This window comes from Pseudovibrio denitrificans JCM 12308 (assembly GCF_001310815.1).
GTDB lineage: Bacteria > Pseudomonadota > Alphaproteobacteria > Rhizobiales > Stappiaceae > Pseudovibrio > Pseudovibrio denitrificans.
In genome coordinates this window covers 226,702-282,081 of the sequence record NZ_BAZK01000007.1, presented here as the reverse complement: position 1 = coordinate 282,081, position 55,380 = coordinate 226,702, and the positions used below count along the sequence as shown (strand labels likewise).

Below are 55,380 nucleotides of genomic sequence, written 5' to 3'. Positions count from 1 at the left end.
GCCTCGCCCCCGCCAATCGCGCGTCTGTACTGCTTAAAATCAGCGAGGGAGCCACTCCGGGCGCCTTCTATTACGTGCAGAACAACTCGGTCGAGTACCAGTTCATTCCGCACTACAAATACCACAACAACCCACCTCTTTTCGCGATTGAGGTGGAGCGTGGTGAAGAGATTGGTGCGGCGATCTACATGCCAACCGAAACCGCCGAACGCACAACACCGCCTCCGTTCCCAGAGAGCCTGCGCGGTGGTTTGCTTGAGCCGATCCGTCCAGAAGAGGTGACCAACAAACGTACACTCACGTTCCAGGCCAACACGCTGGATAATCCCGAGAAGTACTATCGAGGGGTGAACGTCACCATCGACCATGGCCAGTTCGGTGGCTGTGAAGTGGTGAACCATTGGGTTGAACTGGACGCGGTGGAAGAATGGACGCTGGAGAACGAAAGCGAGTTTCCGCATCCGATCCATATCCATGTGAACCCGATGTATGTCTATGAGATTGAAGGCGATGATCCGCTCGATTACACGCTGGAACTCCCCTTCTGGCTGACACCATTCAGGTTCCACCTCATGGGCATGTAAAATTCCGAATGCGGTTCAAAGACTTCGTCGGCAAGTATCCGTTACACTGTCACCTGCTCTATCACGAAGATGGCGGCATGATGCAGCATGTGAAGGTTGTTCGTGATCTGAAAGAAAAAGACGACTGGAACAACAATCAGTAGCAGGCCAAAGAGCCGATAAGACCAGATGATTGATATTGACGGCATCAGCCCAAGCAACGAGCGGAAGCCCAAAGGAATGCGCAGCTTTTCATTAAGCCACTTTCTGCTTTCCAGCCCCGTCGGCTATGGATGATGCTTGTCTTCCAGTTGATCATTGTATCACTGATTACACGCCCTGACACACTCCATGTCTTTGAAGTTGCGTTTATTCTCAGCATATTCTTCTTTGGCATGGTCAGCCTGCAAAAAACAGTACTGCCCGACTATCTCTTTACCTATTTCTGGAGTGGGTTTGTCTATGGCGGGTTTGGCATGATGGTGGGCCACCAGATCGACCTGTCCATCGACCATGATCTTGCCATGCAGCAGATGAACAGCCTTGCACTTGCGGCGGTTTATCTGAACTGGATGACCCTCATCATGGTGTTCGCCTGCATTGTCACCTGTTTCTTTGCTGACCATTGTAAAGGCCATGCAGGATCAAGAAGCGCGAAAATACTCATCCACATCTTCGCGATCTCCATGATGATGTTCGGCGTTTACGTAGGCCATGCGCTTAACCTGATGCTGCATAAGAACACGTTTGACCGGTTCTATCTGCAAGTGCTCTCCATGAGCCTCTTCTTCACCATAGGCTACTACTGCGCCATCAAATGCCACGACCTTCTGCGCGACAGAAAGAAGGCCTGAGCGGCCTCCCTCCCTCTCCTAACCAACACGCTTCTGCGAGGTCGCAAACCGCTTCTCCAGCCGCGCCTGTATCATCTCAAAAACAAAACTCACGGCCCAATAAATCAAAGCCGCGCTGATCAACATCTCGAAGTGCTTGAACTCCGAACGGCCAAGTGTGCGCGCCAGATACATGAGCTCCATGATGCCCATGGCTGAGACAAGCGAGCTGTCCTTCAGCATGGAGATGAAGTTGTTGCCAGTCGGCGGAATGATGATGCGGATCGCTTGGGGCAGAACCACCTTCCACATGGTCTGCCATGGCTGCAAGCCAAGCGCAGCCGCCGCCTCAGATTGCTCCCGTGGCACGGCCTGAATGCCAGCCCGGAAGATCTCCGTCATATATGCCCCATAGCTCAGCGATAACGCGAGGATACCCGAAGGGATCGCATCCAGCGTAATCCCAAGCTGCGGCAGACCGAGATAAATCAGATAGACCTGCAACAACAACGGCGTGCCTCGAAAAAACGAGACGTAGAATGTTGAAATCGCATAGGCCGGACCTGAGTTGGAAAGCCGCATCAACGCACCAGCAAATGCCAGAATGCTTGCGAAAATGATCGACGCGAACGAAACGAAGAGTGTGTAGAACAGCCCTTTGTAAAGCAGGATCGGCAACCGCTCGATAATGAACGGAAACGACAGATCGAACGAGTAAAAGAAGCCCAGAAACAGTGCCAGCAACTGCGCCCAGTAGATTGGCACCTGTACCTTCATGGGCAGTTTGGAGACGAACACTACATCTGCCGTGATCACAGCTGAGATGGCAAAGGCAGCGAGCACAGAGGCGGTGTCGGGCGCAACATCCAGATTGAGCAATGTCGACAGGTACTGGCCTACGCTGCTCAGATCAAACGCCATAAGCAGAGCGGCCAGAACCACGAAGAAAGCCAGGCGCCGGGAAGGCGCATGACTAAACAGATTTACGAGCAATGTCATAGGACAGCCGATCAGTGCGACGTGGTCACAAGATCAGCACCAAACCACTTCTTGGACAGCTCCACCAGCGTGCCATCTGCCGCATTTCCTCAATGATTTCGCCAACTTTCTTGGAGAACTCAGGGTCATCGCGGGACGTCACAACAGCCAGCGGCTCAAAGAAGACAGCCTCACCCAAAATCCGGATCGGATAGTTCGCTTTGATAGCCTCCAGAATGGTCGGAACCGATGTAATCCCGGCATCCAGTCGTTTGCCATCCCCCAGGCGCAGATCATCCAGAACGTTGGAATCGGCTTCATATGTGCGGACTTCGCCCGGTTTCACGGCAAACTCGAAGGCTGGCGAGTAAGCCTGATCCAGCTCCAGTTCATGCTGCAGATAATACTCAAAGGTGGAGCCGGTACTGGCGCCGATGCGCTTGCCGTTCAGCTCAGACAACGTCTCGTAGGACGAGTCTTTGTGCACGTAAAACGCTGCTGGCGTATAGTAGTAAACAGCTGGAAAATCGAGCACTTTTGCACGTGCTGGTGTTGGCGTCATGGAGCCGATGGACATCTCCCAGCGCCCGCCCCACTTGCCGGAGGTGATCGCTTCCCACGCCGGGTTCAGAAATTCCGCCTTCGCGCCCATGCGCTTGGCAACTTCCTTAGACACATCAATGTCATAGCCTTCAAACACGCCATCTGCGTTGAGATAGGATGCAGGCGGGTAGCCGGAGTTGGTTGCGACACGGATCACCTTGGTTTCCATGACACGGTCCATCACCTCACCCGAGAAAACCGGCTGAGAGACTGCCAGCAATGAGAGGCCGACGATGGAACCAATACTCGCGATTGACTTAATAATATTCATTTCCCCCTCCAAATAATAATATTATCCGGATGATCCTAGGCAACCAAACTGAGGGAAACAAGAGATTCTCATTTATTCATATATGAACACAGATCAGTTTCACTGAGTAAAATCTTCAAATTGCTTTCAGGCATCCTCATGAACACATGATCACTAATATAAATGTGCGGCAACACAATATAGTCACCGCACATACATCTACGTCTACTTGTACAGAATATGACTACCTTCCGCGATCAGATCCAAATCCGACGCATGTCCATCCATGGCCTGCACCAGCTTCCAGATAGGTTCGAGAAACAGCCCGAACGTGGAATGATGGATTGGCAGAATGCTCTTCGGTTTGAGGCGGTCCACCATCTTCACCACATCCTCAGCATCCATGCTGATCTTGCCAAGCGCACCTGTGCTGCCTACGCCGCCCGCATGCGGGATGAGAACGTCAATCTCTCCAAAGGCTTGCACGGAAGCCATTACGTCATTCACCGGGAAAGTATCCCCCGTCCAGTATAGGGTCTTGCGGTAGTCTCCTGCTTCAAACTCCATGAAGTATCCATTGCCCGGACCAAGCACTTTCAGGATCTCAGGGTTCTCTGAATGTTTGGCTTCCACCGCTGTGATAGTGATCTGGCCCGATTTCGTTGGAAACACCATCTGCTCACCCCAAGGCAGGACGGATATGTTGGAAAATCCCTTGCTGGCAAGCTCTTGCTTATCACGGTTCGTCGCAATCATCGGCATGTCAGAGGCAATCTGTGCTTCTGCGGCTGCATCAAAATGGTCTGGATGCGAATGGCTGATCAGAGTGGCTGTAACGGTGCTAGATCAAATGCAGGCAACACCCCGAACCGGGGCTGTGGTTTGAGATTTGGCCCCTTGGCAAGATCAAACATCTCATTAGGGTTCGGCATCACAATCGCCTGTTCACCAACGCCAAATGCCGGATCAGTCAGGAACGTCACGCCATCAAAGCTGATGAGCATCGTCGCCCCACCAAGCCATTGTATTTGAAGCACTACCTCCGTTTCGTCAGAGGCTTTCGATTGCGCCTTTGCGTGTGCTAATACAGGCAAACCAACCGCAGAAACCAGCGCTGTTGTACCGCTTAAACCAAGAAACTTCCGTCTGTTCATCATCTCACCTATCTCAAGAATTAGCATAGGCCTAGCAAAGTCAGTGAGGTTGGAGTATTCAGATAATATTGCCTACATTATCCGATTTAGCTGCATAATGACGAACATCACTCAGCTGCAAACCTTCGTGGAAGTCGCTCGTCTGAACTCTTTCGCAGAGGCGGCAGAGCAGCTTCATGTCCCGCGCTCTACGGTTACCGCCCGTGTTCAGGCTTTGGAGGAACGGCTTGGCGTTCAGCTGCTGCATCGCACGACAAGGCGTGTATCATTAACGCTGGAGGGTGAGCGGTTTATGCAGCAGTGTGAACCGGCTCTGGAGGCTTTGCAGCAGGCAGAAAGTGATCTGCTGGAGAAGGATGAACTCTCTGGAAACATTCGCATTTCTGTTCCAACAGATTATCCCGCCCACACATTGGAACACCTGCTCAGCAGCTTTACTGAGAAGCATCCCAAAGTGTCGTTCTACGTTGATATGAGTGACAATCCGGTTGATCTGGTCGCCGAGCATTTCGATCTGGCCATCCGCGCCCGCAAACCGGGTGAAGATGCGCTGATAGCACAGCGCTATACCTATGATCACGTTGGCCTTTTTTGCCGCAAGCCGCAGAAGACCATCACCGCAAAGAACATCAATACCTTCGCGCTTTTGGACCCCGGCGGTTTTCTCGCAGAGTACTCAGCGGGCAAAACACCAGATCACCTCATAGAAACAACAAACTTCCGTTTGACAAAACAGCTCGCTTTATCAAGGGATTGCATTGTCGTGCTACCGCTTTCTCTTTGCGAACAGGAAGTCGAGCAAGGTCTGCTCCATGTCCTCAAAACCACGCTGGAAGTCCCTCAGGTACCACTGTACATCGTTACCCCAGCCCGCAAGCATCGGCCCAAACGGACGCGTGCATTTATCCAACACATCATTGAAACGGCAAAAGCTGGTCAGTAAGACCAAATGGCTTATGGGCGCGCCCTCGGCAATTCGCTAGTATCCCCGCAGATTTTGCAGTTGCACGACTACGGGTGAGAGAGAATGGCGCAGGAAACCCTTTTAAAAGAACAGTTTGACGGTGTTTTAAGGCTGACCCTGAATCGCCCTGATAAACTCAATGCTCTCACCCCGGAGATGCGTCAGGAACTTCTCACCGCACTGAAAGATGCCCATGATACGTCAGAGGTACGCACCGTTATCCTCACCGGCTCAGGCCGCGCATTCTGCACCGGACAGGACCTCAACGACATCCTGCCGGACGGTACTGGCGAGAAGCCGGATCTGGGAGATGTTCTGACCCAGCATTACAGCCCGATCATTCATGCGATCCGCCAAATGGAGAAGCCGGTTCTGTGTGCCGTCAACGGTGTAGCGACGGGTGCAGGTGCGGGTCTTGCCTTCGCTTGCGATATGGTTTTTGCCGCCAAAAGTGCCAAATTCATTCATGCATTCAGTCGGTTAGGGCTTGTACCCGGAGCTGGCGCCTCTTTTCACCTACCGCGTATGGTTGGTGAGGTGCGGGCCAAGGGCCTGATGCTCACCGGTATGCCGCTCACAGCAGAACGGGCTGCGGATTGGGGGCTGATCTGGGAAGCGATTGAAGATGACCAACTTCAGGGTGAGGTACTAGATATTGCAACCGGGCTTGCAAAAGGCCCAACATCGGCGTATGCAATGACCAAACACCTCATTCATGCATCTGCTGATAGCACGCTGGAAGACCAGTTGGTCCGCGAAGCGGAGATGCAGCGTCGGGCTGGAAACTCGGAAAATCACGCCGAAGGTCTGAACGCATTCCTAGAAAAACGTTCACCCGTTTTCAAATAGCGCCTGCCTCCTCCCGGGTGGTTGTGGCGCTTTCCATAACCATAATTGAGGAGATTGCTGATGGGTATTATTGCTCTCGATCACGTTCAGATGACCATGCCAGCAGGCCAGGAAGAAGCGGCACGCGCTTTCTTCATCAACCTGCTTGGCTTCACAGAAGTGGATAAACCGGCGTCTTTACAAGGACGTGGCGGTGCCTGGTTCACTGCGGGTGCCGTTAACCTGCATGTGGGCGCGGAAGAACCGTTCACGCCAAGCAAGAAGGGCCACCCAGCATTCCTGTTGGACAACCTGCAGGAAACCGTTGATCGTCTCGCCGCTGCTGGTGCTGTTTTGAAAGACGACAAACCGCTGCCAGGCTACATTCGCAAGTTCACCGAAGATCCGTTCGGCAACCGTATTGAACTGATGCAGAAGACGGCCTAACGCCTGAGACGACCCACTAAAAAGAGAATTCCATTTTCTTCTTTAGACATTGATAAATAAACGGAAAATCTTCCGCTTTTCGAAAACCTCACGATATCCTGTGTGTGTTAGAGGGTGAGTTTATCAAGCAAGCTCACCTTGGCACAGGAGCCTTCGCACATGACAATCCTCAGTTTGCAACACTTCAACCTTCCCATCGCGCCCGGGGGGGATAAACTTGCCCGCGAGTTTTACGTGGATCTGTTGGGCTTTGAAGAAGTTGAGCGACCTGAGAGCATCCGGAACCGGCCAGGTGGTTGGTTTTCGGTGGGTTCCATCAATCTGCACCTGAGCGTGCAAGACCCGTTCGTGGCCAACAAGGTCGGCCATCCAGCCTTTGTGGTGGATGATATCATCAAGCTGGCACAGCGCCTGCGTGACGCCGACTATGAGGTCTCCGACGACGCAACGTTCATCGGCTACATCAGAAAAACCACCCATGATCCCTTTGGCAACCGCATTGAATTGATGCAGCCAGAAGACATGGTGCAGCACAAACTATAGCTTTTTGAGCTCCTGAAGCAGCGCGTTGGTGAGCCCAAGCAGCGTGCCTTCCGGCAGGATATCCTCGTGGTTCCACGTCAGTGCCACCTGCCAGTGGGTACCATTCAACCCTTTGAGATCATATGTGAAATTGAGCACACCGATCTCACTTCCTGCCTTGAAAGCAATCCGCTGCCAATCCGTCTTTTCCGCAAGGCCCGGATTGAACTGCATGGCCTTGTCCTCTGCAATATCAGCAATCACATCGCACAGCTCTTCAGCACTTGCGTACCACTCCACGCCTGTCAGATAAGGATCTGCCACATCCTCAATCGCAGGCAGCGGGCGTTCCTCGATTTTCTCCAGAATATTCCGCCGCTGAGCGACATCCGCCTGCCCGTATTTCTCAGCCAGTTTGCTGTCTGCTTTGAGCTGATAGAATTGGCGCGAGGTTAGAAACGGCGTCCGTTCCTCACACGTTTCCAAAGACTTAGTGCCAATGAGATTGAGAATGACATCTGCAGCCGAGTTGTCTGACGCCGCCATCATGTGCTGGGCCACCGCCTGCAAAGTAACCAACCCGCCTTTCATTTTGGCGTAAAGATTGCTCTCCGGATGAGATTCCAGATCTCTTTCCAGCCGAACTTTCTGGTTCCACTTCAACTCACCGCTTTTCACACGGCGCACCAGTTCCTGCATCACAAACAGTTTGTAGGCAGGCCCAATCGCGAGCGGCTTGTCAGCGTCTTTGCTGAAAAATTCTACGCCATCTTTTCGGATCAGCAAGCTGGACGAGGACGCCACCTCCTGCATGCGTGACAGGCAATCTTCAAGGCTCTCAACCAGATACAGCGCTGGCTTGATAAACAAGCCTTTGATTTTGCCCGATCTTTCCCTTTCCAGCAGCACCGTTACGTTAAAGTGCGTTGTTTTGACGAGAAATGCGTTGTTTTGCGTTTCTTTGCTGATTTCCTGCGTTGATCCGTAAGCCGCCAACGCGTCCTCCAAAGACCGGCGCAGCCCCTCTTTCCCGACCAGCGACAGGAACCCATCGGTGAACATGGAAAGGTCTTCGCCATTCCCATTCCAGACCTTGAAGAGCAGATCCGTATCAGAGGTGTTGCGCAGCTCGATCATTTCCGGCGTGATGCGCTTGGCTGGAGAAAGGTTCTCCAGTGCATCCTTCACGCTCAGGATCGGATCAAGAAACATCTCTTTTAAGGTGCGCATTTCCATTCGCCGCAAATCTCCTTCCTCTCTTAAAGAGAGCTTTCCAGATTGGCAAAGCCTGTCTGCCTGCCTTGGCAAAAAGCCACAGATTGCCGGTGTTTAAAGCTGCGCATTATCCCCCTCGGAACAAATCATACCTCGCTCAATAACCAAGCAAATCTGCCAGAATAAACCCGCTGCGGAAGCTGGTAGATTTGCCCGGCATGTCTTTTGCCAGATTCCCGAGCACTCAATGAGGTTGGTATTGTGGAGATCAGTGTCGTTCTTCCGGTTCACAATTGCGGAAAGTATCTGCTGCCCGCATTGCAGAGCATAAAGTACCAAAGCTACCCGCATTTCGAAGTGCTCATGGTGAACGACCATTCCTCGGATGGTTCAGAAGATGTGTGCGCTGATATCGCATCGGTCGATGACCGGTTCAAACTGCTGCACTCACCGCATTTTGGCATGGCAGGCGCCTTGAACTTCGGCATCTCACAGGCCAGCGGCGTTTACATCGCCCGCATGGATGGCGACGACTTGTGCATGCCCGAACGCTTTGAAAAGCAAATTGAATTTCTGAAAGAAAACCCAGACATATCCTTCCTCGGGACTTTCGCAGACCACATAAATGAAAGCGGCAAGACCACAGGGGTCTTTGAATATCCCGAAGACGATTTCGAGATAAAAGCGCAGCTGGACCGCGGGCAAAACACCTTTGTGCATCCCTCCATGATGATCCGCCGCAAAGCTCTAGTTGACCTTGGTGGGTATCGGGAAATCTTCAGCATCTGTCAGGATTATGACCTCTGGCTGCGCGCGCAAGACAGATACTCCTTCGCCAACCTGCCAGAACGACTTGTGGCCTATCGCGGGTTCCCGGATAAGCGCGATCTGACCAACCGTTTCTGGAAGCACTTTTACATCACCCGACTGGCAGAAATCAGCGTGCAGCAACGCCGCGCCGGACACCGCGACCCGGTTGACCAGATGGCCGATGAGTTTGATCTGGAAGCTGTCGACGAGCGACTGGTGAGAGAGCGGCTAATGTCAGCGCGGCAGGATTACTACTGCAACAAAAAAGCATTCGTGGATGGAAAGCCGTTGAACTCCATGGACATAGAGCAAATCAAAGCCTTCCTGCTCAACCATAAGGAAAAGTTCAACAAAAAAGACCTGGGTCAGGCTTTCGGGCTCCTCTTCGATCAAGCCATGCGCATCCAGGATTCAGAAAGCGCCGAGGTCCTCTACAAACTCCAACGCGAAATCTCAAAAAGCCGCCACCTAAAGTCCCTCCTCACCAAACCCGACAAACTCGTCAGATACGCATTGAGGAAACGGATAGAAGAGGCGTAGATCACTACGCCTCTTGGTGGGAGGTAAGTCTCGACTAACCGCCAAATTTAAGCGCATTCACCGCTGTAAGGACATTCTCAGGAATCCCAACACCCGGATTGCTGGCAAACAATTGTACGGATGGAGCCGTGCCAATGCCATTTTGTGCATCGTAGAGGATGACGAACTTCTTGACGAACTTATCGACCTCGGCAGGATCTTTAAATTTCTTGACGTCGAACTTCTCGTTGATCACCGCGGCTTGGTTATCGATATCCGTTCCAACCATCTCCTCGGGCATACCAAGAACAGTTCTTACAACTTGATACAACGCAGGCGAACCAAGGATCTCGTAGGCATCCGTAATATCTTTTGCCGTTCTTTGGAAGTTGAGCGCTAGTCGAACGCCTTCGTTCTGCTCACCTTCATCTTCTTCAAAACTGACCTGAATGTACTTTTCGACGATATTTTTAGTGCTCTCAACGCGCTGCGCCTCCAGCCCATCTTTAAACTTCTCAACTGCATCTTTAAGTTCAGAAGGCTTTTTCATCTCATCGAGATCAAGGTTTTTATCAAACCATTCAATACGCTCTTCCTTGGGACCATCAATGATCTCCTGAGGAATGTCGTAAGCTATCGTAACTACTTTATATAGGGCTGGGTCTGCCAAAAGCTGAACAGTCAGTCCGACGTTTCTCTGCATCTTTTGCTGGTAGTAATCGGCGAGTCGATCAACATCCTCAACTTTCTCACCTGGGACATTTGTATATCGAACGACTTTCCTGTCCAGAGCCTCGTTCTTTTCGCTCCAATCAAACGTACCTTCAATGGTTCCATCTTTATTAAACGGGAATGCTTCAGCCAGTTCCTTAAATCGACCATCACTCAGTGTATTCGCGAGTGCTTTTTCGTCTGATGTACCTTCAACAAGTACTTTGCGAACCATGCCCTTTGCGTAGGCCATGTCTTCAAGGCCCATTGTTTTCATCATAAAGTTATAGAGGCGATAATCATTCAGAAGATCGTCAACTGTCTCAACGTTCTTGAAGTTCTCTTCGTAGTACTTAATCTCGCGCGCAATTTCTGGATCTTTCGCAGTTCGATCTTTCGCAGCCGGCAAGTCGCGATTGAGCACACTAAATCGAAGATGAGTATCCATTGAATTGAATCCGATTACACAAAACAGTTAGAGGCAGTCTGACTCAGGTGTCTTGTCTGAAGCTGATGATGGCCTTAGTTGGTGATGGTGGCAGAGCTTTGCAATTAAGCTATTGAGAGGACTGGGGTTCATTGGATAGTTGGATGGCACCGTGATGAGAAGTCGGTGTTGAAGAGAGTGGAATCTTGAGCGTTTTGGCCGCTTTGGTGCCGTTCGGAGAATCGCTTCAACTCAATCCCCCCAAAAAAACAGCCCCCGTCATCATCGCGGGAGCTGTGTTAGGTGGGTGGTGGCCTCATACCGGTTTGGAGGGCCTTGGCTTCGGCTGTTTGGTGTTGGCATCAGGCACCGCTGGGGGGCGGGGTCTGATGGGTTGGGGAGCTGGCGCTTTGGTTGTTGTTATGCGGTCGGCTCCAAGTTTTGTGGCTGAACCAGCTCCAGGGGTGGGAGCTGATCCAGGATGGCGAACCTTCCCTAGCTCATCTTTTCAATACGGGCTGGGAGGGCTTGGCGGGCTATGCTGCCGACGACGGGATCGGCGAGCAGGACCGGGCGTTGGCTGGTTGGGTCTGTGTAGCCCAGATCATTGCTGTTGGTGCCGAGGCCCCGGTTGGAGTGGCCTTCCAGAATGACATTGCCGATCTTGTGGGTGCGAGCGCCCAACTCGCGGTGACCGTAGCCGTGCTCGATGCCGATGGCGCCCCGTGCAATGCCTTGACGCACCAGAGCTTGCCCGCTGATGCGGTTGCTCGGGGAGATCACGTTGATCCAGTCGCCGGTTTTTATGGAAAGCTGCTCAGCATCCACCGTGTTGATGGCGATGGCGTTGGAGAGCTTCAGATCATCCAGATACGGATTGCCGCCGGTGCTGGAAGAGCGCAGCTGGGATTTAGTGCTGACAACGCGGAACGACCACAGGTCCGGCGGGAAGGCTTTATCCACCTTGGTGCCGTCGGCAAAGCTTGGAGCCTGCCATGTTGGGCAGCCAACAAACTTTTTGCCTGTCATGGAGTTGCGCGCCGTGCCCACTGTCTCGTTCCAGACCTGAATGCCCTTTTTGTAGGAGCGTGCGAAGGTCTCTCCCTTGTAGGTTTTCGCTGCATCCTCATAACGGCCACCACGGTTGTAAACGTAGGCCACCCGGCGCCATTCATCTGGCTTCAGGGTGCTTTCCAGATCGGCACGGATGCGATCCACGCCTGTGATCGCCATGTCGGTGTCATCACTTTCTGGCACTGCACCGCCATCAAACGCCACGTTGGCACCGGCGCGCATCCAGAAATCCTCCGAGCGATGAAGTGGGTGCAGGTTGCCGTCAGCATCTGGAATCGCTTTGTCACCGAAGCCCGGCAGACCCATGCGTTTGGCCACGTCGATGAAGAAGTTGTCCATGTCCATATGGCGGCCATCCGGTGTTGTGCCTGTCTGGCAATCCACCACCGGCCAGCGAGCCGTGGAGACTTTGGTTGGCACGCCGCCCCAGGCAGAAGCCCAGCCCCATGCCTCGTAGAACACACGGTCCGGCACGATGTAATCGGCAAAGCGTGATGTCTCATTGATGAAGGGGTCAATAGCGATGAACAGCGGCAAGCGCTTGGTATCTTTGATCTTCTCCTTAATATCGTTTTCCATGCCCGCAACGCCGTAGACCGGGTTGGAGGACCATGTGATCACAGCTTTAGCCTTGTAAGGATAACCTTCCAGCACAGAGGTGAGCCATTGCGCGCCCATGGGCTGGGTGAAGGAATGCCATGGGGCTTGTGCAGGGTATGGGTTCTTGCCCTCTGCGACCAGTCGTTTGAACTCGCTGGTTTTCTCATAGGCAAAGCCACCGCGACCTGCATCCACGCCTTTCACCTTCACCTTGCCGGGGAAGGCGAGCAGGTTATAGCGTGGGCCTTTCTGCACATCCTTGAAGCGACCGCCGCCGGCAGTGGTGCCACCTTTGGCGTTGAGGTTGCCGACAAGGGCGTTGAGCATGACGATGGCGTAGGCGGTGTAGAACCCAGCGGTGTGCATGGTGCCGCCGTGGCAGTCCGCTGCGGCCTGTTTGCCAACGCTGGTGAAGTCACGTGCCAAAGAGATGATGCGCTCTTCCGGCACACCGCAATCGACAGAGTACTCGGCGAGTGTTTTGCGCAGTGCCTCCCGGCGCAGCAAGCTAAGGCTGGTGGCTACGGGCACAGTTGAGCCATCCAGAAGTCTCACGGTTCCCTGATGGAACAGTGTGGCAGGGCGGCCCTTTGCAGGAGAAAGCTCTCCTGTTTCCGCATCCAGGCACATAGGTGCCTTTTGAGCATCTTCGTCCAGATCAGCAGTCACCATTCCTTGCCGCAGGAAGGAACCGCCTTTGGGGTGCTCGGGATCATCAATGACCAGATGCGTTGCATTGGACCAACTGGCCTCCCCTGCCGCCTTTGCTGCTGCGCCGGACGGTTGAGCCAGAAACTTGGCGTCGTATCGTTCGTTTTCCATGATCCAGCGGATCATGCCCATCACCAGCGCCCCGTCGGTGCCCGGTCTGATCGGAACCCATGTGTTGTCTTTGCCAAACGCATGGTTTTGAGAGTTGGTGAGCACAGGGTCCACCACCGCGTATTTCACCCCATCACGCCCACGGGCAGCACCCATCAGTGTACCTTGCAGCTTGTAAGGATTGCCTGCATTGCCGGGGGCTGTGCCGATGAACAGCATGTACTTGGCGTGGCGATAATCCGGCTTCAGGTGCGGCTGCTTTTTCAGATTGTCCAGCATGGCTGCATAACCGGCACGCATGGACAAGCCGCAGTAAGAGCGGTGTCCCACGAAGTTGCGGGTGCCGTAAGCCATTTTGGCGAAGCGGGCAGCCATCATCAGACGACCGTTTTTGAAGACCGGGATCACCACCAGTTGGTTGGCCTTTGGGCCGTACTCTGGATTTTCCGGATCAAGCGGGGTCTTCAGGTCGCGGATGGCGCGCAGGCCTTCCACGTGGCCTTCACCAAACAGATCACCACCCTCTACGGTTTCCTCAATCAGCTGGTCCCAGGAGATTTCCTTCCACTGGCCGCTGCCACGCTCGCCAACACGTTTCATCGGCTTGAGGATGCGCTCCTTGCTGTTCTGCTTGGCGATGGCGGCATTGCCGCGGCCGCAGGCGGTGGAGCGTCCGGGAAGGCCTTGCTCGCCATAAGCAGACAGGCCGGTGATCGCGTCTTTGATGGGCGTGTCATACGGAATGTGCGGGTTGGTGGAGAGCGGGCTGTATGGGTTGCCGGTGGCGCGTAGAATGTCGCCAGAGGCTTTGTCCACCCGTACACGGATACCGCAAACGCTGGTGCAGCCCATGCACATTGTGTAGCCGACCCGTTGGTCGGGGTTTAGGATCACCTCTCCACTGGAAGGGTCCACCTTGTACTCCGGTGGCAAAGCCCCTCCGGCAATGCCTTTGGCTTTCGCAGTACCCAGCACGCCTTGATAGAAGTTTTTGCCCGTTTCAGCAAAGCCCCAGAAGGCAGCGCCAGCTGCGCCAAGAGCGGTTGCGCCTTGAAGAACACCACGGCGAGAAATAGTCATAACTGGCTCTCCTTAGGCTTGAGTTTGCTTGCTGGCGCGCACGGCCAGCAGGTTGATGAGAAGGGTGACGAAGATCAGGCTGAGGATCAGCAGGCCCGCGGACCCGGCCAAGGCTTGCAGAGCATCCTGAGAAAGCGCGGCTTCATGGCCATAAAACACCGTCTCGGTTTTGGACATCAGCTGCGCCCCGTTGAACGTGGACCAGCGGAAGGCCAGTGCGCCGAACACCGCCAGTGCTCCACTCACTCCGCGCAGCAGCAAAGAGGACTTTGCACTCACGGCCAGGGCCACCGGAACCACAACACCTGCGATGATGAACCCGCCGAGTAAGCCAACAGGAGCATAGTCTGCAGCCAGTGTTGAAAGGCTGGCATCGGTCAGCATCCAGAGGCCAAAGGCAACCAGAGTGGCGGCACCTGTCACCACCAGCATGTAACGGCCCTCTCCCTTTTCACCATTGAGACTATCAATGGCCATGGTCGCACCTGCGCCGCTCATCAGGCAGTCAGAATAAGCACCACAGGGAAGCCGAGTGTGTTCCACACCGGACGAGCAGAAACCACGCTCATTTCACCGGCGGTGTAACCCAGAATGCAGAGTGCCAGCACGCCAACAATCATGGTCAGCGTGCGTTCACCTGCGCACATGGGTGCATTGCCACGGCGGCCTGTCATGAACGCCAGCAGAAGTGTTGAGCCGATGAACAGCGGCAGGAACCAGCTGCCCCACCACATGATGGAACCGGGCGCTGCACCACTGTAAAAGTGCATAAAACGTGCAGGCTGGTGTAGATCCGCCAGCAGTGGCAAACCAGAGGCGAGCGCAAAACTGGCGGCGACAATCAATGCACCTTTTGCTTCTGCAACGCGCACAAGACGAGCATAAGCCAGCAGCAAGGCAGCCCCTGCGCCCGTTCCCACCAGCAGGAAGTAAGCGACCGCCCAGGGCCGCCAGACGGCTTCATGATCAAAAGACATCAGATCAACAGCAGGCATAACTCACACCTCCCCATGTGCAGGCGTTTCAAGACCTTGGCGCAAATCACGGGCACCGCCGCCAACCGCAACGGTTGAGGCAAGCCTGTCATCCAGCCCGATGTAATAGACGTTTGGTCCTGTCTTGAACTCAGGGCGCAGGCCCTTGGTTTCATGCTGCGCCATCAGCTTGCGGATATCGCTTTCCGGATCGTTCAGATCCCCAAACACGCGGGCGTTGCCAACGCAGGTTTCAACGCAGGCCGGCAGCAAACCGACAGAAGTGCGATGCACACAAAACGTGCACTTATCGGCAACACCGGTTTTGTGGTTGATGAAGCGCGCTTCATAAGGGCACGCCTGCACGCAGTAGCCGCAGGCCACGCATTGCTCAGCTTCCACCACCACAGCACCCTCATCGGTTTTGAAAGTCGCGTTGACTGGACACACCGGAATGCAAGGCGGCTCGTCGCAGTGGTTGCACAAGCGCGGCAACACGGCCTGACTTGGGCCATCTGGACCATCCAGCTCATAGACTGGCACAGCTGTGCGGTGCTGGCCTTCCGGTACATCGTTTTCAATGGTGCAGGCCACGGTGCAGGCCTGGCAACCGATGCATTTGCGCAGATCCACCAGCATGCCCCAGCGCTTGGGCTTCGCCTGCGCACTAGCAGCCGTCGGCGCCGCCACCGCAGCCGTTGAGCCTGCCATGGCCAGTTTGAGGAACTCACGTCTTGAATTCATGTCTCCCCCCGGAGTGTCACGGTTTGGGTTGTTCCCAAGCTACCGGGAGGCCAGCAACAAAAATATTGGGGAGGTTATCTGCCGGTTTAGGGGAGTTCCCCTAGATGTGGCGGGGAGTAAACAATCGATAATTTCGTAAACCGCTCTTCACAGCAAAAAAGCAGAGACGTTTGGTCTCACCACAATTTGCACGTAGGTTGCTCCCATTCGATTTGGGGGTTCATTTGAGCATATTGATTATCGTGCTTTCGGGCATGTTTGCTGGTGTTTTGTCCGGCATTGTTGGCACAGGGTCGTCGATCATTCTGCTGCCTATTCTGGTGGCGGTGTTTGGCACCAAGGCGGCCATTCCCATCATGGCGATTGCGGCCTGATCGCTAATTGCGGGCGCGTGATTGTGTGGTGGAGTGAGATCAACTGGCGTGCGGTTTTCTATTATGCAGCGCCAAGCATTCCCATGGCAGCACTTGGGGCGAACCTGCTGATTGCCATACCGGAATCCGTTGGCAGCACCATCCTTGGGATGTTCTTCCTCGTGCTCATCCCCGTGCGCTATCTGCTGCGCTCCAAAAACATCGGCTCCAAGCCAGTCCACCTTGTGCTGGGCGGAACGCTGATCGGGTTTCTCACCGGTCTTGTGGCCTCTTCCGGCCCGTTGAGCCTTGCGGTGTTTTCGTCCTTCGGGCTCATCAAAAGCGCGTTGATTGCAACGGAAGCGGCGGCCTCCCTGTTCGTGTTCGGCTCCAAGGCCGCGACCTTCAGTTATCTGAATGTGATGAGCACCGATATTCTGATTGGTGGCGCCTTGGTAGGAGGGTCCATCACGCTTGGCACATATGCCGCCAAGGCGATCCTCAACAAGCTCAGCTCCAAACAGCATGACCGCATGATTGACCTGGTTCTGGCTGGCTCTGGCATTTCCATGATTATGCCTTGAGTATCGCAAGTTGCGCACTACAATCCGCGCAACACCTGATCTAACCTTGCGGTCCGTCTCCTGCTTTGAGTTTCACCATGCTGCCTGCTGATTACATCGACCTTTACTGTGAGCGAACTGCACCGGGGTTCTGGAATGAACCACTGAACGCATTGAGCAACCTCAGCTTTATCGTTGCAGCGCTGGTGGCCCTGTATCTGGTGCGCAGGCGGGGTAACGCAGATCTGGCAGAACTTGTGCTCATCACTCTGGCAGCGGCAATCGGTGTCGGCTCATTCCTGTTTCATACATTTGCGAACACATGGTCAGAGCTGGCGGATGTTATCCCGATCTGGAGCTTTGTTGCATTCTACATCATTACGGTGATCTATCGCGCGACCGGCGAAAACCTGCTGCGCACGCTGCGCGCCAGTGCCATTGCTGTGGGCCTGACTGCCGTCATCTTCTGGTTCAGCTCAAGTGCAGTGGTGACGGGTCTGGAGGCAGGGCCGGATCCTCTCAACGGTTCCATGCAGTATCTGCCTGCCGTCGTCGCACTGCTCGTCGCAACCGTGCTGATGCAGCTGCGCAAACATCCTGCCCGCACGTACATTACGTTTGCGGTGGCCACCTTTGTGATCTCGCTGGCGTTCCGAACCATCGACATCGCCCTTTGCTTTTCCATCAGCTTCGGCACCCACTTCATGTGGCACCTGCTCAACGGCCTCATGATCGGCCTGCTCCTCGCCGCGCTGGTGCTGAAGATGAAACCAAAAGGAGCCTCCTGATGATCCAGCTCAGCGGCTACTTTGCCAACTGGCAGCAGACAGAACTGGCGGCTATCAACGATGCACCGTGGGAGCTGACCGGCAACGCAGCTGATATCATTAAAGACTTGCTGCCCCAGCTCACAGATGGCTACCGCATCACCAACACTGTCGCCATTCATGAGAGCGCTACGGTGGAAGATGGGGCAACGCTGAAAGGCCCGATGATCATTGGGCCGAACGCCTTTGTTTCCTCCCGCAGCTACCTGCGCGGCGGTGTTTACGTGAGTGAAGGCTGTGCAGTTGGGCCGTTCTGCGAGGTCAAATCCAGCTTCATGCTAAAAGGCTCCAAGCTGGCGCATCTTGGGTTTCTCGGAGATTCCATTCTGGGCGAGAACGTCAATCTGGAAGCAGGCGTTGTGGTCGCGAACCATCGCAATGAATGGACGGAGAAAGAGATTAAACTCATTCAGGACAGACGAGAGCTACCAACCGGCGCCATCAAGTTCGGGTCCCTGATTGGAGACCGGAGCAAAGTCGGCGCAAACTCAGTGCTGGCACCCGGGACTCTGCTGAAGCCTGCCACCATCATCCCAAGGCTTACCTCCGTCGATCAGCAAGCCGAGCACCTCAGTCTAGCAACGCAATAAGCTTGTTTTTGGCCTCAAACCTGCCGCCAGAAGCAATCGCACGCTGGATCTCCGCAGCACATTGCTCTGGTGAAAGGGTGGACGTGTCCAGCTCCAGATCATAAATCCCGGGTTTGTGAACCTCGTCCTGCCAACGTTGAACGGGGAGCGGCACATCCCCTTGGGCAGTGGCTGTCAGATAGTCTCCCTCACTTACAGCCCTCCGCCGCATGATTTCATCGAGAGGGCAAAACACCCCGACGATCAACACATTCAGCCCTTCAAGCTCCTGCAGGTAGTGTCCCCAACGGCCATCAGGCGTGGCGTAGCTGTTGTGGTGGCCGAGGTCTGCGACCACGTTCATGCCAAGCGCGGCGTGTGCGGCGATGCTTTTGTAAAGCGCACTGTAAGAGCGGAAAACAAAGTTTTCCAGATCAGGCCGCTCCCCACCCGGCCTCAGCCCGATTCCCGGTCTCATTCGTTCCGGTGTCATGTGTTTGACGACAACATCCACACCAAGGTTCATCCAGAGCTCCTCGGCAGAGCTTTGCAGTGCGGAGACGATGGAACTCTTTCCCGCCCTTGGTGCTCCATTGAGCAGAACAACTCAGCCTGATGTCATCGATAGTCTCCCGTTTTGGAAAGCATAACAGACTTAGGCAGAGAAACTGCGGAAACCGAGGGCCTACCCCAATAAGCCCTCGGCGATAGGCTGCGACCAGCCCTCCCCCGCGTCTTGTTACTTCTTGCCAAGCAAGCTCATGCGGCCCATCACGTCGTGACCATCCCAATACTTGTGCTTGAGAACAGCAGCCACGTGCACCGCGACCAGCGCCAGCAGAGACCATGCGAGCAGCTCATGTGCAGTTGCTGTAGCATCTTCCAGTTTGATGCCAGCAAAGGTTTCCATGGTTGGGAAGATCTTTGGCATTGCGATGGTGAACCACTTCACGCCGTGGCCGCCAAAATCAACCTCTGCCCACGCAACCAGCATGGTGACAAGCGGCAGCACATAAAGGCCCAGATGCCCCAGATGGGAGCCGAGTTTCTCCCAGGAGCTCAGACCCGCAGGCAGTGCCGGTGGTTTGTTGAGCAGGCGAATGGCTACGCGCAGCAGCAACAGACCCAACAAGGTCACGCCCAAAGAAATGTGAATGTCAAACAGGCTCTCTTCCAGCGGTGTATCTTCCAGAGAGTCCATCTTCATGATGTAACCGGTCGTCCACATGGAGAGAAAGCCAAGGGCCATCAGCCAGTGAAGGATGCGGGCGGAGCGCACATATTGTTGATCAGTCATAGTTTCTGCCAGTTCTTCTTATGGCAGCAACTCATTCTTTGCCTTGTGCTTCAGGAGTGCCATCAGCACCCCGGTTGCCGCCTCGTAACGCCGACACAACACCACGCGATCCTGAAGGTAACCTGAAATTTTGAGTTAAGTTTGGGGGATGGGCTTAAGAGTTTACCCCACAACACCGGCCAGAACCCGTGGCGCGGTCGGCGCTTTGGGTGAGTTGGTAGACGTCGACGAGGGTCTGGACTTCCAGTTTGGTGAGGACGTTGTGGCGGTGGATCTCCACGGTTTTGACGCTAAGACCTAACGCATTGGCGATGCTTTTGTTTTGCAGACCTTGGGCGAGGTAACCCATCACCTCACGTTCGCGGTTGGTGAGGCGATCGACCTTCATCTTGGCCTGTGCTGTCAGGCAGCATTGGCTGGCGCGGTCCCGCGTTTCGGAAATCAGATCCTGCAGCTTGTCGAGCAGGCTTTGCTCGTCGAACGGTTTTTCTAAAACATCCACCGCACCAAGGCTCATGGCACGAACACCATCACGCAGATTAGCAAAAGCAGAGATAACGATGACCGGTAAGTGCTGGCCGGAGGCGCGCAGCTTTTCCAGCAAACCGAGGCCGCTGGTGCCGGGGATGCGCATGTCGGTGATGATGACACCAACACAAGGGCGCAGGTCAGACTGCAGGAAGTCATCGGCCCGTTCAAAGTCCACGGCTTTGAGCCCGACAGACTCCACCAGACACACCAGCGCTTCCCGCATGGCATCGTCATCATCAATGATGATGATCACAGGCTCGGCCTCTGGTCCATAAAGCGGTTTAGCGGGTTGTTGTGTCATGGTTTCCCTCTGTTTGTGGGCCTGCCAGTGGCAGCATCACCGTTGCGCATGTGCAGCGTTTGGCGCAGGGCTCAGGGTCAACTCACACTCATGGCTGTCAACGATGCTTTGCGCTGTGGCCAGCCCCAGACCCAAACTGCCTTTGCTGGAAAAGAACGGCTCAAACACCTTCTCTTCTAGCTCTTCTGGAATGCCGGAGCCCTGATCGCACACCATCAACGCGCAGCTGCCAGCGGAGGTTTCCAGCAGGATGGAGATCACTCCGCCTTCAAGTCCAGCCTCGACTGTGGCATCAAGCGCGTTTTGCAGCAGCACCACCATGACCTGCCGCAATTGCACATCATCACAACAGACAAACACAGGCTCTTTTGGCGGTTCCCAATGCAGCTGGCAGTCATGCTTGGTGGCAAAGGTGCGCATGAGCATCACGGTTTCGTCCACCAGCTCGCGCAGGTCTACCCGGCGACGCGCTTCCGGTTGCTTGTTGAGGAAGCTGCGCATGGAGTTGATGAAGTCAGAGGCTCGATTGGCTTGCTCCGAAATGCGGGTGAGCTGCTTTTGCAGGGTCTCTTCATCTGCCGTCCCCCGATCCAGCCGCTTCCGCAAGCTATGGGCGAAGGTGGAGATGGCGCCAAGCGGCTGCTTGAGATCATGGGCCAGACTGCCTGCGAGGATGTTCATGGAAGAAACACGGCCAGCATGGGCCAGCTCATTCTCCAGCATCAGATTGCGCTGCAAGGCATCGGCCAGTTTGTCACTCGCCGCTTCCAGCTGCTGAGAACGACGGCGCACCAGAAACTCCACGTGCCCCACATGCAGCAGAAACGCACCGCTGAGCACAATCACCACACCCAGCAAAAAGTAGTTGCGCTCCACCCAATCCTTCAGGATCTGGCGCAAGTCCTTGTTGTAGGGGTAGAGCGCCAGATCACGATAGACCCGTTCCACGGCAGCATAAGAGACCGGTGCAATCCAGTTGGCATGGCCCAGCCATTCATCCGTGCAGGCACCATCTGGCATGGAAAGCAGCGCCTGCGTGATGCGTGTTGCGAGCTGCGGTGAAACGCCGGGCACTTTCAGGAAGGCCCAGCCCGGATAAAGCTCTGTAGTTCTGGCGCAGGCAAACTCCGGATCATACTGCTGACCAAGGACGCGGATCTGGGATTTATCCAGCTTGCCAGCGGCACTCATGCTCTCCAGCAAGCAGGCACGGACAATGCCCACTTGCACGCTTCTATTCACCACCGCATCCACCACCGTTTGCTGCGGAAAGCCGAGAGGTTTCACCTGTAGCTCCGCCTCCTTGCCAAGGCTCATTTGCAGGCTGTGCTTGGCTGCCAGATAGCCACCAAATGCTTCTGTTGAGACTACTCCAGCAGTAACGCTCCTCAGATCCATCAAGGTGGAGATGCCACTGTCGGTGCGGGTGAAGATGACGGAGCCGAGATCTTGCATCTCGCTCTTGTTGACGTGCGAGCGTGCGCTGGCGATGCGGCTGACGCCCGCAATACGTTCCAGCTGAAAAGAGTGGCCGGGATTGGTGATGATGAAGTCCAGCTGCTCTGCCTGCTCCGCAATTTGCTGAAGGGTCAGAGGCAGATAGGAGAACTCCACATCAGGCAGTTCGCGCTGCAAATGCTCAATGGTCGGCGCCCATGTGCGTTGTGTTTCCAGACTGCCGCGATAAGAAAGGATGCCCACACGCACCATCTCAGACTGTGCGTGTACAGGTTCTGCCACCACATGCAGAGCAAGCAGCACAATCGCGGAAAACGCTGCATAAACAGCGCGCTGAAGGTAGCCTCCCATACAGAAATCCCGAGTGCAACGTATATTAGATAATCCGAAAGAACCAGCGATCCCACTCGATTGCAATAGGTATTTCACCTAGGGCGACGAAGGGCATCAGCCTCTTGCTCTTCTGCATTTACTTAGAGCTGGCACTGTAGTTTACTTAGGGGAATGAAACTTCATCCTCTACAGATTTCGAACGCTCTGCAATTCACCGCAATCGATTAGGATCAAGACACCATATGATCGGCTATATTACATTGGGAACCAATGACCTTGAGCGCGCCTGCGCGTTCTACGATGCCATTTTGGGCAAGATGGGCGCCACGCGGGTTTTTGAAAACAACCGGCTTTATGCCTGGAGCTTTGGCGAGGGCAAACCACTCATCGTACTCAACACACCTTACGACGGGCAGGAAGCTTCCATCGGCAATGGCACCATGGTGGCTTTGCGGGTAGAAGACCGCGAAACAGTCGAAAACCTGCATACTCTTGCCCTGCAACTGGGCGGCAAAGACGAAGGCCCTCCCGGCCCGCGCGGAGAAGCATTTTATGGAGCCTACTGCCGAGATCTGGATGGCAACAAGCTCAACTTCCACTGCTAGCTGAACTCAGATGTATCACATAGCACAAAAGGCTTGGCGAACTTGCCTATAAATGGCATTTGAGTAAGATATACTTTCAAATGCCACTGAGGATATTCGCCAATGCTTCGTTCACTTCTTCTTGCTGCCACCTGTGCAGTCTCACTGCTCACACCTCTTGGCGCGCAAGCGGATGAAGCAGAGGACGCCTTTGTTGAAGCCAACATCCTGTCCATCTTCTACCACGAGATCGGACATGCTGTGATCGACAAGATGCAGGTGCCGATCTTCGGGCAAGAGGAAGACGCAGCTGACGTGCTCTCCGTGATGATGATCGACTGGCTCTATGAGGAAGAAGCCGCGCAGGAACTCGCTTTCAACAGCGCGTTTGGCTACATCAATGACCCGGATGGCGTTGAAGAAGTGGCATGGTGGGATCTGCATGGCCCAGACCAGCAGCGCTACTACAACCACATCTGCCTGTTTTACGGCGCAGATCCAGAAAAGCGCGAGGATCTGGCTTATGACCTTGGCTTGCCGGAAGATCGCGCGCAGATGTGCCCGGTGGAGTATGAGCAAGCTGCCAACAGTTGGGGGGCTGTGTTTGACGAAATGTCCCCGGAATCCGGCGTTCCGCTGGTCTTCCACGAGGGAAGCGGCAAAGAGGCCGAGCTGATCAATCAGGTGCTTTCTGATGAAGTCAAAAACCTTGAGCAGGATATGTCCTTGCCGAGTGAAGTGATCGTGAAGGTAGACAGCTGCGGAGAGCCCAACGCGTTTTATGATCCGGAAGAAGCGTCCATCATCTTCTGCACCGAGTTCATCCCGCATCTGCGATCAATCTATCAGGCGAACCTGGAGAACTGATTTGAGGCATTTGCTGGGGTTTACAGCTTAAGCCCCAGCTTTCTGATCCAACTGCGGCGCATATCGCGGAGTACCCATTTCAGCTTATCGCTCGGGATAAAATACCCGCCGATGCCCGAGGAAAACAGCAGGTCAAACGTGCGCTCGGTGGACTTGTGCAACGCCTGCTCAACCTGCGCCTCTGTCCCCTTCGGTTTGATGGGGATCATCATGCAAATGGTATCCGGCTCCTGCTCAATCACCTCAACACGCACATCCTGCTGGAACGCGTAACCTGTTGTTTCTGAGAGGGTTCCTTTCGGATCTTCAATCAACCGCTGACGATAGTCAGGGTCATTGATCATCCGCCGATAATCCCGCTCCGCGAAGGCGTTGTTGTCCTGCTGGGTCATGCCTCCCCCTTCCCTTTTGCGATGGAAGAGCGAATGCCAAGCAGCTTGACCTTGTTGTAAACCGAGGACAGCCAGACAAACATATCCCCGCTGAACCACAGATCCATCTGGTTCAGATCCAGCGTCGCGTTCAACTCATCCTCCGGCTTTGCGGGTGGAATGGTCAGATACAGAGTATCCTCACGCTGCTGAATGATCCGGACTTTGACAGCAGGATCAACCTCTACGCCCAACTGTTTCAGAGCAGCCCCAGCATCCCTCTCCGCCAGCTCCGCAAACGCCGGATCCTCCCACATCCGGCGGGTCAGCAACAACTCAAAGTCCCTCTCCATCACCGCTCATCCTTGATACCGGGAACAAGATGAAAGCCAGTCTAGGGGATGGAGCTTAAGTCTTTATGGCCCCTCTGTAGCGATAGGCACAAGCAGACAGGTACATGTAATCGAGAATAATTTTCAAAGCAGAGAATTAGTTACACCTTACGTAAAAGTAAAGAAGAAGCCAAATCCTACAATCTATGATATAGCGCACATGAAATATGTATTTAAATGTAATCGGTAATACATTTGCATTCATATTTATCGATTTATCTGCTACCTACATATTAAATGTTGGGGTGGGTATTTTTTCCGATGTATGTGAAGCGTTTGTTCTCTACGACTGCGTTAAGCGGTCTGTTGTATTTTATGGTTCAGTCCGTTTATGCGGAACCAATTGAAAACAATACTACATTACAGAGACCAGAAGCGATTACGCCGGATTTGATGGCTCAGCCAGTGACAAGAGAGCAATATTTTACCGTGAAACCTTAAGCTCAACAGATGCTTTGACTGGCAGTGTCGATGCCGGAGCAACTTCTGATCCTGCTGAAGTACAAAGCTGGAATGGGGTCGATGCCTATGACGCCTTTACTGAGGAAGTATACCTTGCAGCTCTCTCATCACCTGCACCATTTACTTCTGACGTAGACGTCACGCTCTATCTGACACGTCAGACATCGATAGACGCAGAGAGCCTGTCAATCGATGCAGTCGGCTTATGGTCTGAGACGGATGATGAGATCACCAACTCTGGCAGCATCCTCATTGATGCGACCGCTGGCGATACGACATCCAGCACTGATGCGTCTTCTAAAGCAGATGCTACCGGCATCCGGGGTGAGAATATTCAAAACACCGGTGATATCACTCTTTGGGCCCGCGGTGGCAACGCAAAAGCCGGTAGCAAGGCATTTACAAATGCTGAAGCTACGGGACTGATTGCCACAAATATCGAAAACTCAGGCAAGATTTCGGTTACAGCTCTTGCAGGTAATGGCGAAGCCTCGACAGGATTTGTCAGCGCAGATGCATACGCTTACGGCATTCGTGGCGACTTGATTACCAATCACGGAGAACTGAGTGTTACTGCCTCTACCGAAACAGGTACTGTTCAGGCCCGTGGCCTCTACGCGTATGAAGAGACAGTAACCCTAAACACCGGTGATATTACAATTTCCGGGACGGCTGGAGACAACGCGCAGCTCTTCGGAATATATGCATATGACGGAACAGTGGGTACAAACACTGGCGATATCAACGTCATTGGCGTTGCTGTTGATGGCCGGGTTCAAGCTGCTGCAATCGATGTTCATGGTGGGTCTCTTAGCAATAATGAGGGCACACTTTTTGTCGATGCATCTTCAACACACGGACGCATCGAAACCTATGGCATACGCGCAACCAGTGGGCAGGTGGGGACCAACACCGGCAATATTACCGTTCTGAGTGAAACAGAAGATGAAAAGGTCGAGGCTTACGGCATAAGCAGTGGAACACTCGGCCTGAACTCCGGTGATATTCACATCTCCGCAATTAGCAGAGATGATATCGTCCGAGCCTATGCCATTGAGGCTGAAAGGACAAAGAACACTGGTAGTCTCGAGGTTAGCTCCAGATCCAGCAAAAAAGACGTCTCCGCTTACGGTATCAAAGGCCAGACAGAGACCAATGAAGGCTCGATCTCCGTTTCTGCAACTTCTGACGAAAGTTACGCATATTCCTATGGAATTCAAGGTGTTGTGGACACTAACACTGGACTAATTAAAGTTGAGAGCACCACCACTGAAGGCTTTGCGTACGCTCACGGCATCCAAGGAAACACTCAGAAGAATGAAGGCGACATAAGAGCGGAAGCAACTGCAGTTGAGGACTATGCCTACGCTTTTGGCATTCAAAATGGTGTAACCGAAAATATCGGAGACATTCACGCAACGGCCAGAAGCACGGAAGAACAGGCCTATGCTTACTCAATTCAAGGCGGAGCAGATACCAATACCGGTGATTTGGTCACAACGAGCGTGAGCAAGAACTCATACGCGTATGCTTACGGCATTCAGGGCGAAGTCACTACGAACAGCGGTAATATTCAGGTTACAGCTCGTGGAGCTCAACAAGCTTTCGCTTATGGAGTGCAAGGCAATACAGCCGCTAACTTGGGGGCACTCACTGTTTCGGCCCTCTCGACCAATGATTATGCTCAAGCATTCGGCATCAGTGGTGCCGTCAACACAAACGATGCCGATATCTCAGTTGAAGCTTTCGCTGGCACTGATAACTACAGCACATTTGCACGAGCTTATGGCCTGCACAGCTATCAAAGTGGAGATACCCCTGACAACATTTCTCGAAACAGCGGTGACATAAGTGTAGTTGCAGCAGCTGGTGACACAGACGATACGAGCGGCAATATTCACGCCTCTGCCAAAGCCTATGGAATATTTCTTGAGGCTTACAATTCAGACGACCCAATCTATGGAACCATCTCTGAAAACCATGGTAATATAGAGATCATCGCAAACAGCGCAGAACTCACAGGTTCTTCTGACATCAATGAGGAGAATGGTCGGGTAGACGCAATTGGCGTTCTTGCAAATGTGGGCACGAACACCGGCGATATTAAGGTAGCAGCAACTGGCTCTTCCATTGTGGGGGCCAGCAAAGCGGACCTGGTTGTAGAGGCCTATGGCATTAGAGGCAACATTGCCACAAACTCCGGCACTGTCTGGGTCAAAGCAGTTGCGGGAACGAACGATGGCGGTACCGTCAGTTCATATGTACAAACCTCTGGCCTCAGAGGAGCGGTGGGCACAAACAATGGCGACATAACTGTTCATGGTGAATCTGCAGCGGACTATGTTCACGCTTACGGCATCGATACATACAAAGGCGATTTGACCGCAAACTCCGGCTCTATCAATGTGACAGGCATTTCAGGTACCGACCACGTGCAGGCATCAGGTATCGACATTTACGAAGGCGATATTGGCACCAACAGCGGAGCCATTGAAGTTTATGGACAATCTGAGCAGCGGTATGTTCAGGCGACAGGTATCGACATCTTTCAAGGCTCAATTGATACCAATAGCGGTAAGATCAGCGCTCGCGGGTTTTCTAAGGAAAGCTATGTTCAGTCTACGGGTATCGATCTTACAGACGGTAACCTGACCACAAACACTGGCGATATCTATGTGAAAGCCGTTTCCGAGCAGGATTATACTCGCGCGAAAGGTATCGATGGTCCGTTGGACAACAACCACGGAGCCATAACATCCATCTCAATCGCGCAGGCAGATTACAGCAGGGCCTACGGGATCTACGATTTTGATGGAGCTCTACGCCAAGCGACCTTACTGAAAACACTGGTATTATTGAGGTATTAGCTCAATCCGGCGATATCGTTGAATCTGATCGTGATATCAATAGCACTGCAGAAGCTTATGGCATTCAACTCACCGCTTTCAACTCCGATGATCCAATTCATGGAACTATTGCGAAAAACACTGGCAAAATAACGGTTTTTGCAAACGGTGGCTTGGTTACAGGTACATCGAACACACACAATGTAGATGCCACAGTCCAAGCCTATGGTGTTCAGGCGAATATTACCGAAAACACAGGCCACATCTACGTAGAAGCCAATGGAACTTCTGCTAACAACCTGAGTAACGGAGATCTGTTGACAAGAGCATACGGCATTGATGGGGACGTTGGAGTAAACTCCGGAAACATCACTGTCTTTGCACGTGCTGGAACAAGCGATGTAGGTACAGTCAATACTGGCACTTACGCCTACGGCATCAATGGCGCTACTGGTGTAAACGAGGGCCAGATCCATGTTGAGAGCCACTCAGAAGATTTTGTCTATGCCACCGGCCTCAATGATGTGGTTTCACTCGAAAACCGGGAAAAAGTAACGGCTCTTGCTACCTCAAAAGACGACTTTGTCTATGCAACTGGTATTGCGGGGGATGCAGGTGCTGAGGTCACAAAGAATAGCCATCAGGTTCATGCAAAAGCGGAAAGTGAGTCCCGTTTCTCATATGCATATGGTATTCGCGCTGATGTTGGAGAAAACAGCGGAGATATCATTGCTCAAGCAATCAGCGGGACATCAGCTTCAAGCACTCCAGCCGAATATGTCTATGCCTACAGTGTCAGTGGAGGTCTTGAAAGCAACAGTGCAATCATTAAGGCTGACGCAACTTCATATGGAGACCAGGCAACTGCCTATGGCGTAGCACAAGCCTCAGGAACACTCACAAACACAGGTGTCATTTCTGCGAGGGCGCAATCCATTTCGCATGGGGGAGACAATGATACAGCAAACGCTTACGGCATTTATCTTAAGAACGATCTGACACTAGATTCTCAAGGACTTATCCTTGCCAGCGCGTCAGGAGACGCGGATAGTAAAGCCTACCAAGTCTATACTGATGGTTTTGACCTGAGCATCGAGAACTACGGCATGCTACTGGGTTCAGATCTACAGCTTACTGATTATGAAGGAACAATTCAGTCGGACACCGGCAACAACGTTACCTTTGATAATGCAGATCTTTACGTCTACGTTGATCCAGTCAACTTGCGGGAAGGTGAGTATACTCTACCAAGCCTTGTCGAGAACAAGACACTGACAGAAGGTCAGTTTGAGGACTTCGCCAATATTGATGTGCTTCGTTCTCAACTTGGCACAGACTGGACTGTTGGTTTTGTCGAGCAAGCCGATACGGCAGGTGAACAGAAAATCATCTTCAATTACGCTCCAGAGAGTTCCGCTGCGCTTGTATCTGCTGCGGCAACCCGGCAAATGGCGTTAAACTTGCAAAATCTGGTCGATGGGCAACTGGATAACCTTTGGCTTAACAGCCTGAGTTCCTCAATTAATTCAGAACAGTCCCTCAACAGTTATGCGCCAGTTGCTCCAAAGAGCGAGGGACTAGCTGCGATTAACAAAGCCGCACCGTCTGGGATGTATGGCGATGGCTTTGAACAGACAACTCAGGTTTACATGCAGGGTGTCCTATCCCAGCAAGCTGCCAACTATGACCCCGTGGGTTACAATGTTTACTCTCAGGGATTGCTTGTCGGCCTGAATAGCACAATCACAGAAAATATCCTTGTTGGAGCAAGTGGTTACTACGGCCAAGGGAAACTTGATTTTACCGGGAATGGCTTTGAGAACGGCTCCGAAGATATCAAAATTTATGCCGTAGGTGTACAGGCATCCTATCAGTATGGCTCGGCTCTTTTGGGCTTGAGTTCACTTTACACGCATTCTGAGAATGATTTTGCCAATGCCACAAGTACAGGATCCAGAACAGGCTCTTTCACAGCAGATACTCTCACGACCAGATTGGCATTGAAGTACAAGAGTGAGTTCGCTGGCAACTGCTTCACGCCCGAAGTTGCTTTAACTCATGTGTGGTTCAAGCAAGATGACTTCACCACCTCTGGTACAAGCCACTTGGATACTCGTTACAGCGATTTGAACGAGAGTGACCTCTATTTGTCTGCCAACCTCGGTTGGAGTCGCGACTTCAATCTTGGAGAATGGGTTGTACAGCCAAATGCAAAACTTGGGGTACTTCACGCACTTACGAGCAATGAAGTTGCCGGCGAAGTTTATCAGGCAGCTGCAGTAGAAGAATTAGTCTTCGGTGCAGACCGGACGTATCTGAACACATCAGCAGGGCTCACTCTCAAATCAGGGAATTTTTCCGCCTCACTCAACTACGCAGGCAGCTTTTCTGAGAATACATCTCGGAACTCGGTTCAGGGCCGATTTTCTTTGCGCTTCTAGCTCTTAGAAAATCGTTTTGGGTTTGGCTTAAGTCTTTATGCCCGTGAGGTTGGCGTCAGATAGCACGGCCTCAATCACGGCTTTGGCCGCCTGTTGCTCTTCCGGGATGTTGTCTTGTTTGGCGTAGTAGAGGGTGCGGATGGCTTTCCAGAGGGTCCAGCCCATGGCGCAGTGCCAGGTAGGTTGGTCCACATCGACCATGGTTTTGAAAAACTCCCGATTAGCGCCAGAGAAGAACTTCCAGGTGATAACTAAGTCGCAAGCGGGATCGCCAATGGTGCATAAGCCGAAGTCGATGACTGCACTGAGGCGGCCATTCCGCGTGAGGATGTTCCCGGTTGAGAGGTCTCCCTGCACCCAGACGGCGGGTTTTGTCCATTTAGACTGAAGAGCCCGCGCCCAGATCATCAGCGCGGCTTTGGCATCAATATCACCCGTCACGCCAGCAAGGAAAAAACGGGTCTCTTCGTCATAAACGCTGAGATCACCGCCGCGGTGGAAGTTATGGTCGCCCGCGATCGGCCCGCCAGTCGTGTCCGCAGCCCAAAGCGCGTGCAGATAGCCTGCCAGATCTTTCGCAAATACGTTCATGTCACTGATGGTGGCAGCAGAAACCGTCTGGCCCTCAATCCAGCGATAAACAGACCACGGCCACGGATAATCTGCTGAGGGTTTGCCAAGAGCGACGGGCTCAGGAATGGCTACGGGCAGCTGATTTGCCAGCTTTGGCAACCACTTAAACTCCTTCTCAACCTGCGGAACATAACCCGCAGCATTTGGCAGACGCACTTTCAAATCATCGCCAAGGCGGAGTGTTTTGTTGTCCCAGCCCTCGTTCTCAACGCACCTTAGAGGCAGGTCTTTCCATTCTGGGAACTGCTCATCAAGCATCTTCCGCACCACTTCTGGCGCTACAACAAAACGGTCATCACTCATTGAAACTCGCAATCACACTTAAAAATTAGCAATAAAAAAGGCGCGGTCGAGACCGCACCTTGACTTAAGCAGAACTGAGTGAGCTTGCGAAGGGAAAGCCTCAAAACCGAGGCATTCCCTCAAAAACTGTCGCTCGAAAGAGACACTAGGCCACGAACATCAGGTAGAGGCCGAAGAGCGCCGTGATGGCTCCGAGCGCGCGCAGGAACATGCGGCCACTGTTCCACTCGGTCAATGAACCAAGCCCGATACCGGCCAGACCCAGCGCGAAGGTGGAAACGGAAAAGCCGAGCGCGTAAATCAGCAGGCTGTTCGCATTGGCCTCAACAGCATGGGCAGCTCCATGGAACACCGCAAACACACCAACAATCAGCGCGCCCACGACCACAGGCAGCTTCAGAGCGAACGCCACGAGCAAACCAATCACGATGACGGAGGCCAGAATGCCCATCTCGACATATGGCACAATAACGCCCAAGTAACGCGCCCAAAACGCCATGAACATGACAAGCGTAAACACCAGTGGCCAGATTAAGCGCTTCTGGTGCAACACCAGCGCGGCCCAGACACCAACGCCAACCATGGTCAGGATATGGTCCAGCCCGCCAAGCGGATGCCACAGACCGTGAAGGAAATCCGCCTTGGCTTGTGCCGTAGAAAATGCGGCAGCCTGAGCGGGCAAAGCAATCAACATCAATACTGCCAGAAGACCCGTCAAACCGGCAGTTTCTCTCAATTTCATCAGTGCAATATCCAATATTGGGCGCGCAGCAGCACGCGCAGTCCATGTCGTCAGTTAGGGTGCAGGGTGACCGCACAAGGTGACGCCAAACTGACTTGTTTTCTGCAGGCAAGCAATCAAACCGCATTCTTTTGGGAAAATCACGCCAGATTGCCTGTAGAAAACACTATTGAGAAATTGGAGAGGGAATACACTTGCAAAAAAGGGAGCCCGGAGGCCCCCTTTTGCCGCTTGTTTTAATGGGTCATCAAAACCGGGATCTTCATATCATGCAGAACCTTGCGCGTTGCTCCGCCGAACAGGTATTGTGCAAGACGGCTGTGACCATAGCCGCCCATCACCAGCATATCGGCATTGAGACGATCCACGGTGCTCAGCAGCGCCTCTGACACGGAACCGGAGACATTGCTCATCACTTCCAGATGAATGTTGACGCCATGGCGCTCGAAGTATTTGCGGATATCCGTGAGTTCTGAGTGCCTTGGCTCATCGTGCGGGGTGATCATCACAACGGATACGGTGTCTGCTGCCTGCAGCATGGACATGGAGGCGTGCGCCGCGTTGGAGGCTGGACCAGACCCATCCCACGCCACAGCGATGTTCTTGGGTGCGAACGCTTTTTCATATGCATGCGGCACAATAAGTGTCGCGACACCAGTATCAAACACCATCGCCTCAATCATGGCAGAGCGCATGGGTTCCGGCTTGGCGGGATCATCCTGACGGATCACGGTGACGTCGCTCAAACGGCCCAGATGCATCAGCTCGTCAAACGTGCCACCCAGAGTGATGTTGGTGGTGCGGGTTTCACCTTCCACGCCGGAGCCATCAAAGTGTTTTGCAAAGCCTTCCAATGACTTATTGAGCAACTCGGCGGACTGTTCCTGCAAGCGCTGCTCATAGTCAGGTGGCATCGGGCCTGCCGTGCACAGGTAGTAGGAGGTCTCGTAGTTTGGGACCACACCAATCAGATAGGCATCTGTCAGCTTGGAGAGATCAACAGCAACGCGGGCTGCGACCTGATCGCCAGTTGTGTCGGTAAGGGTGACGACTGTTTTGATAGACATATCTGAACCTCCAATTGACTCACTTCATGAAGCGCAGAATGCGAAAAGCTCCCACCAGTCGGTCGAGTTGCCTGAAATGCCCTTCCCGCCTCATACTGTGATAGTTGGACGCAAACAAACACAAGTAAATTGGGTGCTATACTTAGCTCGCACCGAATTATTATAACCCTACGTACGCATTATAACCTTAAGTCAATCTATGGTAGACATAATACATCAAAACAAAATCACGGTGATTACATTTTGAATATTTAAAGGCAGGCACTACACATACGCCATAAAGAGCAAAGCGCTCGCGGGTACTCAACACAATCGACATAAATTGAAATTTATCTAGCCCATTGGCTTTGCGTTTCTTTTTCTAAAGCCGAGCATCGTTGTTGAGGGGAATAGAGATTTATCTATATTTCCAAAATGAGCTCGGACGAACCATTTGATCCTGCCATTCCGATCCCCGAACTCGAAAATCTGTTTGATGCGAGCATCCGGGTGTTTTTGCGGAATGGAATAGTAACGGCCACTATGGACGATGTGGCTGAAGCTGTTGGTGTATCTACGAAAACGCTCAATGCTGCTTTTGGGTCGAAGCGGGAGTTGGCGGTCTCTGCGCTGCGGTGGTACTACCTCAAATACAGCCAGCAAATGCAGTCGGTTATGGCGATGCATTCGGATGCGTACTCGGCGCTGCAAGGGGTGCTGATGGAGTTTACCGAGCTGTGCTGTGATGACCTGAAAGCCGAAAAAGGCCTTTTCTGGCCGACACTTGTGGACCTTGGCTACGTTGACGAGAGCCTTTGGGCGGAGTTTCAGAACCTGCAATTTGATTGGGAAGATCAGATCAGGGATAAGTTGACTCAGTGTCAGGATGAGCTGAAGAACCCCGAGGACATCGAAATCCTGACCGCCTACTTTATTATGGTTTTCGAGGGCCTCTACGAGCTGGTAAAATTCGGCACCCCACGCGAAAAACTCTTTGCATTGATTGATGTTACGCTGGAAGTGCTGGGCAGCAGAATGAAGACCGGCGGGAAGTAATTCCCCTTTTCTCATAGTTAAACCGCAGACAGCCCAATGGAGGCGCCATTGGCGCCCCCATTTCAGTGCACAGTGAGGAGTATATCTTTATTTTGAAGTGGCACTGAGGGCGTTGCCCAGGGCGAACACGGATGCGAACAGCAGGACGATATCTTTCAGCAGGAACTGTCCCGGAATAACAGAGATCGCCAGCACGCCAGTGTCAGGAATGAACACGCCCGGCGTGGAGAAGAAGAAGCTGAAGGTCACCAGGAATGTCGCGATTGCGCCCAGTGCGCCATAAACCGCGAACTTTGGAGCAAAGAAGCGGGTGGCGAGTAACCCAGCGATGGTCAGCTCAGTAAGTCCGATGAGTTTGGACACAGCTCCTTCGGACAGGAATGTGTAAAGCCATCCAAGAAAGGGAGAATTCTCGACCAGTCCGCGAATTGCTCCGGCCTCATAGGCCGTAAACTTCATTCCGCCAAACCAGAGGAACACGAGAATAAGGGCCGCGAAGATTCCGTTTTTCGCGATGTCTGAGAACAAAGCACCCAGGGCGGCATTGTCTTCTGATTGTGTGGCAGTCGCGTGAGTAAGATCAGTCATATCAACCTCCTGTGTTGAATTTGGCAGTATGTTGTGGCGGGTCTTGCCAGCCTGTGCGCTTAGGTATATGTATTACGGACCGATGTGTCCATAATGAATTACGGACTGATCGGTAACATTGTTGTGAGCGGGAATAGAGTGATGGCAAGACCTCGGGAATTTGACCCTAAAACTGCGTTGGACAGAATACAGAGAGCTTTTTGGGAAAAAGGCTACCATGGCACCTCCATGCAGGATCTGGAGAGGATAACCGAGCTGAAAAAGCAGTCGCTCTACCGGGAATTTGGCAATAAAGACGCCATGTACGCCCGGGCGCTGAAGCTTTACCACGAACGGGACATCACCCATCTGGCACAGGTGATCTGCAAGGCCCCGGACGCGAAGCAGCGCTTTGTGGATCTGTTTGAGGCTGTGCTGGAGCCCGTGCGCAATGGCGACCGCAGTGGTTGCTTCCTGTGCAACTCTGCCATTGAACACGCCCATGATGATCCACAAATCCAGTTGAATGCGCAGGAAGGCATCAAAAGCACGCAAGACCTGTTCAACACCGCCCTCGCCGTCTCCGAGCCTTACAAGGGCAATGCAGCCCTGCGAAAGCAAAAGGCCAACCTGCTCGCCGCCGGCTACTTCGGCCTCCGCGTCATGGTCCGCGGCGGCACCCCGCTGGATGAGCTGGAAGAAACGGTAAGTGTGCTTGTCAGCACGATCTAAGGGAAGTTGGTTTGCTTAGCAGGCGAAGTAAGGTATGCGTTGCCCCTCTATAATTTTAGGATTTTCAAATGGCTGGTTATGTTCTTCACCACTACAACATTATCGACAGGTCCCGCATTGAGGAACTCGGCCCAAGATCCGTGCCTATTCTCGAAAAGTATGGCGGAGAACTAATCGTCGCGAGCCCGATGAAAGCCCTTGCGGATCCGACCCCTTATACGAACATGGTGATGTACAGGTTCGAGAGTTTTGAGGCCGCTCTGACCTTCTATAACTCAGAGGAAATGGTGGAACTCAGAAAGTTCAGCAGCCAGGTTATCGAGGGGTTTGCGACCGTCATTCCGGGTCATTCAGAAACAGAAAGCGTTGTGAAGTCAGGCTACTTCGCCAAAGAGGTCGCGAGCTAATCTTATTCCGCAGATGAAGCGCTGCTTCCCCGCATAAAAAGACTGGCAAAGCACAGGTCTTCGCCAGCCGGAATTCTCAGTGTGGACAGCCTTATACAGACTGCACCTTGTACAGGAAGTCGTCGATCTGTTCGCGTAGGCCGATCACTTCTTCGCGGACGGAAGAGGCGGTTTTAGAGACCAGATCAGAGGATTGGTTGGTCTTTTCAGCTGCTTGCGCCACCAGCACCATGTTTTCAGAAACGTTCTGTGTTCCTGTTGCTGCCTGATGCACGTTTTCGGTGATCTCAGCGGTAGCTGCGCCCTGCTGCTCAACAGAGGCTGCGATGTTGGACGCGAACTCGTTCACCTGCCGGATGCTGGAGGTGATTTCCTGAATAGCTTCAACTGCATCCTTGGAGGAGCCTTGAATCTCGGCAATCTGCTGGGAGATCTCTTCGGTCGCCTTGGAGGTCTGGCTGGCCAGTTCTTTCACTTCCGTTGCCACAACGGCCGAAGCCCTTGCCCATCTCACCGGCCCGAGCCGCTTCAATGGTCGCGTTAAGCGCCAGCAGATTGGTTTGCTCGGCAATGTCCTGAATGAGGTTCACCACCTCACCAATGCGCTGCGCCGTGCCGTCCAGATCCATCACCTTGGCATTGGTTGCCTGTGCTGCATCGTTGGTTTGTGTGATCACCTTGTTGGTGCGGGCAATCTGCTGCGCAATCTCCTCAATGGAGGTGGAGAGCTCTTCAGAAGCCGAAGCCACCGTCTGCACGTTGGCGGTTGCTTCCTCTGAAGCGGCAGAGGTCGCGGTGGTCTGAACGTTGGTGTTCTCGGCGATATTCGCCAGCTCTTTGGAGGTCTGCTCCAGCTCGTCAAAGCGGCTGTGAATGACACCCAGAGCGGTTTCTGCGGTGCCGGAGAACTCCTCGATCAGCTTGGCCGCTTCCTTCTGGCGGTTGGCTTCACGCTCATGTTCCTTCTCCGCCTCAGACTGCAAGGTCTGGCGTTCTGAAACAGCAGTGACGAACACTTTCAAGGCGTTAGCATCTGGCCGATTTCATCAGAGCGGTCCGTATACTGGACTTCGTCTTTCACATTGCCATCTGCCAGAGACTGCATCCTATGCGTCAGATTGACGATTGGGCGGGCGATTGAGTTGCCGATGAACCACAGGATGAGACAACCGATAAGACCGGAGCTCACTGCTGCAATCAGCGCCATATCACGGGTGTAACGCGCGCCTGCGCCCAGCTCATCCGTGGTGACGGACATGCCAGCAAACCAGAACTGATCCGTTGTACCCAGCTGGAATTTCTCCAGAATAAACAAGCGGTCACCGATTTCCTGCACGTTGGCCTTCTCGCGGACGCCATTCATGATGGTCTCAATCACCGGACGCACTTTCTTGCCCAGAACGTCACGATCGCTGTGGCTGACCCAGAGACCGCCTTCACTGACCACGGCCAGACGACCTGTCTCGTAGAAGTGCGCGGCGCTCATTTTCTCCTGCAGCTTGTCGAAGTCCACGTCGATCACGACCACGCCAACAGGCTCGCCGCGGGCATTCAGGATCGGGTCCAGAACGGAAGCGGAGAGGATAGTCTTGCCTTCAACATCAAAGGTGTAAGGCTCTGTTACAAATTGGCTTTTCTGCTGCATGGCACGGCGCATGCGGCGCTGAACATCCGCGCGGCCAATGTCTGCTGTCAGGGACTGCACACTGCCGTTTTCCATGTAGAAGTAAGGAACGAACTGGCCTGTGTCAGAAGCGTACTTCTTACCGATGTAATCTGCATCCTTGCCTGCAACATCCGGTTGCAGGAAGACGGCGATGCCGAGGATGTCCGTGGTGCCGCGCAAAGCTGCTTCGGTCATCTGCGCGATGTTGTTGCGAGATGCTTCTCCGGTGCTGATCTCAGCGCCATAAGTGTTTGCAAGTGTTGTGGAAATAACCTGCGACTCTTTTAATAGATCCTGCGCAGTGACGGCCAGACCGGAGGCAACCGAGTTGAACAAAGCGCGGCTGTCTTCCTCAACGGTTTGCATGCTGAGGTATGTCCCGATTGAAATTACGAGGGATGAGGCAACGAGAAGAACCGCTGCGGATGCGCTGACAATGCGATGACTTAGTTTCATTTTTTGCTTCGCCATACTGTAAAATTCAGTATGGGTTCCGCCATCTTCCACTCATATGACGCCGGATCCAACCACCTGAGGTTGATTACCGCTCTCCTTGCGTAAATACAACAATCACTATTATTATAGTTTTGTTAATATTTAACTGGATATTGCCCCACAATACATGTTATAGATAAGCTTAAGTCAGATATTATTTCTGATATAGAACCCATTTATTCGACAGTACTAAAATAAAACTACAATCACTATTAGGGGTTATCCATAAGTGCATAATGCACATTTTGGAATTAATCTTTGAAAAAGTCGAATATACAGCAGCAATAGTACCTACATCTTCATCACGAGACCAACTTTCATCAGCCTTACGAAGACGCAGATCCGCATCATTTGAGGCGGGGGGATAACTGCTGCATGTGCCGAGGGCTTCCAAACGGGGATTGAAGGGGGAGTAATCTTTCCGCCCGTTTTGCGTTGCTATGTTCCGCCACAAAGGCAAACGGGGCAAAGCTCCAAAACTTCACCCCGTTTTATCCAATTAATCCAGCAGGTTAGCCTTACGCAGGCACCTTTTCCTGTTTTGCGTTATTTTGTGCGTTGCTAAGCGCTGTTTTGCGTCGCTCGCGCAGCTTCAACGCTTTTTCAGCATTGCCTGCACGCACGTGTCCAAACCCGCGAACTTTCACCGGCCAGCTCAGAAGATCGTGAGAAGCTTTCTCTCCGGCCTCTGCCAGATGAGTGCAGACGAGATCCATGTCTGCCTCATATGATGAGCGCAGTTCATTTGCGAGAACCCTCTCCTCATTGTTGCGGAACGGATCAAGGAACGATCCGCGCAGACCACGCAGGCTGGAGAGGAGGGAGAATAACTTCATCATCCACGGTCCAAACTCGGTCTTTACGGGTAGACCGGTCACCCGGTCCTTTCGTGCAAAGGGACCACCGCCGATGTGGAAGCGCACATTCAGATCGCCCTCAAAGCTGTCCGACAGGTTTTGCCTGAACTGCGGCTGAGTGAACAGGCGGGCAACCTCGAACTCGTCCTTATGAGCCAGAAGACGGAAATATTGCGTCGCGGCGGTACGAAGTATCCGTTCGCCCGCTCCGGCCTTTTTCAGTGCAACCAGCTTCTGACGGTAAAGTTTGCCAAGGCTACCGCTCTGGTAATCCTTCAGGCGGTTCACCCGGTCTTCAATTAGCTCTTCCAGCGGCAACGGCCGATCCAGCTTCACCACTTGTGCAACCAGTGCCCGGGCTTTGGCAACGCGCTCCGGATCCAGCACCATCAGGCGGCCCCAGTTGAAGGCCTCGAAATTCTTATCGCGAGCAACGCCGTTCAGCTCGATGGCCTGACGGATGGAGCCGAGCGTCACCGGAATGAGCCCACGTTGCCAAGCGGCACCAAACAGCATCATGTTGGCCATCACCGCATCACCGCAGAGATCCTTCGCGGCCTGTGTGGTGTCGAAGTAAGCCAGCCGGTCGCCAACCGCCTCTTGCAACCGTGTTTGCAGGTTGGGGGTGTTGATGTCCCAGTCCGGGTTCTTGGAAAAGTCGATGGTCGGCACTTCTTCCGTGTTCACCACCACCTGAGCGGATCCCTGGCGCAGGGTTGTCAGCGTCTCGTCACCTGCCGTCACCACCAAGTCGCAGCCGATCACCACGTCCGCTTCGCCAACCGCCAATCGTGCACTTTGCAGGCCATCGGCGGATTTGGCGATACGCATGTGTGTCATCACCGCGCCGTACTTCTGCGCAAGGCCCGTCAGGTCCAGCGTCGAAACACGGCTGCCATCCAGATGCGCGGCCATGGAAAGGATCGCGCCAATGGTGACAACGCCCGTGCCGCCAATGCCCGTCACCAGCAGGCCAGTGGAGCCTTCAATCGCAGGCAGGTCTGGCTCTGCCAGTATCTCATCACCTACGCTCTCCACCTGACGCTCCGCAGGTGTGGTCGCCTTCTTCGGCTCCGCGCCGTGAATGGTTACGAAGCTGGGGCAGAACCCCTCAACGCAGGAGAAATCCTTGTTGCAGCTGGACTGGTTGATCTGCCGTTTGCGGCCCAGAGGCGTTTCCAGCGGCTCGATGGAAAGACAGCCCGACTTCTCACCGCAATCACCGCAGCCTTCACAAATATCCGGGTGGATGTAGGTGCGGACCTTCGGATCTTCCCACTTGCCACGTTTGCGCAGGCGGCGGCGTTCTGTGGCGCAGGCCTGATCGTAAATCAGCACCGTCACGCCCTGTATCTCGCGCAGATCGCGCTGCACTGCTTCCAGCTCTCGTCTGTGGTGCACCTCAACGCCCACCGGAATGGATTGTGCTTCCACCCGCTCCACATCCTCTGTCACCACAACCACCTTCTTCACGCCCTCATTGAGCGCAGCGGTGATCAGCTGCGGCACGGACTGCTCGCCATCAACGGGCTGTCCGCCTGTCATGGAAACAAAGCCGTTGACCAGCAGTTTGTAGGTCATGGTTGCATCAGCGGCCACGGCCTGTCGCATGGCCAGAAAGCCGGAATGGAAGTAGGTGCCATCGCCCATGTTCGCGAACACGTGCGGCTCATCGGTAAACGGCGCCTGCCCCACCCAGTGCATACCCTCGCCACCCATTTGAGAGGGAGCTTTGGTCTTCACCGGGTCATTGAAATACGCAATGGTGTGGCAACCGATGCCCGCCAGCGCGCGGCTGCCATCGGGCACTTTGGTGGAGGTGTTGTGCGGGCAACCGGAGCAGAACGAGGGACGGCGCACCGGCCCCGGCTTCAGCTTGATCGGTACCGGCACTTTCGCCTTCAGCCCGTCATCCTCCAGAAACTCTGCAATGGCGGAAGCCACCTGATTGGCCGCCAGCACGCCAGAGTTCGGCAGCAAGCCCTTGCCCTGCACCATCAACGAGAGGCCTGCATCAAACAGGATGGATTTCAGCTGCTCCTCAACAACAGGACGTTTTTCTTCAACCACGAGGATCTTCTTGAGGCCCTTCGAGAACTCCTCAATAATCTTCGGATCCAGCGGCCACACCATGCCGATCTTCAGAATGCGGATGCGGCGCTTTTCCGTTTCAAGGGACGTCAGCCCCAGCTCGTTCATGGCTTGGCGCAGATCGGAGTAAGACTTGCCTGAGGCGATGATGCCGACCTCTGCCTCATGTGCATCATGGGTGATCTGGTTAATGTTGTTGGCCTGCGCAAAGGCCAATGCACGCGGAATCTTCTCTTCCAGTAGACGTTTTTCCTGCTGCACCGGCAGATCGATCTCGCGAATCCAGACACCGCCCTGCGGGTCTTTAAGGTCCGGCTTCACCACCTCGATGCGGTCCAGATCCACCTCCACGCTGGAGGCGCTCTCCACCACATCGGTCACCAGCTTCATGCCCACCCAGCACCCGCTGTAGCGGCTCATCTCCACCGCCAGAATGCCGTAGTCCAGAATGTCCTGCGGGTTGGCAGGGTAGAGCACCGGCATGCCAGAGGCGATCAGCATATGATCCGACTGGCCTGCCACGGTGGAGGATTTGGCTGCGTGGTCATCTCCACACAGCGCCACCACACCGCCCTTGGGGTGCGTGCCCGCAAAGTTGGCATGGCGGAACGCATCACCAGAGCGGTCCACGCCCGGCGTTTTGCCGTACCAGAAGCCGACTACGCCATCCTTGTTGCGCATCTTCATGTTGCCTACGTGCTGTGAGCCCCAGATGGCCGTTGCCGCCAGATCCTCATTCACTCCCGGCTGAAACACAATGCTGTGCTTATCCAGATGCAACTGCGCCCGCCACAGCTCCATATCGTAGCGCCCCAGCGGAGACCCGCGGTAACCGGAGATAAAAGCGCCCGTGTTCAGCCCCGCCAGCTCATCGCGCATGCGCTGCTGCAACGGCAAACGCACCAGCGCCTGATTGCCGGTGAGAAACACAACACCGCTGGTCTGGGTGTACTTGTCATCCAGCGACGGCGCGTTATGGCGTTTTGACGGGGTCGGCTCACTGCTTTTTTCTTCAGAAACCATCAGGTTACTCTCACAAATGTCTGGCGTTGCCGCAGGACGGCAGGAATTTATCTGCGAAGAAACGGGCCGATTTTTTGGAAAATTATTTTTGGAGCGTGGCCTACTCGCATTATTACGTAGACCCATACTGCATGAAATATCAGCGGATGTACAATAATCCCTTTGAATACAACAGATAACCAAACTAACAGCCCTGAAGCCTCTGATTTCCTTAGAACTTCAGCAATCCGCTACGGCAGTTTCGCCTGAGAGCTACACACCTCCCCCAAACGCAAAAAATGGAGCCGTAATGGCCCCATTTCTCTCCGGGAACTCAAAGGTTTGCTTGGCTGACCACCTTACTGCGGCAGCAGGACGTCGCCTTTGCCGTTTTGGACGACCAGCAGAATACAGTCTTTTGGGCCGACGCAGGCATCATCATGGTACTCTTCGCCCGGCTGCATCACGAAGGAGCCAACCGGCAGCACTTCTTTTTTGCCAGCGCGGGTGTGTTCCCACTGACCCTGAATGGTGACCGCATAATAGGTGTTGGTGTGGCCATGCTCACCCACGTGAAAACCACCTGGGATCTTCAGATACATACCGTATGGGCCAGTCTCACGGTCGCCCCAAAGCACAGAAAGGTGCAGTGGTGTGTTGCCAAACTGGGTCCACTCAATGTCTTTCAACTGGGTCATGTGGTCTTCATCTCCACCAGCAAACGCGGCGGTAGAGAGGGCGATGAGGGTGGCTGCACTGATGGCCTTCAGGGCGGACTTGAACATGGATCTTCCTCGTAACTCTCTGTTTTTATGAGCGTAAAGCGATGTGCTTTTGATATGAGACGGAGACTAGCGATTGCCCTGATCCTGCGAAATATGCATAGTTGCAGCGAACAAGGGCGGACATGCATATGAAACTGAGCGCAGACGATCTTTTGGTGATTATGCACCTGACACGCGAACGAACGCTGGAGAACGCAGCCCTCGCGCTTGGCAAAGACACCTCCTCTGTGTTTCGCGGTATCAAGCGCATTGAGGCTAAGGTGGGCGAGCCGCTGTTCACCCGCTCCCGCGCCGGTTTCAAGCCACTGCCGTTGGGTCTAGCGCTGTGTGAGCAGGCCGAGCAGATCCATGCGGGCCTTTCTGCGGCAGATGCTCTGCTGGGTAGTGAAGAAGTTGGGCTATCTGGCCCACTGCGAGTAACGACTACAGACCTGCTGCTGCAAAGCGTGATCCACCCTCACCTTGCAGCGTTTCGTGATGCCCACCCCAACCTGCAGCTTGAGTTCAACGTCACCAACAATTTCGAGAACCTGAGCGAGCGCCGCTATGATGTGGCCCTGCGCCCCACCAGCCAACCGCCGGAAGATATGATCGGCCTGAGGCTGGGCACCATCGATTACAAGCTGGTGGCTGCACCGCGCTATCTGGATGCTTTGGGAGATGGATTGCCGGACTTTCAGGAGCTGACCTGGCTGATCCCCGGTGACAGTTTACAGGCGCATCCGGCCACCGAGTGGTTTCGTGAAAAGGTGCCCTCACCGGCCAGCATGCTCCGCTATGACAGCATGGCGATGCTTGCCGGGGGCATCCGCAGTGGTCTGGGCGTCGGCATCTTGCCCGACATACCAACGCTTCTGGATGGCCTGCGAAATGTTGGTGAGCAGCCTGCCATCTATCAGACCGATCTCTGGCTGCTCTACCATCCCTCCAACCGCGGCAATCCAAGGATCACCGCGTTTGATGGATTTGTGCGCGGGGCGTTAGCCGCTTAGGTCAGAGCAGATCTGCGATCAGATTTCTCTTCACGCCCCATCTGCGGCTTTCCAGTGCTTTGCGGCTGTTTTTGGAAAGATCGCCAGCCAACACAAACCGGACATCTCTGGTCTTAACATCCTTGGCCGCAAGGCTTCGGGTCACTTTCCAGATGGTCTTGGCGTTGTAGGAGGTCCAGCTCAGGTAATCGTAGGGCAGCACGATATTCGCCGTATTATCCGCCTGATACGCCACCACCACATCATGGTGCACTTCTACCTTCTTGATCTTGCTGCTTTCATGCAGACGGCCCAGCATCTCCACCTGCATCAGTGCCGCAAACGCTTGCGGGCGGGATTTCGCACCAGACGCGTGCTTCATGAGAGTATCAATGCCCTCAAGGTCTTTCGCCTCTGTGGCGAGGCCGGTGAAGATGGTTTTCTCTGTTGGCGTGAAGTGCGCGTTCAGTAAGAACGGTTCTGTGCTTTCCTTAGCAATGCCTGCTTTCGCCAGTCGCTCCCGGTTGATATCGGCCATCGCTTCCGGATCTTTCAGCAGCGTCTTCTTCGTCAGGCTATCTGCTGTCTTCAGACCGCTGATAATGATGCTGCCCACGCCCGGCACAAAGCCCAATCCCTGGTCCACGCCAAACTGACCAGCGGCGTGATAATTGGCCAGCTCTGTCATTTCATCCCGCAGTGGGGTGAAGTGGGTGTACGGGTCCACCTTCATTTCAAAGGCAATTTTGCGGATGGCATCAGGACGGCCAAAGAAGCCGCTGATGAAGCCGTCTTCTTCCCGCTCAGCCGTTTCCTGCGGCATGTTTCCGCGCGTTTTGACAAAGGTCGCCGCTTTGCCCACGCCCTTGCGCACCGACTTCACCATGCCTTTGGCATTGCCATACACATTCTTGGCGGCGGTGACGGGGGCTGTCACCGTTGTATAGACCGATTTGATTGGCGTGATGACGGCTGTGCCTGCACTCTTGGCAAAGGCAACCGCCTTGTTTCTTTCACGCAGAACGGCCAGCGCGTTCAGCTCGTGGATGTGATCCTCCATGAACTGCCTGCCCTGCACCGTGTAAGCACCATCCTCGGTTTTGATCGCGAAGACCGCAAACCGCCCATTGCTCGGCGCATCCGCACTGATGGTGTAGGTCTCGCTTTCCAGCGGTACAGAAAGAAGGTCGGCAGCAGCGAAGTATTTCGGCGGCTCCTCCAGCTTGCGAAACGCAGCAGGCATCTGCCCCGTTTGCTCTAACGAAACCTCATTGGTTGCAGCCTGATTGTGAGAGGGACTATCAAACAACCCGTGCTTTGACTGATAACTGGAACAAGCAGAAACAGACAAAAACAACAGCAACGTGAACGGCTTTTTTGCAGATAACATAAGAACTCTTTGGCCCGGAGAGAAAGGTATATCAGCAGCAGAATTTCACAAAAACGGTAACGGCACGGTTATGCGGTAAGACGTTGTTATTATTTTGTTATTTCAAATTTCAGAAATTGCCAAAGTTAAATATGACAGATACAGATGCGAAGGAGCTTTGGCGTGTCCTTCTCTCTCTGGGTTACACCTGAAAACTCTGTCACCACAACTCCTTAAATTCCATATGCAGTGGTGTTTTCAAAGCTCCAAATATCAAGGGCAGCAAGCTGATTGCCGCCCTCTCCTCATATCGCCAATATCATCTTCACGCGGAAGGCCAGTCCTGCCTCCGTGGTGTCCTGATCCAGTTCGGCGCGGGCGCGGAGGACTTGGCCTTGGCGCAGGTCGAACATTAGGCGGGCGCGTTCCAGGGAGGGGAAGTCGGCGGGCAGGTTGCCTTGTTCTTTTTCCTTTTCAAACCGTGCGGCGAGGCGTTCATCGGCGCCGGTGATGGCATCCTGAAGGCGCTCGGTGGTGCCTTCCACCTCTCCCACCGAGGTTGAAACGCAATTGCCGAGGAAGCAGCCTTTACTGCCGCTTTCGTGGTTGCTGGCGTAATCGATGGTGGAGCGCATGAAGGCGATCACCGCCTTTTCGATATCCGACTCACTCTCAAACGCCACCAGTGGCGCGCAGCCATCATCGTTGGAGTAGCGGTCAATCGCTTCCAGATAAAGCTGGTGCTTGTCGCCGAACACCGCATACAGGCTGGGGCTGTTGATGCCCATGGCGGAGGTGAGGTCCTTCATGGACGCTCCATCATAGCCTTTTTTCCAGAACACATTGATGGCGGCTTGCAGGGCTTCATCGCGATTGAAGTTTCTTGGGCGTCCCATTTATTTTGTATCATCCATTACAAAACGATTGACTCTTGTTTGAAGTCGAGTTTAATAACGCTCATTACAAAACTCAAGGAGGCTTTTGTGAAACATACAGCATTGGCCGCAGGACAGGTGTTTCCGCAGCTGTCCGTCAAGTCTGTTGAGGGTGGCGAGCTGACGCTCGGCACGCCGGGACCAGACTTCGACTGGCAAATGATTGTGGTGTATCGCGGCGCCCACTGCCCGCTTTGCACCCGCTATCTGAAGCAGCTCAACGATATGCTGAGCGAGTTCCACCAGCTAAAGATCGAAGTGCTCGCGGTTTCCGCAGATAATCTGGACCGCGCGCAGCGCCAGCTGGCTGACGTGCAGCCAGACTTTCCGGTTGGGTATGATCTGAGCATCGGGCAGATGCAGGAGCTGGGCCTTTACATCTCCCAGCCACGGTCCGCGCAGGAAGCACCTTCTCCGTTCGCCGAGCCAGGTCTGTTTGTGGTGAATGACAAGCAGGAACTGCAGCTCATGGACATTTCCAACGCGCCGTTTACACGGCCTGATCTGACCGCGCTGATTGGTGGATTGGGGTTCATCCGCAACCCGGACAACAACTATCCAATCCGCGGCACGTTTAAGTAAATCCGAGGCTTTTTGAGCGGCTTTCTGTAACCGCACACCTCGTAAAACCCACGTAACACAACGCCCCATAGGACGATCCAACTCAGCCACCACATGAGCTGAGAACCCTTGATCTTACCCTGATGACCGCGAAAACACGAAGAAAGACAAAGCAATGACTAAGGCGACGCACACAGTGGAAGCAATCCGCGCTGCAATGGACCACCTGATCGACCGCGCCACCAACTACGACATTGATGCGCTGCAGAGCATCTATCACGATGACTTCCACACCACCCTTGTTGCACCGGACAGCACCGTGACCACCTTCAACAAGCAGGAGTTTATCGAGCATTTCCGCAAGCAGGCGGATGCTGGCAAACACCAGCTGAACACGTGGGCCGAGTGGCATGATTTTCATATTCTCGGCGACACAGGCGTGTCCGTTCTCACCCGCAAGCATAGCGGTATGAACGATCAGGAAATGAAGCTGCTCTGCAACATCGAATGGCGCTTCGAAGATGGCCGCTGGCAAGTCCTGCGCGAAGCCATCTTCATGCAACCACTGGACAGCTGATACCGCGCCTTCCCTTCCAATGAGCGACTTAGGGGGCAGCCCCTAAGTCATCGCCGTGGCGGAGTTGAGGTTCCTCCGCACTCTGGTCGCGCCGGAGCCTGAAGGCATGCGCTTTTGGCAGCGTCGCATACTCCCTGAACCTCACTGGAGAATTCTTATGAGCAATCGTTTGGCTAACAAGGTTGCCTTCATCACCGGAGGCAACAGTGGAATTGGGCTAGCCACCGCAAAAGCCTTCGCAGCTGAAGGTGCAAACGTCGTCATTTTGGCCCGCACGCAGGCGAAAGTAGACCAGGCCGTCGCCCAAATTGGTAAAAATGCAATGGGCGTTGTCGGTGACGTAGCGATTTGCCTTCTCTGCGCAAAGCCTTTGAGCAGGTCAAAAACGTCTATGGCCGGCTTGATATTGTCTTCGCCAATGCTGGTGTTGCCCCGGCTACGCCACTGATTGAAACTGGCGCAGAACAGCTGGACCGGGTGTTTGACGTCAACTTCAAAGGCGCCTTCTTCACCGTGCAGTACGCACTGCCACTTCTGGCACCTGAGGCCTCTGTAGTTCTGGTTGGCTCCTGCATCAGTGAGATGGGCACAGCGGGCTACTCAGCCTACGCAGCTTCCAAAGCGGCAGTCCGCTCTCTGGCTCGCACGTTAACGCCAGATCTTTATGAGATTGGCGCACGCATCAACGTGCTCAGCCCCGGCCCTATTGATACGCCAGCGCTTTCCAATGGCGGGCTCACAGATGAGCAGGTGCAGGCCACCAATGAGGCCTTCGGCAACATGCTCCCTGCAGGACGTGTTGGTCAGCCAGAGGAAATGGCAGCCGTCGCCGTGTTCCTTGCCTCCTCAGAATCCTCATTCATGCGCGGCGCTGATGTGCAGGCGGATGGAGGCATGAACCAGATCAGGTTGCCTCGCGCCTCCTGATCCCGGACATCATTCCTGCAATCGAAATTTGAAACCAACAGGAGACCCAAATGAACCCGTACACAATGACCCGCCGCAGAGTGATGCTGACTTTGGCCGCCACAGCTGCCAGCACCATGCTGCCGCCAATCAGTTTTGCAGGTGAACTCGCCACCATGAAGCTGGGTGGGCTGGAGCTTTCCACCTTCTCAGATGGTTACTTCAACCTGCCCAACAACTGGTTCGGCAATGCTAACGCCGAAACCCTTGCAGCAGCGGGTGATCCGGTGGTGGTCGGCGCCAATGTGTGGTTGATCCGCACAGGAAAACGGCTGATCTTGGTCGATACGGGATCTGGTGTTGTGTTTGCTGAGACAGACCCAAATGTGGGCAAACTGGATGCATTGCTCGCCGCGCAGGGCATCAAACAGGATGAGATCACAGACATCGTCATCACCCACATGCATGCTGACCATATTGGCGGATTACTGGGCCCGGATGCAGGTGGGTTCAGCAATGCAAAAATCCATATAGCAGAGGCTGAATGGACATTCTGGACAGACCCCGCACTGGCAGAACGGGTTCCGGATGAAATGAAACCCCTCGTCGAAGTCGCTCAAGCGGTTGCAGCCCCAATCAAAGATCGTGTGACGACTTATCAGGGTGAAACAGACTTGGGGGATGACCTAACACTTGTACCGCTTCCCGGCCATACACCAGGACACAGCGGTCTGCGCATTGCTGGTGGTGGGAAGGAACTCTGGATCATCGGCGATGCCATTATCTCGGAGGTTTTACAGTTCAGGAACCCCGAGATCACTTACGGCCTCGACATCGATCCGCAGCAAGCCGCCAAGACTCGTAAGGAGCTTCTCACCCGCCTTGCAGCAGATGGCGTTCCACTGGCAGCGACGCACCTGAGCTATCCCGGCATGGGTCATGTGACTCAGGATGGCGACGGTTTCATCTTCAAGCCGCTGAGTTAACTGCAGTGTTTGCGCCTCTCCGTTGAGGCCATACCAACCCGCTGGCCCCTGCTCCCCAAGTGGAGGCCAGCGGGTGAGACAGGACGCTTTTACTCAGAAGCGTACTTTTGTGCCGAACTGGAAGACGTTTGACGCGATGCTGAAGCCATCTGCTTTGCTGTCCAGACGGGTATAGCTGGCGTTGAACGCGAGGTTTTCATTCACGAAATACTCAGAAGTCGCGCCATAGGTAAACTCATCTTTTTCACCCACATGCGCATAAGCCCCACGTAACCCGACGCCCAACTTTTTGGTGGGGTAGTAGGTGGAAGCCAGCTCGACTAGATAGCCGTCATCTTCCCGTTCCTGATCCAGATAGCTGACGGCAAACCCAGCATCGAAGAACCGATCATCCCCAATCTCCTGAGCGTGGAAGTTGGAGAGGGTGTAGCGCGAGTTGTCACCATTGATGTCATCTTCAGTGCGCATGAAGCCAAGAGATACGATGGACGTCGGCGCAAAGTATTTGCCGACAGAACCGCCATACTGCACGGTTTTGCTATCAAAGCTGGTGTCCAGATCTGTTTGCAAATATTGGGCATCAGCAAACCAGCCTGTTTCCTGATGGATGTAATTTCCGCGCAAGGTGAACGCAGTCAGATCAAACGCATCCCCTTTGGCTTGTACTCGCCCAAACTGTAAGAGGCACTGACACTTAAGTTACGGCCATAGAAGGCAGCAAGAGCGTATGGCCCATGTCCGTAATCCAACGGCGTCAGATAGTACGTCGCACCAGCCTGTACACGGTAAGAGGTGGAATCCGGCGATACATTCTTGGAGAACTGCGTGTCCGTGAAAGCCAGACTGAGATTTGTCTCAAGGTTTTGGGCGGAGGCAGGCAGTGCGCTGGTTGCGAACAGAGCTGCGGCGAGAGAAAGATAGGTTTTCATAGAAGTAACTCGAAAAACTGCAGCCCCCTTTTTGAAGGAGGCTGCCGCGCAATTGAAAGTTTAGTTGAGTTTGCCAGCGTCGTAGACGATTTCACCATCAATGATGGTGAGCAGGCTCTCGGTTTTCTCCAGCTCCTCAGCCGGAGCCTCCAGAAGGTTTTGAGAAAGAACCGCGATATCCGCCAGCATACCCGGCTTGATCTGGCCCTTTTCACCCTCTTCCATCTCAGCAAACGCAGCGACTGAGGTGAACGCATCAATCACCTGAGCCCGTGTGATGGACTCATTCGGATCAAGCGGGTGGTTGATGGAGTAAGGGAACGCGGCATTTGGGGTTTCAAGACCTTCCGTGCCGAAAGCAAGCGGGATACCCGCATCGATCAGAGAACGCAGTCTGAGGAAGTCGGTATCTTCGCCATAACGGATGTTGAAGATATCTTTGAGCACCAGATGATGGGGTTGCTGAACAACGATGATACCCAACTCAGCAGCGCGTGGGATCAAGTCACCAACAATGCCATCGCCATGCTCGATGCGCAGGCGCTTTTCAGGCCAGCCGGCTTTGCTGACAGCTTCCATATTGTCCATCACGTTTTCCGCACAGCGGTCACCATGGCAATGAAGCAGCAACTGGTCGCGCCATTCCTCAGGATTGCTCAGCATCTTCTGCTGTTCAGCATCGTCAAAGAAGATGCGTCCTTTCCAGCCCGGTTTGTCCGCATAGTCTTTGCGAGTGGCTGCGACGCGTTCCATCGGCGTACCATCCAAAAACCACTTTGTGCCGGAGGCGGTGATGCGATCATTGCCAAACGGGTGCTTGTCGACTGTTGCGGACTCGGAGATGTCGCGCGCTTCCGGCGTGGTGGTCGGCATACGCATATAGCGCACGCGGATTGGCGTTTCTGAGGCATTGAGCAGACGCAGGTAACGCTCAGGCGTCACGATCGGCATATCCTGAATGGAGGTTACGCCCCATTTCAGCAGCTGCTCTGTTTGTTCCTTCAGCAGCTGGATCATCTGTTCATCAGAAAGGTTCAGATCAAGCAATTTTCGGCGCAAAGGCCACTGAACGTACTCGTGGAACTTGCCAGTGATCTTGTCAGAACCAGCTTCACGAATGTGCCAGCCCCCCAGCGGGTCCGGAGCGTTTTCATCAACGCCAAAGATGTTCATAGCATTGGTGTTCATCACCTCACCATGACTGAACCAGGTGGAGATATAAACTGGATGATCTGGTGCGATTTTATCCAGCGAGAAGCGATCCGCCTTCAAATCCTCAATCACATCAACACCGGCAAGCCCGAGGATCCATGTGCCCTCTGGCACGTCTTTGGTCGCTTTCTCAACCGCTTCCAGCACCTGATCCCAGGTTGGTTCCCAAGGCAGCTCAATCTGGTGACCAACCGGCGCGTTGGAGAAGGAGTGGTAGTGAGCATCATTCAGGCCCGGCACCACGAACTTGCCTTTCAGATCAATCTGCTGGGTGCTCGGCCCAGCCATTGCCAGAATGTCTTTTGTTGAGCCAACCGCCACGATGCGGTTATCCTGAATAGCCACGGCCTCTGCATGCGGATTATCCGGTGAGGCGGTGTAGATCTGGCCGTTGGACAGGATCAGGCTTGGCGCTGTGCCGTCCTGTGCCAGCAGACTGCCAGCTGTACCGATGCTGAGCGCTGTCGCCAAAGCAAGCGGTGCGATTACCTTTCGAGAGTTCATTATCATGTGCTCCATTTTCTTTTTGCTTTCTCCGCCACAACGGACTCCCAAAGGCGTCTGGTCAGATTTTTAATTACGACCGTACTTTATTGTGACATTTTAAAGCGTTGTCTTGTGATGCTTCGACAAACACCAAAGATCTGAGTTTGTTATCCTGTTGTGATGACTAGGTTTTATCCGTGATCAGCACGGAGATACTGCTTCACCTGATGGTTCAGCTTGTCACTCTTCTCAAGAAGAATGAGGTTTAAGAGGAAGGCCACAGCAGACAGGGACGCAAAGCTGGCACCAAACCAGATAACCCAGTTGTAGTCTTCGGAATCGACCAGAAGCAGGCCGGTTGGCATGAGCGCCGTTGCTCCCAATGCCAGGAGGAAGTGCGCCCAGACACTCAATCTCGCCTGCACGGCACCGCAGGTTCGGTAGTACAAACCAAAGATGCCATTGCTGAGCCACCCCAGCAGCAGCAAATGAGCATGGACCGGCATGAACTCGTAGTCCCCTTCCAGCACCATGCCGCCAAGCGCGATACCAAGAACGCTTGAGATGGACGCCAACCCCAGAAAGCATATCGCGATTTTATTCATGTTCTTTCCTATGCGGATTTCTCGGGAATGTGTTGCAGCCTTGCTGTCCAGGGTCACGCTTGATACTAATCAGCAGAGCTGCTTATGAGTACATGTGTACTTAATAATCCTCTCAAAATCAAGTTTGGGCTGTTTGAGCGATGGGTACACGTGGCTAGATATAAAAAACTGGATAAAGACCAACTACTTGACGCGGCTGAAAAAGTGATCCGCGAACGCGTGGTCATGCGCTTTCCATTCGCTCCGTTGCAGAGATGGCGGGGATTTCCAAAGGCGGCATCCAGTCCAACTTCGGCTCTCGTGATGCCTTGCTGGAAGGCCTGTTTGAGCGCTGGGGCAAAGACTTCGACTGGTACATTGAGAAGGCGCGCAAAGAGATGCCGGAAGGCACCAGTGAACTGAAAGCCTTTCTCCATGGCTCCAGAAACGTTCATCTTGAAAAGAGCGACCGCACGAAAGCCCTGCTCATCCTGATGAGCGATTCTGCCGAGTATCGCCGTTTCTCTCAGGACTGGCTGGCCGAACGCATGCGTTTTATCGAGACAGACGCAGAAGACAGCCGAAATCAGCGGTTCTTCTTCGTGCTGAACGAAGCACTATTGGCTCTCATGTCCATCGGCCTGATCTCCCTGCCCGAGCATCAGTGGGACGAAATCTTCGAAGACCTCGACAAGCTCGTGGGCGATAAAATCAAATAGGCGCGGGCTTTTCTGCGGCCTCTTTCGGGCCTGCCAGCTCACGCCCGTATTGCCGGGAGCCGATGCTGACCTAGCATGATTGCCGTGTTTTAATGCTACACAACAGCAGCACTCCATTTAAGCAAGGCGATTTTGAAGATGAGTGATACCGGACTTTCCCAGCTGACGGCAGTCTTTGGCATCATTCTGTTTACGGAGAGGTTTGAGGCCTGCGTGGCGTTTTATGAGCATACGCTGGGGCTCACAGTAATTGAGCGAACACAGGAGCTGGTCAGCTTTCAGTTTGGCAGCGGCTACCTGATGGTGGAACGTGGCGGGCATGGCAGTGAGGGGCAGAAGTCACGCACTCAAAACCCATGCGTTCTGCGGTTCAACATGGATGATATCAATACGGCCATCGATGTTCTGCGCGCCAAAGGCCTCGATGTGACAGCACAAGTCTTCGACTGGGGCACCATCGCTTCCTTCACCGATCCGGACGGCAATCTGTGTGAGCTCAAATCTCCAGCTCTCGTGGGCGCATAGCACAGACACTCCCCGAAAGCGGTGGGCCATCGGGGATGTTTTCCGGCATCAGACAGCGCTTATTTCCAGTAGTTGTTTGCTGCTGCGATGGTGCTGAAGTGTTCGGCGACTGTTTGCGAGGCGGCGATGAGGGCCTCAGAGTCATACTCGTACATGAGACGCATGGCAGAGCGGACTTCGGCGTCCGGCTGCATGAATTTGATGGCCATGCGGGACAGTTTTACGGCGAGAGCATAGCCTCTTCCGGGGTTGCGGTTTGTAGTGTTGGGAGCCAGTTCTCATCCATAATTCGCATCCTTGTGATTTGGCGATTTTTGAAGAGTCTGTCAGGCCAGAGACAAGCGCAATCTCCCCAATTTCCATTGGGATTTGTTGGAGGGGATCAATCAGTGAAACAGGCAGAAGCACAACACTCCTGCCCGCTCAAACTTACTGTTATTTGCCGGAAACCTGCTGATAAACAGTCGGCTGGCCACCCGTTGCTTTTGGCAGGGTGTAAACGGTGTAGTTGGTATCTGCATCCGGCTCGCCCATGCCCAGTGAGCCCATTGGCATACCCGGCACGCTCAGGCCCTTGATGTCAGGGCGTTCCGCCAGAACGCGCTTTACGGCTTCAAGCGGCACATGGCCTTCCATCACATAGCCATCGACCACAGCTGTGTGGCAGCTCTGCATATTTGCCGGAACACCCACCTGACGCTTCACGGTGTCCAGATCTTCCGTATCGCGAACCGTTACGTTGAAGCCAGCATCCTCAAGCGCATCAGACCACTGGGAGCAGCATCCGCAGTAAGGAGATTTGTAGATGGTCAGGTCCTTGTCGCCCTCAGCATGGGCCGCGAAGGAGAATGCACCAGTGGTGAGAGCGGCTGCGAAAACGCCAGCCAGCAGGTTCTTTTTGGAGATCATTATCTATCCAATCCAGATTCTGTTTTTAATTTAGGATGTTACAGAAGAGTGCTGCTTACGCAGCCCATTGGATCGGAGGTCGGTCTATGGAGGATTGATGTGCAGCCAGCAGCCCATTTTGTACGGGCACGTCTATCGACATGGCAGCATAAGCTGGTGAAGGCGCGGCATTATCTGGCGCAAGAACCATCGCAGCAATACAGGCGACAGCTGCGGCAGTGGCTTCGCCATCTTCCTCACAGCAGCAACACGGCATTTCCTGATTAGCCATCTGAGAAGTCTGTTCCGCATGCACCATCACCATCTGCAGGGCATCCGCCGTTTGCTGTGCAGCCAGCGCCGTCGGCATGCTGGAAGCATGGGGCGCCGTTACAAACACAAGCAGCAAAATGGTCAATACGCGAAACATGCCCGCACCCTAGGCACACACTGCGGCAAGATCAAGTTAAACTGCTGTAATCTGATGTCGCAGGCAGACGCTGCGACACTTTGAGCCAATTTGTGCATTTCGCAGAAAAAAGCGCTTGACCTCAACTTAACTTGAGGAAGTACTCAGTTGTCATCTCATCACAAGCGGGTGGAGGCTGTTCCCCCAAATCTGGCGCAACTCAGCGCTTTTGCCTCCCCCTCAACAGGACTGGAGTACCGACATGAGTGAACCCAAAGCCGCCTACCTTGTTGCCAGCAGTTTTATGCCAAAGGGCCATGGCCCAATTGACGAGTACGGCGCAAAAGCCGTTCCGTTGTTTGAAGCGGCAGGCGGAGAGTGCATTGTTTTCGGCGGCCCGGATCAACCCTTTGAACATCTGGAAGGCGTGTGGAACACCAACGCACAGCTGACGCTCTTCCGCTTCCCAAGCATGGTAGCGCTTATGACACTCTGGAACTCTCCTGAATATCAGGAGATCAAACACCTCCGCACAGACGTAATCCCGCCAAACTTCACAATCGCCGTGGAATCCAGCGTCTAGAGGGATTACAGCGCTCTGCCCCCCAAGACACGGCAGAGCGCCCAC

General features: G+C 53.9%; 59 protein-coding genes and 1 pseudogene (1 of these 60 only partly in view). 28 read left to right on the top strand and 32 right to left on the bottom strand.

All coding sequences use genetic code 11. The annotated features are described in order from the left end of the window. From JCM12308_RS11490 to JCM12308_RS11485, 3 genes are all read left to right on the top strand, one after another. On the top strand, nucleotides 1–584 hold the 3' end of the coding sequence (locus JCM12308_RS11490) for a multicopper oxidase family protein (protein ID WP_208978474.1). 853 nt of this gene lie to the left of the window's left edge; only the last 584 of its 1,437 coding nucleotides appear in the window; the start codon falls outside the window, past its left edge; the stop codon is at nucleotides 582–584. An 8-nt stretch (nucleotides 585–592) separates the two neighbouring features. Then, nucleotides 593–727 (top strand): multicopper oxidase domain-containing protein, encoded by a 135-nt coding sequence (locus tag JCM12308_RS32245; protein WP_280138366.1) that lies wholly within the window; start codon nucleotides 593–595, stop codon nucleotides 725–727. Nucleotides 728–856: 129 nt separating this feature from the next. After that, the gene (locus tag JCM12308_RS11485) at nucleotides 857–1,417 is read left to right on the top strand and encodes a hypothetical protein (RefSeq protein WP_208978473.1); all 561 of its coding nucleotides are present in this window, start codon (nucleotides 857–859) and stop codon (nucleotides 1,415–1,417) included. Nucleotides 1,418–1,435: 18 nt separating this feature from the next. Here JCM12308_RS11485 and JCM12308_RS11480 read toward each other — a convergent pair whose 3' ends face one another. The 4 genes from JCM12308_RS11480 to JCM12308_RS29680 all read right to left on the bottom strand — a co-directional run bounded on the left by JCM12308_RS11480 (nucleotide 1,436) and on the right by JCM12308_RS29680 (nucleotide 4,381). Further along, nucleotides 1,436–2,395 carry an amino acid ABC transporter permease gene (locus JCM12308_RS11480; protein WP_054783798.1) on the bottom strand — a complete coding sequence of 320 codons (960 nt, stop codon included), beginning with the start codon at nucleotides 2,393–2,395 and terminating at the stop codon, nucleotides 1,436–1,438. A gap of 25 nt (nucleotides 2,396–2,420) precedes the next feature. After that, nucleotides 2,421–3,248, bottom strand: a complete 828-nt coding sequence (locus tag JCM12308_RS11475) for a transporter substrate-binding domain-containing protein (protein ID WP_208978472.1) — start codon at nucleotides 3,246–3,248, stop codon at nucleotides 2,421–2,423. 204 nt (nucleotides 3,249–3,452) lie between these two features. Further along, nucleotides 3,453–4,049 carry an MBL fold metallo-hydrolase gene (locus JCM12308_RS29685; protein ID WP_244271886.1) on the bottom strand — a complete coding sequence of 199 codons (597 nt, stop codon included), beginning with the start codon at nucleotides 4,047–4,049 and terminating at the stop codon, nucleotides 3,453–3,455. Further along, the gene (locus tag JCM12308_RS29680) at nucleotides 4,049–4,381 is read right to left on the bottom strand and encodes a twin-arginine translocation signal domain-containing protein (RefSeq protein ID WP_208978471.1); all 333 of its coding nucleotides are present in this window, start codon (nucleotides 4,379–4,381) and stop codon (nucleotides 4,049–4,051) included. The genes JCM12308_RS29685 and JCM12308_RS29680 overlap by 1 nt, the downstream gene beginning before the upstream one ends. A 97-nt stretch (nucleotides 4,382–4,478) precedes the next feature. Between JCM12308_RS29680 and JCM12308_RS11465 the strand changes: the two genes are divergently transcribed. From JCM12308_RS11465 to JCM12308_RS11450, 4 genes are all read left to right on the top strand, one after another. Further along, nucleotides 4,479–5,324, top strand: coding sequence for a LysR family transcriptional regulator (locus tag JCM12308_RS11465; protein WP_054783797.1), 846 nt, complete (start codon nucleotides 4,479–4,481; stop codon nucleotides 5,322–5,324). Between the two features lie 84 nt (nucleotides 5,325–5,408). Then, nucleotides 5,409–6,194, top strand: a complete 786-nt coding sequence (locus tag JCM12308_RS11460) for an enoyl-CoA hydratase-related protein (RefSeq protein WP_054783796.1) — start codon at nucleotides 5,409–5,411, stop codon at nucleotides 6,192–6,194. A gap of 60 nt (nucleotides 6,195–6,254) precedes the next feature. Next, nucleotides 6,255–6,620: a VOC family protein gene (locus JCM12308_RS11455; protein WP_054783795.1), complete on the top strand. Its 366-nt coding sequence runs from the start codon at nucleotides 6,255–6,257 to the stop codon at nucleotides 6,618–6,620. Nucleotides 6,621–6,779: 159 nt separating this feature from the next. Then, a complete protein-coding gene (locus JCM12308_RS11450; RefSeq protein ID WP_037036667.1) occupies nucleotides 6,780–7,163 on the top strand; it encodes a VOC family protein in 384 nt (127 codons plus the stop codon). On the opposite strand, the gene JCM12308_RS11445 is transcribed toward JCM12308_RS11450, so the two are convergent. Next, complete coding sequence (locus JCM12308_RS11445; RefSeq protein WP_054783794.1) at nucleotides 7,158–8,378, bottom strand: serine hydrolase; 1,221 nt, start codon at nucleotides 8,376–8,378, stop codon at nucleotides 7,158–7,160. The two genes, JCM12308_RS11450 and JCM12308_RS11445, sit on opposite strands and share 6 nt — an antisense overlap. Before the next feature lie 204 nt (nucleotides 8,379–8,582). On the opposite strand from JCM12308_RS11445, the gene JCM12308_RS11440 reads away from it, so the two are divergent. Continuing rightward, nucleotides 8,583–9,707 carry a glycosyltransferase gene (locus JCM12308_RS11440; protein ID WP_208609203.1) on the top strand — a complete coding sequence of 375 codons (1,125 nt, stop codon included), beginning with the start codon at nucleotides 8,583–8,585 and terminating at the stop codon, nucleotides 9,705–9,707. Between the two features lie 34 nt (nucleotides 9,708–9,741). Here the strand turns inward: JCM12308_RS11440 and JCM12308_RS11435 are convergent, their stop codons facing one another. The 5 genes from JCM12308_RS11435 to dsrO form a co-directional block, all read right to left on the bottom strand. Continuing rightward, nucleotides 9,742–10,845 (bottom strand): DUF1217 domain-containing protein, encoded by a 1,104-nt coding sequence (locus JCM12308_RS11435; RefSeq protein ID WP_054783793.1) that lies wholly within the window; start codon nucleotides 10,843–10,845, stop codon nucleotides 9,742–9,744. 474 nt (nucleotides 10,846–11,319) lie between these two features. Then, nucleotides 11,320–14,400 carry a molybdopterin-dependent oxidoreductase gene (locus JCM12308_RS11430; RefSeq protein WP_054783792.1) on the bottom strand — a complete coding sequence of 1,027 codons (3,081 nt, stop codon included), beginning with the start codon at nucleotides 14,398–14,400 and terminating at the stop codon, nucleotides 11,320–11,322. Nucleotides 14,401–14,412: 12 nt separating this feature from the next. Continuing rightward, nucleotides 14,413–14,898: a hypothetical protein gene (locus JCM12308_RS29675; protein ID WP_208978470.1), complete on the bottom strand. Its 486-nt coding sequence runs from the start codon at nucleotides 14,896–14,898 to the stop codon at nucleotides 14,413–14,415. Further along, on the bottom strand, nucleotides 14,898–15,395 hold the full coding sequence (nrfD, locus tag JCM12308_RS29670) for an NrfD/PsrC family molybdoenzyme membrane anchor subunit (RefSeq protein ID WP_208978469.1): 498 nt from the start codon (nucleotides 15,393–15,395) through the stop codon (nucleotides 14,898–14,900). Before nrfD ends, JCM12308_RS29675 begins: the two co-directional genes overlap by 1 nt. A gap of 3 nt (nucleotides 15,396–15,398) precedes the next feature. Next, nucleotides 15,399–16,118 carry a sulfate reduction electron transfer complex DsrMKJOP subunit DsrO gene (gene dsrO / locus JCM12308_RS11420; RefSeq protein WP_054783791.1) on the bottom strand — a complete coding sequence of 240 codons (720 nt, stop codon included), beginning with the start codon at nucleotides 16,116–16,118 and terminating at the stop codon, nucleotides 15,399–15,401. Nucleotides 16,119–16,342: 224 nt separating this feature from the next. Here dsrO and JCM12308_RS28280 point away from each other — a divergent pair, with 224 nt between their 5' ends. From JCM12308_RS28280 to JCM12308_RS11405, 4 genes are all read left to right on the top strand, one after another. Further along, nucleotides 16,343–16,492 carry a hypothetical protein gene (locus JCM12308_RS28280; protein WP_164845292.1) on the top strand — a complete coding sequence of 50 codons (150 nt, stop codon included), beginning with the start codon at nucleotides 16,343–16,345 and terminating at the stop codon, nucleotides 16,490–16,492. Nucleotides 16,493–16,515: 23 nt separating this feature from the next. Then, complete coding sequence (locus JCM12308_RS11415; RefSeq protein WP_164845291.1) at nucleotides 16,516–17,055, top strand: sulfite exporter TauE/SafE family protein; 540 nt, start codon at nucleotides 16,516–16,518, stop codon at nucleotides 17,053–17,055. Between the two features lie 77 nt (nucleotides 17,056–17,132). Further along, nucleotides 17,133–17,822: a ceramidase domain-containing protein gene (locus JCM12308_RS11410; RefSeq protein ID WP_054783789.1), complete on the top strand. Its 690-nt coding sequence runs from the start codon at nucleotides 17,133–17,135 to the stop codon at nucleotides 17,820–17,822. Further along, complete coding sequence (locus tag JCM12308_RS11405) at nucleotides 17,822–18,451, top strand: LbetaH domain-containing protein (protein WP_054783788.1); 630 nt, start codon at nucleotides 17,822–17,824, stop codon at nucleotides 18,449–18,451. The genes JCM12308_RS11410 and JCM12308_RS11405 overlap by 1 nt, the downstream gene beginning before the upstream one ends. Here the strand turns inward: JCM12308_RS11405 and JCM12308_RS11400 are convergent. The 4 genes from JCM12308_RS11400 to JCM12308_RS11385 all read right to left on the bottom strand — a co-directional run bounded on the left by JCM12308_RS11400 (nucleotide 18,432) and on the right by JCM12308_RS11385 (nucleotide 22,368). Further along, nucleotides 18,432–19,031, bottom strand: a complete 600-nt coding sequence (locus JCM12308_RS11400) for a chloramphenicol phosphotransferase CPT family protein (RefSeq protein WP_128647377.1) — start codon at nucleotides 19,029–19,031, stop codon at nucleotides 18,432–18,434. The genes JCM12308_RS11405 and JCM12308_RS11400 overlap by 20 nt on opposite strands. A 138-nt stretch (nucleotides 19,032–19,169) precedes the next feature. After that, nucleotides 19,170–19,727 carry a cytochrome b gene (locus JCM12308_RS11395; RefSeq protein ID WP_054783787.1) on the bottom strand — a complete coding sequence of 186 codons (558 nt, stop codon included), beginning with the start codon at nucleotides 19,725–19,727 and terminating at the stop codon, nucleotides 19,170–19,172. A gap of 154 nt (nucleotides 19,728–19,881) precedes the next feature. After that, entirely contained in the window at nucleotides 19,882–20,559 is a 678-nt protein-coding gene (locus tag JCM12308_RS11390; protein WP_054783786.1) for a response regulator transcription factor, read from the bottom strand. A gap of 36 nt (nucleotides 20,560–20,595) precedes the next feature. Next, nucleotides 20,596–22,368 carry a sensor histidine kinase gene (locus tag JCM12308_RS11385; protein ID WP_208978468.1) on the bottom strand — a complete coding sequence of 591 codons (1,773 nt, stop codon included), beginning with the start codon at nucleotides 22,366–22,368 and terminating at the stop codon, nucleotides 20,596–20,598. 224 nt (nucleotides 22,369–22,592) lie between these two features. On the opposite strand from JCM12308_RS11385, the gene JCM12308_RS11380 reads away from it, so the two are divergent. Together JCM12308_RS11380 and JCM12308_RS11375 are read left to right on the top strand one after the other, a co-directional pair. After that, entirely contained in the window at nucleotides 22,593–22,955 is a 363-nt protein-coding gene (locus JCM12308_RS11380) for a VOC family protein (protein ID WP_054783785.1), read from the top strand. Between the two features lie 102 nt (nucleotides 22,956–23,057). Beyond that, complete coding sequence (locus JCM12308_RS11375; RefSeq protein ID WP_054783784.1) at nucleotides 23,058–23,801, top strand: DUF4344 domain-containing metallopeptidase; 744 nt, start codon at nucleotides 23,058–23,060, stop codon at nucleotides 23,799–23,801. Nucleotides 23,802–23,821: 20 nt separating this feature from the next. Here the strand turns inward: JCM12308_RS11375 and JCM12308_RS11370 are convergent, their stop codons facing one another. Further along, nucleotides 23,822–24,193 (bottom strand): nitrile hydratase subunit alpha, encoded by a 372-nt coding sequence (locus tag JCM12308_RS11370; protein ID WP_054783783.1) that lies wholly within the window; start codon nucleotides 24,191–24,193, stop codon nucleotides 23,822–23,824. Then, nucleotides 24,190–24,525, bottom strand: coding sequence for a hypothetical protein (locus JCM12308_RS11365; RefSeq protein WP_054783782.1), 336 nt, complete (start codon nucleotides 24,523–24,525; stop codon nucleotides 24,190–24,192). Before JCM12308_RS11365 ends, JCM12308_RS11370 begins: the two co-directional genes overlap by 4 nt. 494 nt (nucleotides 24,526–25,019) lie before the next feature. Here JCM12308_RS11365 and JCM12308_RS11360 point away from each other — a divergent pair, with 494 nt between their 5' ends. Beyond that, nucleotides 25,020–27,893, top strand: coding sequence for a beta strand repeat-containing protein (locus JCM12308_RS11360; RefSeq protein WP_054783781.1), 2,874 nt, complete (start codon nucleotides 25,020–25,022; stop codon nucleotides 27,891–27,893). A gap of 152 nt (nucleotides 27,894–28,045) precedes the next feature. Then, complete coding sequence (locus JCM12308_RS11355; protein ID WP_054783780.1) at nucleotides 28,046–30,313, top strand: autotransporter family protein; 2,268 nt, start codon at nucleotides 28,046–28,048, stop codon at nucleotides 30,311–30,313. A 27-nt stretch (nucleotides 30,314–30,340) separates the two neighbouring features. Here JCM12308_RS11355 and JCM12308_RS11350 read toward each other — a convergent pair whose 3' ends face one another. The 3 genes from JCM12308_RS11350 to JCM12308_RS11340 all read right to left on the bottom strand — a co-directional run bounded on the left by JCM12308_RS11350 (nucleotide 30,341) and on the right by JCM12308_RS11340 (nucleotide 33,058). Then, nucleotides 30,341–31,249, bottom strand: coding sequence for an aminoglycoside phosphotransferase family protein (locus tag JCM12308_RS11350; RefSeq protein WP_054783779.1), 909 nt, complete (start codon nucleotides 31,247–31,249; stop codon nucleotides 30,341–30,343). Between the two features lie 145 nt (nucleotides 31,250–31,394). Then, entirely contained in the window at nucleotides 31,395–31,991 is a 597-nt protein-coding gene (locus tag JCM12308_RS11345) for a HupE/UreJ family protein (protein ID WP_054783829.1), read from the bottom strand. 236 nt (nucleotides 31,992–32,227) lie between these two features. Further along, nucleotides 32,228–33,058: a universal stress protein gene (locus tag JCM12308_RS11340; protein ID WP_054783778.1), complete on the bottom strand. Its 831-nt coding sequence runs from the start codon at nucleotides 33,056–33,058 to the stop codon at nucleotides 32,228–32,230. A 414-nt stretch (nucleotides 33,059–33,472) separates the two neighbouring features. Between JCM12308_RS11340 and JCM12308_RS11335 the strand changes: the two genes are divergently transcribed. Beyond that, nucleotides 33,473–34,093, top strand: a complete 621-nt coding sequence (locus JCM12308_RS11335) for a TetR/AcrR family transcriptional regulator (RefSeq protein WP_054783777.1) — start codon at nucleotides 33,473–33,475, stop codon at nucleotides 34,091–34,093. An 87-nt stretch (nucleotides 34,094–34,180) separates the two neighbouring features. Here JCM12308_RS11335 and JCM12308_RS11330 read toward each other — a convergent pair whose 3' ends face one another. After that, a complete protein-coding gene (locus JCM12308_RS11330; protein WP_008549172.1) occupies nucleotides 34,181–34,681 on the bottom strand; it encodes a DUF417 family protein in 501 nt (166 codons plus the stop codon). Between the two features lie 141 nt (nucleotides 34,682–34,822). Between JCM12308_RS11330 and JCM12308_RS11325 the strand changes: the two genes are divergently transcribed. Together JCM12308_RS11325 and JCM12308_RS11320 are read left to right on the top strand one after the other, a co-directional pair. Further along, nucleotides 34,823–35,392, top strand: coding sequence for a TetR/AcrR family transcriptional regulator (locus JCM12308_RS11325; RefSeq protein WP_208609202.1), 570 nt, complete (start codon nucleotides 34,823–34,825; stop codon nucleotides 35,390–35,392). A 68-nt stretch (nucleotides 35,393–35,460) separates the two neighbouring features. After that, nucleotides 35,461–35,799 carry a DUF1330 domain-containing protein gene (locus JCM12308_RS11320; protein ID WP_054783775.1) on the top strand — a complete coding sequence of 113 codons (339 nt, stop codon included), beginning with the start codon at nucleotides 35,461–35,463 and terminating at the stop codon, nucleotides 35,797–35,799. 91 nt (nucleotides 35,800–35,890) lie between these two features. Here JCM12308_RS11320 and JCM12308_RS33235 read toward each other — a convergent pair. From JCM12308_RS33235 to JCM12308_RS11305, 3 genes and pseudogenes are all read right to left on the bottom strand, one after another. Continuing rightward, nucleotides 35,891–37,936: pseudogene (locus tag JCM12308_RS33235) on the bottom strand (methyl-accepting chemotaxis protein). 542 nt (nucleotides 37,937–38,478) lie between these two features. Continuing rightward, nucleotides 38,479–41,931, bottom strand: a complete 3,453-nt coding sequence (locus JCM12308_RS11310; RefSeq protein ID WP_054783774.1) for an indolepyruvate ferredoxin oxidoreductase family protein — start codon at nucleotides 41,929–41,931, stop codon at nucleotides 38,479–38,481. Nucleotides 41,932–42,269: 338 nt separating this feature from the next. Then, complete coding sequence (locus tag JCM12308_RS11305; protein WP_054783773.1) at nucleotides 42,270–42,695, bottom strand: cupin domain-containing protein; 426 nt, start codon at nucleotides 42,693–42,695, stop codon at nucleotides 42,270–42,272. A gap of 128 nt (nucleotides 42,696–42,823) precedes the next feature. On the opposite strand from JCM12308_RS11305, the gene JCM12308_RS11300 reads away from it, so the two are divergent. Next, entirely contained in the window at nucleotides 42,824–43,687 is an 864-nt protein-coding gene (locus tag JCM12308_RS11300; RefSeq protein WP_208609200.1) for a LysR family transcriptional regulator, read from the top strand. A 1-nt stretch (nucleotide 43,688) separates the two neighbouring features. Here the strand turns inward: JCM12308_RS11300 and JCM12308_RS11295 are convergent, their stop codons facing one another. Together JCM12308_RS11295 and JCM12308_RS11290 are read right to left on the bottom strand one after the other, a co-directional pair. Then, nucleotides 43,689–45,056, bottom strand: coding sequence for a hypothetical protein (locus JCM12308_RS11295; RefSeq protein ID WP_054783771.1), 1,368 nt, complete (start codon nucleotides 45,054–45,056; stop codon nucleotides 43,689–43,691). 284 nt (nucleotides 45,057–45,340) lie between these two features. Continuing rightward, nucleotides 45,341–45,931 (bottom strand): TetR/AcrR family transcriptional regulator, encoded by a 591-nt coding sequence (locus JCM12308_RS11290; RefSeq protein WP_054783770.1) that lies wholly within the window; start codon nucleotides 45,929–45,931, stop codon nucleotides 45,341–45,343. Between the two features lie 87 nt (nucleotides 45,932–46,018). Between JCM12308_RS11290 and JCM12308_RS11285 the strand changes: the two genes are divergently transcribed. The 5 genes from JCM12308_RS11285 to JCM12308_RS11270 all read left to right on the top strand — a co-directional run bounded on the left by JCM12308_RS11285 (nucleotide 46,019) and on the right by JCM12308_RS11270 (nucleotide 49,000). Next, entirely contained in the window at nucleotides 46,019–46,552 is a 534-nt protein-coding gene (locus JCM12308_RS11285) for a redoxin domain-containing protein (RefSeq protein ID WP_054783769.1), read from the top strand. 154 nt (nucleotides 46,553–46,706) lie between these two features. After that, nucleotides 46,707–47,108 carry a nuclear transport factor 2 family protein gene (locus JCM12308_RS11280; RefSeq protein WP_208609199.1) on the top strand — a complete coding sequence of 134 codons (402 nt, stop codon included), beginning with the start codon at nucleotides 46,707–46,709 and terminating at the stop codon, nucleotides 47,106–47,108. A 106-nt stretch (nucleotides 47,109–47,214) separates the two neighbouring features. Further along, the gene (locus JCM12308_RS32235; RefSeq protein WP_306303338.1) at nucleotides 47,215–47,556 is read left to right on the top strand and encodes an SDR family NAD(P)-dependent oxidoreductase; all 342 of its coding nucleotides are present in this window, start codon (nucleotides 47,215–47,217) and stop codon (nucleotides 47,554–47,556) included. Continuing rightward, the gene (locus JCM12308_RS11275) at nucleotides 47,457–48,035 is read left to right on the top strand and encodes an SDR family oxidoreductase (protein ID WP_208978463.1); all 579 of its coding nucleotides are present in this window, start codon (nucleotides 47,457–47,459) and stop codon (nucleotides 48,033–48,035) included. The genes JCM12308_RS32235 and JCM12308_RS11275 overlap by 100 nt, the downstream gene beginning before the upstream one ends. Nucleotides 48,036–48,085: 50 nt before the next feature. Beyond that, entirely contained in the window at nucleotides 48,086–49,000 is a 915-nt protein-coding gene (locus JCM12308_RS11270; protein ID WP_208609198.1) for an MBL fold metallo-hydrolase, read from the top strand. Between the two features lie 93 nt (nucleotides 49,001–49,093). Here the strand turns inward: JCM12308_RS11270 and JCM12308_RS11265 are convergent, their stop codons facing one another. The 4 genes from JCM12308_RS11265 to JCM12308_RS11250 all read right to left on the bottom strand — a co-directional run bounded on the left by JCM12308_RS11265 (nucleotide 49,094) and on the right by JCM12308_RS11250 (nucleotide 52,232). Next, on the bottom strand, nucleotides 49,094–49,624 hold the full coding sequence (locus tag JCM12308_RS11265; protein ID WP_054783768.1) for a putative outer membrane beta-barrel protein: 531 nt from the start codon (nucleotides 49,622–49,624) through the stop codon (nucleotides 49,094–49,096). An 11-nt stretch (nucleotides 49,625–49,635) separates the two neighbouring features. Next, nucleotides 49,636–49,929, bottom strand: coding sequence for a hypothetical protein (locus JCM12308_RS11260; RefSeq protein ID WP_054783767.1), 294 nt, complete (start codon nucleotides 49,927–49,929; stop codon nucleotides 49,636–49,638). Nucleotides 49,930–49,989: 60 nt separating this feature from the next. Beyond that, nucleotides 49,990–51,645 (bottom strand): amidohydrolase, encoded by a 1,656-nt coding sequence (locus JCM12308_RS11255; protein ID WP_164845290.1) that lies wholly within the window; start codon nucleotides 51,643–51,645, stop codon nucleotides 49,990–49,992. Between the two features lie 173 nt (nucleotides 51,646–51,818). Beyond that, on the bottom strand, nucleotides 51,819–52,232 hold the full coding sequence (locus tag JCM12308_RS11250; protein ID WP_054783765.1) for a hypothetical protein: 414 nt from the start codon (nucleotides 52,230–52,232) through the stop codon (nucleotides 51,819–51,821). A gap of 254 nt (nucleotides 52,233–52,486) precedes the next feature. Here JCM12308_RS11250 and JCM12308_RS11245 point away from each other — a divergent pair, with 254 nt between their 5' ends. Both JCM12308_RS11245 and JCM12308_RS11240 read left to right on the top strand, forming a co-directional pair. Beyond that, entirely contained in the window at nucleotides 52,487–52,930 is a 444-nt protein-coding gene (locus JCM12308_RS11245) for a TetR/AcrR family transcriptional regulator (protein WP_054783764.1), read from the top strand. Between the two features lie 138 nt (nucleotides 52,931–53,068). Then, nucleotides 53,069–53,455, top strand: a complete 387-nt coding sequence (locus JCM12308_RS11240; protein ID WP_054783763.1) for a VOC family protein — start codon at nucleotides 53,069–53,071, stop codon at nucleotides 53,453–53,455. Between the two features lie 59 nt (nucleotides 53,456–53,514). On the opposite strand, the gene JCM12308_RS11235 is transcribed toward JCM12308_RS11240, so the two are convergent. From JCM12308_RS11235 to JCM12308_RS11225, 3 genes are all read right to left on the bottom strand, one after another. Continuing rightward, on the bottom strand, nucleotides 53,515–53,664 hold the full coding sequence (locus JCM12308_RS11235) for a hexameric tyrosine-coordinated heme protein (RefSeq protein ID WP_306303337.1): 150 nt from the start codon (nucleotides 53,662–53,664) through the stop codon (nucleotides 53,515–53,517). 226 nt (nucleotides 53,665–53,890) lie between these two features. Continuing rightward, a complete protein-coding gene (locus JCM12308_RS11230; RefSeq protein WP_054783762.1) occupies nucleotides 53,891–54,364 on the bottom strand; it encodes a DUF411 domain-containing protein in 474 nt (157 codons plus the stop codon). Between the two features lie 55 nt (nucleotides 54,365–54,419). Then, entirely contained in the window at nucleotides 54,420–54,773 is a 354-nt protein-coding gene (locus tag JCM12308_RS11225) for a hypothetical protein (protein WP_208609197.1), read from the bottom strand. Nucleotides 54,774–55,014: 241 nt separating this feature from the next. Between JCM12308_RS11225 and JCM12308_RS11220 the strand changes: the two genes are divergently transcribed. After that, nucleotides 55,015–55,335 (top strand): DUF1330 domain-containing protein, encoded by a 321-nt coding sequence (locus JCM12308_RS11220; protein ID WP_054783761.1) that lies wholly within the window; start codon nucleotides 55,015–55,017, stop codon nucleotides 55,333–55,335. Nucleotides 55,336–55,380: the final 45 nt, after the last annotated feature.

Bases quoted from the DNA above. Each gene is read 5' to 3' on its own strand.
- JCM12308_RS32245 (WP_280138366.1), top strand. From the start codon at position 593: ATGCGGTTCAAAGACTTCGTCGGCAAGTATCCGTTACACTGTCACCTG.
- JCM12308_RS11485 (WP_208978473.1), top strand. From the start codon at position 857: ATGATGCTTGTCTTCCAGTTGATCATTGTATCACTGATTACACGCCCT.
- JCM12308_RS11480 (WP_054783798.1), bottom strand. From the start codon at position 2,395: ATGACATTGCTCGTAAATCTGTTTAGTCATGCGCCTTCCCGGCGCCTG.
- JCM12308_RS11475 (WP_208978472.1), bottom strand. From the start codon at position 3,248: ATGAATATTATTAAGTCAATCGCGAGTATTGGTTCCATCGTCGGCCTC.
- JCM12308_RS29680 (WP_208978471.1), bottom strand. From the start codon at position 4,381: ATGAACAGACGGAAGTTTCTTGGTTTAAGCGGTACAACAGCGCTGGTT.
- JCM12308_RS11465 (WP_054783797.1), top strand. From the start codon at position 4,479: ATGACGAACATCACTCAGCTGCAAACCTTCGTGGAAGTCGCTCGTCTG.
- JCM12308_RS11460 (WP_054783796.1), top strand. From the start codon at position 5,409: ATGGCGCAGGAAACCCTTTTAAAAGAACAGTTTGACGGTGTTTTAAGG.
- JCM12308_RS11455 (WP_054783795.1), top strand. From the start codon at position 6,255: ATGGGTATTATTGCTCTCGATCACGTTCAGATGACCATGCCAGCAGGC.
- JCM12308_RS11450 (WP_037036667.1), top strand. From the start codon at position 6,780: ATGACAATCCTCAGTTTGCAACACTTCAACCTTCCCATCGCGCCCGGG.
- JCM12308_RS11445 (WP_054783794.1), bottom strand. From the start codon at position 8,378: ATGGAAATGCGCACCTTAAAAGAGATGTTTCTTGATCCGATCCTGAGC.
- JCM12308_RS11435 (WP_054783793.1), bottom strand. From the start codon at position 10,845: ATGGATACTCATCTTCGATTTAGTGTGCTCAATCGCGACTTGCCGGCT.
- JCM12308_RS11430 (WP_054783792.1), bottom strand. From the start codon at position 14,400: ATGACTATTTCTCGCCGTGGTGTTCTTCAAGGCGCAACCGCTCTTGGC.
- JCM12308_RS29675 (WP_208978470.1), bottom strand. From the start codon at position 14,898: ATGAGCGGCGCAGGTGCGACCATGGCCATTGATAGTCTCAATGGTGAA.
- nrfD (WP_208978469.1), bottom strand. From the start codon at position 15,395: ATGCCTGCTGTTGATCTGATGTCTTTTGATCATGAAGCCGTCTGGCGG.
- dsrO (WP_054783791.1), bottom strand. From the start codon at position 16,118: ATGAATTCAAGACGTGAGTTCCTCAAACTGGCCATGGCAGGCTCAACG.
- JCM12308_RS11410 (WP_054783789.1), top strand. From the start codon at position 17,133: ATGCTGCCTGCTGATTACATCGACCTTTACTGTGAGCGAACTGCACCG.
- JCM12308_RS11405 (WP_054783788.1), top strand. From the start codon at position 17,822: ATGATCCAGCTCAGCGGCTACTTTGCCAACTGGCAGCAGACAGAACTG.
- JCM12308_RS11395 (WP_054783787.1), bottom strand. From the start codon at position 19,727: ATGACTGATCAACAATATGTGCGCTCCGCCCGCATCCTTCACTGGCTG.
- JCM12308_RS11390 (WP_054783786.1), bottom strand. From the start codon at position 20,559: ATGACACAACAACCCGCTAAACCGCTTTATGGACCAGAGGCCGAGCCT.
- JCM12308_RS11385 (WP_208978468.1), bottom strand. From the start codon at position 22,368: ATGGGAGGCTACCTTCAGCGCGCTGTTTATGCAGCGTTTTCCGCGATT.
- JCM12308_RS11380 (WP_054783785.1), top strand. From the start codon at position 22,593: ATGATCGGCTATATTACATTGGGAACCAATGACCTTGAGCGCGCCTGC.
- JCM12308_RS11375 (WP_054783784.1), top strand. From the start codon at position 23,058: ATGCTTCGTTCACTTCTTCTTGCTGCCACCTGTGCAGTCTCACTGCTC.
- JCM12308_RS11370 (WP_054783783.1), bottom strand. From the start codon at position 24,193: ATGACCCAGCAGGACAACAACGCCTTCGCGGAGCGGGATTATCGGCGG.
- JCM12308_RS11365 (WP_054783782.1), bottom strand. From the start codon at position 24,525: ATGGAGAGGGACTTTGAGTTGTTGCTGACCCGCCGGATGTGGGAGGAT.
- JCM12308_RS11350 (WP_054783779.1), bottom strand. From the start codon at position 31,249: ATGAGTGATGACCGTTTTGTTGTAGCGCCAGAAGTGGTGCGGAAGATG.
- JCM12308_RS11345 (WP_054783829.1), bottom strand. From the start codon at position 31,991: ATGAAATTGAGAGAAACTGCCGGTTTGACGGGTCTTCTGGCAGTATTG.
- JCM12308_RS11340 (WP_054783778.1), bottom strand. From the start codon at position 33,058: ATGTCTATCAAAACAGTCGTCACCCTTACCGACACAACTGGCGATCAG.
- JCM12308_RS11335 (WP_054783777.1), top strand. From the start codon at position 33,473: ATGAGCTCGGACGAACCATTTGATCCTGCCATTCCGATCCCCGAACTC.
- JCM12308_RS11330 (WP_008549172.1), bottom strand. From the start codon at position 34,681: ATGACTGATCTTACTCACGCGACTGCCACACAATCAGAAGACAATGCC.
- JCM12308_RS11325 (WP_208609202.1), top strand. From the start codon at position 34,823: ATGGCAAGACCTCGGGAATTTGACCCTAAAACTGCGTTGGACAGAATA.
- JCM12308_RS11320 (WP_054783775.1), top strand. From the start codon at position 35,461: ATGGCTGGTTATGTTCTTCACCACTACAACATTATCGACAGGTCCCGC.
- JCM12308_RS11310 (WP_054783774.1), bottom strand. From the start codon at position 41,931: ATGGTTTCTGAAGAAAAAAGCAGTGAGCCGACCCCGTCAAAACGCCAT.
- JCM12308_RS11305 (WP_054783773.1), bottom strand. From the start codon at position 42,695: ATGTTCAAGTCCGCCCTGAAGGCCATCAGTGCAGCCACCCTCATCGCC.
- JCM12308_RS11300 (WP_208609200.1), top strand. From the start codon at position 42,824: ATGAAACTGAGCGCAGACGATCTTTTGGTGATTATGCACCTGACACGC.
- JCM12308_RS11295 (WP_054783771.1), bottom strand. From the start codon at position 45,056: ATGTTATCTGCAAAAAAGCCGTTCACGTTGCTGTTGTTTTTGTCTGTT.
- JCM12308_RS11290 (WP_054783770.1), bottom strand. From the start codon at position 45,931: ATGGGACGCCCAAGAAACTTCAATCGCGATGAAGCCCTGCAAGCCGCC.
- JCM12308_RS11280 (WP_208609199.1), top strand. From the start codon at position 46,707: ATGACTAAGGCGACGCACACAGTGGAAGCAATCCGCGCTGCAATGGAC.
- JCM12308_RS32235 (WP_306303338.1), top strand. From the start codon at position 47,215: ATGCGCTTTTGGCAGCGTCGCATACTCCCTGAACCTCACTGGAGAATT.
- JCM12308_RS11270 (WP_208609198.1), top strand. From the start codon at position 48,086: ATGAACCCGTACACAATGACCCGCCGCAGAGTGATGCTGACTTTGGCC.
- JCM12308_RS11260 (WP_054783767.1), bottom strand. From the start codon at position 49,929: ATGAAAACCTATCTTTCTCTCGCCGCAGCTCTGTTCGCAACCAGCGCA.
- JCM12308_RS11255 (WP_164845290.1), bottom strand. From the start codon at position 51,645: ATGAACTCTCGAAAGGTAATCGCACCGCTTGCTTTGGCGACAGCGCTC.
- JCM12308_RS11250 (WP_054783765.1), bottom strand. From the start codon at position 52,232: ATGAATAAAATCGCGATATGCTTTCTGGGGTTGGCGTCCATCTCAAGC.
- JCM12308_RS11245 (WP_054783764.1), top strand. From the start codon at position 52,487: ATGGCGGGGATTTCCAAAGGCGGCATCCAGTCCAACTTCGGCTCTCGT.
- JCM12308_RS11240 (WP_054783763.1), top strand. From the start codon at position 53,069: ATGAGTGATACCGGACTTTCCCAGCTGACGGCAGTCTTTGGCATCATT.
- JCM12308_RS11235 (WP_306303337.1), bottom strand. From the start codon at position 53,664: ATGGCCATCAAATTCATGCAGCCGGACGCCGAAGTCCGCTCTGCCATG.
- JCM12308_RS11230 (WP_054783762.1), bottom strand. From the start codon at position 54,364: ATGATCTCCAAAAAGAACCTGCTGGCTGGCGTTTTCGCAGCCGCTCTC.
- JCM12308_RS11225 (WP_208609197.1), bottom strand. From the start codon at position 54,773: ATGTTTCGCGTATTGACCATTTTGCTGCTTGTGTTTGTAACGGCGCCC.
- JCM12308_RS11220 (WP_054783761.1), top strand. From the start codon at position 55,015: ATGAGTGAACCCAAAGCCGCCTACCTTGTTGCCAGCAGTTTTATGCCA.